The organism is Catellatospora sp. TT07R-123 (assembly GCF_018327705.1).
GTDB lineage: Bacteria > Actinomycetota > Actinomycetes > Mycobacteriales > Micromonosporaceae > Catellatospora.
The window spans coordinates 344514-400553 of the sequence record NZ_BNEM01000001.1 but is presented as its reverse complement, the minus strand read 5'-3'; the positions used below and the strand labels follow the sequence as shown (position 1 = coordinate 400553).

Here is a 56040-nt window from a genome sequence, read left to right as displayed (position 1 = left end):
GCACCGTGACCGGAGCCCGCAGGCGGGTGACCCAACAGGACATCGCCCGCATGACCGGCGTCAGCCAGGCGACCGTCTCCCTGGTCCTCAACGGACGCTCCGATGCCGACGTCAAGCTGTCGGCCGAGACCCGTGAGAAGGTCCTGCGAGCCATCGCCGAGACCGGCTACGTCGCCGATCCGGTCGCGCGGCGGCTGGCGGCCGGGCACAACCGCATCCTGGGGGTGTTCACCTACGAGCCGGTGTTCCCCAGCGCCAACAGCGACTTCTACCACCCGTTCCTGGTCGGCATCGAGCAGCAGGCCGAGGTGCTCGGCTGCGACCTGCTCCTGCTCACCAGCACGCCGGTGGTCGACGGCCGCAGGCGCATCTTCCACGGCGACAACCGGCTGCGGCTGGCCGACGGCAGCATCCTGCTCGGTCGCACCATCGACCCGTCCGACCTGGCGCGGCTCATCGCCGAGGACATCCCGTTCGTGTCGATCGGCCGCCGCGACGACGCGGGCGGGCCGGTGCCCTACGTCGGCGCGGACTACGCGGCGGCCACCGGCGACATCGTGCGCCGAGCGGTCGCGCTGGGCCACGACCGGCTGGCGTACCTCGGCCAGGGCGACGGTCCGGAGTCGTGGGCCGACCGCGGCCGGGGCTTCCGCGAGGCGGTCGCCGCCGCGGGGGTTCACGGGGGCCACTACACGCTGGAGACGCAGGCCGCAGCCGGTGACGCCGTCCTGCGTGATCTGGCCGCGGTGCTGGACGCGGTCGAGGCGGCCCAGGTGACCGCGGTGGTCGCCGAGGAGCACGCCGACGGCGTCGCGCTGCTCGAACTGGCCCGCGAGCGCGGGATCGCACTGTCCGTGGCGACGCTGGGCGAGCCCACCAGGGCCGCGCTGCCGACCGCGGTGGAGTTCACCAGCCTGCGCATTCCGCGCCAGGCGATGGGCGCGCAGGCCGTCGAGGTCCTGACCGAGCTCATCGAAGGCACGCCCGGCCCACGGCAGCGGCTGCTGCCCTGCGAGATCGTGCCCGGCCAGACGCTCATCGAAAGAGGGAAATGAACATGCAAGCCGAGATTCTGGTGGTCGGCGGGGGGCTCGGCGGGGTCGCCGCGGCGCTGGGCGCACTGCGGGCGGGCCGCCGCGTGGTGCTCACCGAGGAGTACGACTGGCTCGGCGGGCAGCTGACCAGCCAGGCCGTCCCGCCGGACGAGCACAGCTGGGTGGAGCAGTTCGGCATCACCCGCAGCTACCGGGCGCTGCGCGACGGCATCCGGGACTACTACCGGGCGCACTACCCGCTCACCCCGGCCGCCCGCGCCTGGCGCGAGCTCAACCCGGGCGGCGGGCACGTCAGCCGGCTGTGCCACGAACCCAGGGTCGCCGTCGCGGTCATCGAAGCGATGCTGGCCCCGTACCGCTCGTCCGGGCGGCTGACGGTGCTCCAGCCGTACCGGCCGGTGGCCGCCGACACCGACGGCGACCGGGTCACCGCGGTCACGGTCGAGCACGTCCGCTCGGGGGAGCGGCACGTCGTCGAGGCGGCGTACGTGCTGGACGCGACCGAGACCGGTGAGCTGCTGCCGCTGACCGGCACCGAGTACACCACCGGCTTCGAGTCCCGCCACGACACCGGTGAGCCCAGCGCCCCGGACACCGCGCAGCCGATGAACATGCAGGCGGTGTCGGTCTGCTTCGCGATCGACCACGTCGACGGCGACCACACCATCGACAAGCCCGCCCAGTACGACTTCTGGCGCGCCTACCACCCGCCGTTCTGGGGCGACCGGCTGCTGTCGTTCCGCTCGCCCAACCCGCGCACCCTGGCCGTCAGCGAGCGCACCTTCACCCCCAACCCCGACGACGACCCGCTGTCGGTGCTCGCCGACCAGCGCGTCAGCGCCGGCGACGGCAACCTCTGGACCTTCCGGCGCATCGCCGCCCGCAAGCTGTTCACCCCGGGCAGCTACGACAGCGACATCTGCCTGGTCAACTGGCCGATGATCGACTACTTCGAGAGCCCGGTCATCGACGTCCCCGACGCCGACACCCACCTCGCCAACGCCCGGCAGCTGTCGCTGTCGGTCCTCTACTGGCTCCAGACCGAGGCGGGCTTCCCCGGGCTGCGGTTGCGCGGCGACGTCACCGGCGGCGGCGACGGCCTGGCCATGGCCCCCTACATCCGGGAGTCGCGGCGCATCCAGGCCGAGTACACCGTCGTCGAGCAGGACCTGTCGCTGGCCGTACGCGGCGACAAGGGCGCCGCCGCCTACCACGACGCCGTCGGTGTCGGCATGTACCGCATCGACCTGCACCCCTCGACCGGCGGCGACAACTACATCGACGTCGGCTCGTGCCCCTTCGAGATCCCCCTCGGCGCGCTCATCCCGCGCCGCATGGAGAACCTGCTGCCAGCGGGCAAGAACATCGGCACCACCCACATCACCAACGGCTCGTTCCGGCTCCACCCGGTCGAGTGGAACGTGGGCGAGGTCGCCGGGGCGCTCGCGGCGTACTGCCTGAACGAAGGCCGGACGCCGCGCGGCGTGCGCAACACCCCGGAGCACCTGTCCGGGTTCCAGGCACAGCTCATCCGGGACGGCGTGGAACTGCGCTGGCCCGACGTATCCGGCTACTGACCGGTCACCTTGAGTGGAGTTGCGATGAAGATACGTGCACTGATCGCCGCCGCCGCGGCGGCTACGCTCGCCCTGGGCCTGTCGGCCTGCGGCAAGCAGGAGGAGCCGAGCACCGGCCCGGTGTCGCTGCGCATGACGGTGTGGTCGTCCAACGAGGCGCACCTGAAACTGTTCAACGAGATCGCCGACGCGTACAAGGCCAAGAACCCGCGGGTCACCGAGATCAAGTTCGACCCGATCCCGTTCGAGAACTACACCACCACCCTCACCACGCAGATCGCGGGCGGCAACGGCCCGGACCTGGCCTGGATCCTGGAGAACTCCGCACCCGACTTCGTCACCTCGGGCGCGCTGCTGCCGCTGGACGACACCCTGGCCAAGACCGACGGCTATGACACCGCCGACCTGAGCCAGGCCGCCACCAAGCTGTGGCAGACCGGCGGGAAGCTCTACGCCTACCCGTTCTCCACCTCGCCGTTCGGCGTGTTCGTCAACACCGACATGCTCAAGGCGGCCGGGCAGCAGACCCCCGCCGAGCTCATCGCCGCCAACCAGTGGACCTGGGACAAGGCCGTCGCGGTCGCCTCGGCCAGCGCCGCCAAGAGCGGCAAGGCCGGGCTCGTGGTCCGCGACTTCGACTACAAGGGCTGGGACAACCTGTCGACCGTATGGGCCGGCTGGGGCGCGCAGGCCTGGAGTGCCGACGGCAGGACCTGCGGCTTCGACCAGCAGCCCATGGTCGACGCGATGACCTTTCTGCATCAGGCGATCTTCACCGGCAAGGCCCTGCCCGGCCCCGGCACCACCGCCGACTTCTTTGCCGGCGCGTCCGCGATGACGATCACCCAGATCTCGCGCGCCTCGCTGCTCAAGGACGCCAAGTTCGGCTGGGACCTCGTCCCGCTGCCAAGCGGCCCGAGCGGGAAGTACTCCGTGATCGGCCAGGCCGGCCTCGGCGTGCTGAAGAAGGGCCGCAACGCCGACGTCGCCGCCGACTTCCTGGCCTTCTTCACCAGCCCCGACAACTCCGCCAAGCTCGCCGCGTACTTCCCGCCGCCGCGCACCTCCCAGCTCACCGCCGACACCCTCGCCAAGACCAACCCGCTGCTCAAGCCCGAGCAGCTGCAGCAGGTCGTGATCGACGGCATCTCCACCGGGGTCGTCAAGCCCAGCCACAGCGGCCAGGCCGAGATCTCCCAGGCGGTGCGCGCCGCGCTCGACCCGCTGTGGAAGCCCGACGTCGACGTCAAGGCGGTCCTCGCGGGCGTGTGCACGGCCATCAACCCGCTGCTGGCCAAGTGAGCACTCGCTTCTGGACGGGTAGCCGGCGCGATGCCGCCGCCGGCTACCTGTTCATCGCCCCCCAGCTGCTCGGCAGCATCCTGTTCGTGTTCGTGCCGCTGGGCCTGGTCTTCTGGTACAGCCTGCACGAGTGGAACGTCCTGGCCGACACCTTCACCTTCGTCGGCGCGGACAACTACCAGGCCCTGCTCGACGACCCGAGACTCACCGACGCACTGGCCGCGACCGGGTTGTTCTCCGCCGGTCTCGTGGTGCTCAACCTGACCCTGGCCCTGCTGCTGGCGGTGCTGCTCAACCAGCGGCTGCGCGGCACCGTCTTCTTCCGCACCGTGTTCTTCTCCCCGGTCGTGGTGAGCCTCGTCGCCTGGACCATCGTGTGGGGCTTCCTGCTGCAGAACGACGGCGGCATCAACGGCCTGCTGAAGACCGTCGGCGTGCACGGCCCGAACTGGCTGCGCGGCGAGACCACCGCCATGCTCGCCGTGGTCGTCGTGCAGGTGGTCAAGAACGTCGGCCTCAACATGGTGCTGTTCCTCGCCGCGCTGCAGGGCGTGCCCGCGAACCTGTACGAGGCCGCCACCGTCGACGGCGCCAGCCGCACCCGTCAGTTCCGCAGCATCACCGTCCCGATGATCAGCCCCACCATCCTGCTCACCTCGATCATCACGGTCGTCGGCTCGCTTCAGGTGTTCGCGCAGATCGCGGTGCTCACCCAGGGCGGACCGGGCACCTCCACCACCGTCCTCGTCTACTACCTCTACCAGCAGGCGTTCCAGTTCCACCACTTCGGATACGGGGCGACCCTGTCGGTGCTGCTGTTCGCGATCGTGCTGCTGCTGACCCTGGTCCAGTGGCGGATGCGCCGGAAGTGGGTGTTCCATGAGTCGTAGGACCAAGACCGCGATCTACGGCGTGCTGTGCCTGCTGGCACTGCCGTTCCTGTTCCCGACCTGGTGGATGATCACGTCGTCGGTCAAGCCGGTCAACGAGATCTTCGCGTTCCCGCCGACGCTGTGGCCCTCGGAGGTCCGGTTCGACGCCTACCGCCGGGCGTTCGAGCTCCAGCCCTTCGCCCAGCAGTACTTCAACAGCATGTACATCGCCCTGCTCGTCACCGTCGGCACCCTGGCCGTGTCGGCGATGGCCGGGTACGCCTTCGCGCGCATCCGGTTCCCCGGGGCGAACGTGCTGTTCGTGGTGATCCTGACCGGGCTGCTCATCCCGAGCGAGGTCACCATCGTGCCGCTGTTCAAGATGTTCGACGCGTGGGGCATGGTCGACACCCACTGGCCGCTGATCCTCGTGCCGATCCTGGGCGCACCCGGCGTGCTGGCCACGTTCATCATGCGGCAGTTCTTCCTCGCGCTGCCCGGCGAGCTGGAGGAGGCGGCCCGCGTGGACGGCCTCGGCCGGTTCGCGATCTTCCGGCTGATCGCGCTGCCGCTGGCCCGCCCCGCCCTCGGCGCGGTCGCGATCTTCACCTTCCTGCACAGCTGGAACCTCTACCTCGAACCGATCGTGTTCCTGTCCAGCTCCGAGATGTTCACGCTGCCGCAGGCCCTCACCCAGTTCACCGACGCGTACGGCGGACCCATGTGGGACATCCAGCTGTCGGCGGCGACCATGACCGCGCTGCCGGTGCTGGCCGTGTTCGTCATCGCGCAGCGGCAGTTCATCGAGGGCCTGGCCCACACCGGGCTCAAGGGGTAGCGGTGCCGATCACCGAACCGGACCCGCAGCGGTACCGCAGCCCGCTGCGGGCCCCGGACGACTTCGACGCCTTCTGGGCGGGCACCCTGGCCCAGACCCGCGCGCACCCGCTCGACGCGCGGTTCACCCCGGCCTGGTCGAGAACCATCGAGGTGTACGACGTCACCTTCGCCGGGTTCGGCGGGCACCCGGTCAAGGCCTGGCTGGCCCTGCCCGCCGGGACCGACCGCCCGCTGCCCTGCGTGGTGGAGTTCCCCGGCTACGGCGGCGGCCGCGGGCTGGCCCACGAGTGCCTGCTCTACGCCGCCGCAGGCTACGCCCACCTGTTCATGGACGTACGCGGCCAGGGCAGCGGTTGGCGCCACGGCGACACCCCCGACCCGGTCGGCACCGGACCCCAGCACCCCGGGTTCATGACCCGCGGGGTGCTCGACCCGGACACCTACTACTACCGCCGCGTGATCGCCGACGCGGTGCGCGCGGTCGAGGCCGCCCGCGCGTTCCCGCTCGTCGACGCCGCCCGCGTCGCCGTCACGGGGGAGAGCCAGGGCGGCGGCCTGGCCCTGGCCGTCGCGGCTCTCGTGCCGGAGCTCGCGGCGGTCGCGCCGGACGTGCCGTTCCTGTGCGACCACCGGCGCGGCGCCGAGCTGGCCACCGCCGGGCCGTACCGGGAGGTCACCGCCTATCTCGCCGTGCACCGTGACCACGAGCACCAGGTCTTCCGGACGCTGTCGTACTGCGACGGGGTGCTGTTCGCCGCGCGGGCGACCGCGCCCGCGCTGTTCAGCGTGGCGCACATGGACGCCAGCTGCCCGCCGTCCACCGTGTACGCCGCCTACCACCGCTACGCCGGACCCAAGCGCATCGAGGCGTACCCGTTCAACGGCCACGAGGGCGGCGAGGCCGTCCAGGACGCCGCCCGGCTGGCCTTCCTGGACGAGGTCTTCGGCCGCTGAAGCGCGCCGGGCGCCGAGGTGCCTCAGTTGCGCACGGGCACCACGCGGTCCGGCTTGTCCGGGTCGCGGAACCTGCGCAGCAGCGAACGCATCGGCGCCAGGGTGTTGTTGTACATCGTCCACTGCAGCCGACCGGTGTCGGCGAACATGCACCTCTCGCGGTAGACCTGGCCGCGGTGCAGCCACTGGAGCCGCACCACGGGTCGGCGCAGCAGCGCCTCCAGCCACTGTGCGGCATCCCTGGCCAGGTCGGCGGGCTGGCCGGCGACGGTGAAGGCGGCGGAATCGCCCGGCAGCGGGTAGTACAGCTGGTTGTGCAGCTCTCCGCAGGTCAGGGTCGTGCCGTCGACGAGGGACGCGCCCCAGGCGCAGCCCTCGATCTGGACGACGACGGCGAGGGCGTCGGCGATGTCGTTCTCGTCGTCGTGCCGTGTCACGAAGCTGCCGGTCACCGGAACGGTCCAGGAGGCGGCGAGCCGCCGCAGCTCACCGACGAACTCAGCCTCCGGGGCCGTCAGCACCCCCGGCTCCTCCAGCGGTAGTCCGACGGCCGCCAGGTGATCGTTGTCGTCGAGGTACTCCTCCACGAACCACATGTGGTCAGCCTCCGATCCGATCAGCCGCAGCCGTCGGATGGTACACAGCGGTCGGGCCCCGGCTCGTCAGACACCTGATCGGCGAGCAGGCCCGCTGAACGGGGGTGCCGCGGTGCGCCGCCGGGCAGTACATTGCGGCGATCGATCAACCTTGCACCTGGTGAGGACACCCCTGATGAGCGCCAACCTGCCCCTGCGCGAGCGCCGGATCGACATCTTCTCCGCGGTCGTGTTCAGCGTGTTCACCGTGACGTCGCTGATCTCCGACCTGATGCCGACACTCGGCTTCGACTTCAGCAAGCCGTCGTCGAACTTCATCCTCAACTCGAACTACTGGTACGCCCACGACACCGACCCGCTGTTCATGCAGCCGCCGGTGTGGATGCGCATCGTGACCGGCCTGTCCGCGCTGGTCTACATGCCGTTCTACCTCGTGCTGGTGTACGCGCTGATCCGCGGCCGCAACTGGATCCAGCTCCCCGCGGTCGTCTACGCGACGATGATCTCCACGATCACCGGGGTCATCGTCTTCGGCGTCGAGTTCTTCGGCGAGGCGCAGTGGCAGACCCCCAACCCGGCCAAGTTCCTCGCCTTCAACCTGCCGTACGTGCTGCTCCCGCTGCTGCTCCTGGCGCGGATGCGCAAGCCGGAGCCGTTCACGCGCCGGTGGTGACAGACCGGCGGCCTGCCGTCACGTGCCGCCCGGGTGCGTGACGGCGGGCTGCCGGACGATCCGGACGGGGCCGTCGGAGTCAGGGTCGCCGTCTGGTTGCCGGGCCCGGTACATGGCCGCGTCGGCGCTGTCGATCAGCTCCTCGACGGTGGCGGAGCCGCCGTGCTCCAGGAACGCGGCACCGACGGTGACGGCCAGCCCGTACGGCTGGTCGGCGGTGTCGTTGTGCCGGGCGACCTGCTCGCGCAGGCGGCGCGCCCACAGCTCGACGTCGCCGATCGTCGCGGCCTCGGTGAGCAGCACGCAGAACTCGTCTCCGCCGATGCGCCCCAGCACGTCGCGGCGGCGGATGGAGCCCTGCAGCAGGCCGGCGGTGCTGCGGATGGCGTCGTCGCCGGCGCCGTGGCCGTAGGTGTCGTTGATCTTCTTAAGCCCGTCGAGGTCGACGAACAGGAGCACCGCGGGGGTGCGGGACCGCTGGGCCGCCTCCAGCTTCGCCCGCGCGGCGCGCAGGAACCCGCGGCGGTTGTTGACCCCGGTCAGCTCGTCGATCACCGACAGCTGCCGCAGCTCCTCGGCCATCCGGCGCTCGGCGGTGATGTCGGCGAAGGCGACTAGGACGTACACGATCCGGCCGTCGTCGCGGATGGGCGTCGCGACGACCCGCAACCGGCGGCGGTGGGCGTCGACGTCCACCTCCAGGTCGTCGACGGACGCCGTCCGGCCTCTGCGCGCCTGGGCCAGCGGCAGGCGGTCCGGCGGAAAGGGCTGGTCGGTGCCGCTGGTGTAGAGGTGCGGCAGCTGCTCCGGCGAGCCGACCAGGCCGGGGTCGTAGCCGAGGATGCGCCCGGCGACCCGGTTGGCGTAGACGGGACCGCCGGTCGCGGCGTCGCGGACGTCGACGCCGATCGGGATCGCCTCCAGGAACTGCTGGAGGCGGCCGCGCTCCTGCTGACCCGCCGCGACGACCTTCGTCAGCAGGTCGCTGACCCGCAGCATGAGCAGGACGAACATCACGGCGGAGGCGCAGGCCAGGACGATCGGCTCGATCAGCTCCCCGTGGCGGACCGAGTTGACGACCAGCGCCGGCACGGCGAGCCCGCACAGCGCCAGCGTCACCAGCCGGACCCGGCCGGCCACGTGCTCGTGCTCCCGCAGGGCGGTGACGTCGCGCATCGCCGGATGCAGGGCCGCGACGCCGATGAACAGGAACGACAGCAGGTATCCGTAGAACGGCAGGTCCCCGTCCTGGCCGGTGCCCCGCACCTGTTGCAGGCCGTACCCCCAGTCCGCCGCCAGCAGCGCACCCGCCCACGCCGCCAGGGGGACGAGCGCGCCGTGGCTCCGCCCGGCGCCGAAGAACAGCCGGGTCGCCAGGATGAGGAAGACCATGTCGAGGAAGGGGTAGACCCCGGCGAGCACCTGGCCGTACGGCGACAGCCGGGTCGTGCCCAGCAGCGGCGACACCACGAGCACGAAGTTGAGGCTGGTGAAGGCGGTGGTGACGATGAGCGCGTCGAGCAGCGCCGACCAGTCCCGGCCGGTGCGCCTGGCCCGGATCAGCAACAGCAGCGCGAGCGCGTTGAGCAGGTAGGAGAGCAGGAACGCCTCGGCCCCGGGTGAGGGGAAGGCGGTCGGGCGGCCGGCCAGGGCGGCCTGGACGTACCAGTGGACGTTGCCCAGCAGGTAGGTGGCCTGTCCGGCGGCGAGCAGATACCACGGTGCCCGGATCGACGGCCGGTGCAGCCGTATCCCGAGCAGGATCGCCACCACCGCCGCCAGGTTCGACCCGATGAAGATCATCGCCTGGGGCAGGTCGTGGCCGGTCGTGGCCAGGTAGGCGAGCAGCAGCGCGGCGGACACGGCCGCGTACACCGGCCACGCCGTGCTGCGGACGCGATCGTCCGCTCTCACATCGGGAACGTCTTCGGTGCCCAATCTCATGTCTGTGGGCATATGACCGCCTCCGACCACTGCGATTACGTCCCAGGATGCCCGGCCAGGACCGAGGGGGCAAATAGTGCAATCGACCAATAAACCTCATACTGGATGAAAAGCCTTTAAGAGGTATGCAAGTAGGGGCGGGCGGCCCTGCGGCCGCCCGCCCCTGATCCGCTGCTGCCGTTACGGGCAGGTCGGCTCGCCGGCCTGGGCCGGGACGCTGACCGCGTTCCATGCCGCCTTGACCGCGTTGAACTCGGTGCAGCTGCCCGGGTACTGGCTCTTGGCCGCGGTCAGCGTCCAGAGCCGGTACTTGAGGTAGCTGCTCGACGTGGTCTTCATCAGCATCGCGCCGTAGAAGATCTTCAGGGCCTTCTGCACGCCGATGCCGGTTACGGTGGTGCTGTTGCAGGTCGGGCTCACCGGCTGGCCGGCGGCGTTGCTGCCGATGGCGAGCAGGTAGAACCAGTGGTTGCCGGGGCCGGCCGCGGCGTGGACCTCAGCGCCGGGGATGCTGCTGGAGTAGCAGTTCGCGTGCCCCTTCAGCGACGGGTTGTACATGTTGCGGATCGGGCCGCTGCCGGTCAGGTTGATCTCCTCGCCGACGGTGAAGTCGGCCGGGTCGTTCGGGTTGGCCGCGTAGGTCTCCGTGGCGGCGCCGAAGACGTCGGCCACGAACTCCTGGGTGCCGCTGCGGGAGATGCCGCCGGGGGTGGTGTCGTCGACGCCGTGGCCCATCTCGTGGGCGATGACGTCGGTGGCGCCGATCCAGGCACCCGCGCTGTTCTTGCCGATCTGGACCTGGGTGCCGTCGTAGTACGCGTTGAGGTCGTTCAGGCCGACCCGGATCGGCCAGGCGCCGCCGGAGCCGTTCATGCCGTTGCGGCCGAGCCACGCGCTGAGCATCGAGGCTTCCTTCTCGGCACCGTAGAGCGCGTCGACGCAGCCGGTCTCCCGGTTGGTGCCCACGCCGTTGCCCCAGACGTCGTCGGACCCGGTGAAGGTCGCGTTGCCCGTCGCGTTCTGGCACGGCATGTTGGTGGTGTTCGGGCTGGACAGCGAGTACGTGCTGCCGCTGAGCTTGGTCGCGACGGTGACCGCGCCCTCCCAGTTGCCGTTGCCCGTGCCGCTGGTGACGTGCTCCAGCTTGTCGAGCACGGCGCCGGTCCTGGCGTCGACGGTGACGGTCAGGCGGCTGTGGCCCTGCGCGCCGGTGCCGACGACCGTGGTCTGCCACGCCAGCCGGGCGGCGCCGGTCAGCGCGGACACCACGAGCCGGGTGCTCTCGACCGAGTCGACCTTGGTCAGCTGCTTGCGGGCCACCAGCTCGGCCGAGGAGGCGGTGATCGCCGGGGTGGTGGCGACCGAACCGATCCGGTTCTGCTGGGCGACCGACGTGAAGACCACCTTGCCGGCCGCGTCGGTCACGACGACGAAGTCGCCGCCGACGACGGGCAGGCCCTGGTAGGTCCGCTCGTAGGGGACGTAGGTGAGCCCGTTGGCCGCGAGCGCGTCGCGGTGGGTGTAGGTCTCGCCCGCGCTGCCCATGATCGTGTCGGGCCGGCTGGTCACCAGGGCGCCGGCGCTGGCGGCGGCGGCCGCGAGCGGGCTCAGGGACACCGTGGACGAGTGCACGTCTGCGCTGTTGGCCGGGCTGGTGGCCGCGGTCACCAGCACGAAGGTCGCGGCCAGGCTGGTCGCGGCCAGGTGCCTCTTGCGGATCTTCACGTCTTCCTCCTTGGCGTGGCTCGGGGTATAGCCACTGACCAATGTTTATATCGAACAAGGTCACTTTAAGAAAGCCTCGTTCGAAGAAGTGGCGGAATAGTGCCACGGAGATCCACTTCGGCGGTGCGAGGCCGGCGCCGAGGACCCCTATGCCGCGAACAGCCAGGCCAACGAGGTGAGGCTGTTGGCGGTGTAGGCGTCGCGTCCGGTGTGGAGGCCGTAGGCCAGGTCCTCGAAGACGCTGCACCGGGCGTAGAACACGGCCCGCACGGCGAGTGCCGCGACCTCCCCGGCGCCGTCGCGGCGGCGCCCGAGCGCCGCGCGCAGCGCGGCCGGGCCCAGGTCGCGGTAGACCAGGCCGAGGTCGTACGCCGGATCGCAGACGGCGGCGTCACTCCAGTCGATGACGCCGGTCACCGCGCGCCCGGCCGGATCGACGAGGACGTGCTCGATGCCCAGGTCGTTGTGCGAGAACACGCGGCGGTGCCCGTCGCGCGGCGGCGCGGCGTCCAGGAACGCCTCGACGGCCCGGCGGTGCACCGCCGGAACCTGCCCGGCGACCGCCCGGTACGTCTCGGCGGCTTCGCGCAGCCACCCGGCCGGTGGCTGGTCGTCGACGCCGACCAGCTCCGCCCACGGCTCCACCGGGTCGGCGTGCAGCACGGCGAGCAGGTCTCCGAGCGCCTCGGCGATCGGGGCGCCGTGGGTCTCGCGCCAGCGCCGCGGCATGTCCGCCAGCGGCACGCCGGGGAGCTTCGGGTAGGCCAGGCAGCCCTGCTCGGGCACGGCGAACGCGGGAACGGGAACCGGCAGCGGGCTGAGCGCGGCGACCGCGGCGAGCACCCGCGCCTCGCGCTCGGTCAGCGCCGCCCGCCGGACCGGGTCGGCCTCCCGGCTGAAACGCACGATCAGCTCGCCGCCGACCTCGTACGCCACATTGTCCAGGCCCTGGCCCAGCAGCCGCACCGCGCCGACCCGGCGGCCGGGAAGGCGCGCGGCCACGAGGTCGCGGACGTCGTCGAGCCGGCGCGGCATCGGACCGGGCCCGCTCACCGCCGACCCCCGCCCGGCTGCGGTGCGGTGTACATATCGGACAGCTCCGCCACGGTGGCGGCGATCCGGTCGCGCAGCGAGGCGGGCGCCAGGATCTGCGCCTGGGCGCCCAGGCGCAGGAACTGTGTCTCGGCGTGGCTGTCGGACTCGATCGGCACGCGGGCCAGGATCCAGCCGTCCGCCTGCACCTCGCCCGCGGCAGCCGCGTCGGCGACCGCGCGTCCCAGCAGGTGCGGCAACCGCTCCAGCGCCTGCGGGGCCAGGCGCACCAGGGCCTCGCCGCCGTAGAGGCGCGCCCGGAAGTCCGCGATGTGCGCGTGCCAGTGCGCCACCAGGTCGAACCCGTCCGGCCAGGCGAACGTCTCCGGCAGGACCGACAGCTCGCGGATCTGGCCGACCCGGAACGTGCGCACCCCGCGGTCACCGTGGGCGACCAGATACCACTTGCCCGCCTTGAGGACCAGCCCGTACGGCTCCAGCCGGTGCTCGGCCAGCGCGGTCCACCCGTCGTAGGCGATCCGCAGGGCCTGCTGGCGCCACACCGCGTCGGCGACGGCGGCGAGCTGGTCGCAGCTGTCGCCGTCCTCATACCAGCCGGGAGCGTCGAGGTGGAACCGCTGCCGCATCCGGTCGGCGCGCTCGCGCAGCGCCGGCGGCAGCGCGGCGGACAGCTTCAGCTGCGCCGCCGCGACCGCCTCGGCCAGCCCCAGATCGGCGGCCACCCCGGGCAGCCCGGTCAGCACCAGGCCGCGCGCCTCTGCCGCGGTCAGCCCGGTCAGCTGCGTACGGTAGCCGTCGACCAGGGCGTACCCGGTCGCGTCGGCGTAGACCGGGATCCCCGCGGCGCCCAGCGCCTGCATGTCCCGGTAGATCGTGCGCAGTGACACGCCCGCCTCGGCGGCGAGCTGGGCGGCCGTCTGCCGGCCGCGGCTCTGCAACAGCAGGACGAGGCTCAGCAGGCGGTCGGCGCGCACGGCGCAATTGTGCCGCCCGGCACTGACATCAGGTGTCAGGGGTGCGGCCATAGCGTCCCCACATGACGAACACCGATTTCGACTTCCTGGCCGGACACTGGACCAGCCGGCAGCGGCGCCTGGTCAAAGCCCTCGCGGGCAGCGACGAGTGGTACGAGTTCGACGCGACCCTGGACTGCCAGGTGACCCTCGACGGCGACGGCGTCTTCGACCTGCTGCGCGCGCCCGAGCGCGGCATCGAGGGGATGACCCTGCGCCTGTTCAGCCCGCAGGAGCAGGTCTGGCGCATCTGGTGGGCGTCCCGGGCCGGCGGCGGACAGCTCGACGTGCCGGTCGTCGGCCGGTTCACCGACGGCACGGGCACGTTCGAGTGCGACGACGTGTGGGAGGGCACGCCCATCCGGGTCCGGTACGTCTGGTCGCGGACCCGTACCGAGCACCCCCGGTGGGAGCAGGCGTTCTCTACCGACGGCGGCCAGACCTGGGAGGTCAACTGGACCGCCGAGTTCAGCCGGGCCGTCTGACCGGCGACGCCGGGCCGCGGTGGTCCTACACGGGGGTGCGGTCCAGGAGCAGGCCCCGGCGGAAGTACTCGTACAACCCGTCGAACATCGGTGCGGTCAGCGCGAGGATCCGCGCATCGTCGGCGACCATCGACAGCCCGCGCAGGACCGCGTCGAGTCCAGGGGCCTCCGGTGCGTGGAACCGCTCGTCGTCCAGATCGGCCTCGTGGACGACCTCGGCGATCTTCCACAGCACCGGGTCGCCGACCTCGTAGCGGCGAAGGATCGTCTCGAAGGTGCAGTCTCCGGCGTGGTGGCCCAACTCGACCCCGCGCATGTCGAACGGGGTGGCGTCATCGGGAATGTCAGCGGGGTCGCTGACGAAGACGAACCGCGCCTCGGGGTCGACCGTGCGGCGGATCAGCCACGCGCACGCGGCTCGATCTATGTGGACACCGGCTCGGGTCGCCCAGACGCTCACGCGATGCGCTCCGCGTCGACCACGGCGCCGTTCGGCTCCACCAGCGCCTGCACGGCGGAGTGGGCCAGCTGGCGCTGCGGCGGCGGGAAGTAGTCACGCCGTCCGACACGGCGCAGTTCCTCGCGCAGCCTGCGCAGCGCACGTCTGCGCTCGGCCGCGTCCTCGCCCGCCGCCGCGCGGGCTGCGGCGGCGATCTGCTCGTATTCGGCAGCCCGCGCGTCGCGCATGGTCTGGGCGACGGCTCGTTCCTGGGCAGGGCTGCCCGCCGTGGCCACCCAGACGGTGGCGGCACCGCCGGCCTCGGTGACCTCCTCGGCGATCCAGTCGAGATGCTCGCGGGTGCGCGCGTCGGCCGGCAGCGCGACGAGGCCGTCGCCGAGCCTGGCCACGCCCAGGGCTTCGAGCCTGCGCCACACCGCGATCCGGGGCCGGGACGGTTCACGGGGGATGCGGTACGCCAGCAGCACCCACGTTCCGGTCGGGTGGGTGCTCATGCCCTTCATACAACCATGGTCGCCGATGGCATCGGCTGGTGGGACCCGCCGGGCGGCGAGCCCCACCGGCGAGTGTCAGCGGCGGCAGTCGTAGAGGACATAGAGGGGCTGGGTGTACCCGGGCACCGGCCGGCACGACGCGGCCGCCCACTGCGCGTACAGCGGGTAGTCCACCGTCGGCCGCCCCTGGGTCTGCGGGCCGTCGACCAGCGCGAACCGCAGCGCACCGGTGGTGACCAGCTCGTCGAGCCGCTGCGGTGTGACCGTCGGTGCCTGTGCGGTGAACCCGCCGACCGGCAGCACCGCCACATCGCGTAGCAGGAACTGCCCGGCCTGCGGCGCCCACGGCACCGCCACCTGGAACTGCTCCCCGCCGCGATGGGCGTCCAGGAACGCGGTGATCGCTTCCACCTGCGCGGCGGGCAGCAGCCGCAGCATACGTCCCGACAGCACCGAGGCGACCTCTCGTGAGGCCGGTCCGCCGGCCGGCCGGTGGGCGTCGGAGACGCTGGTCTTCCCGGTGACCGACAGGGCCCAGGTCGCCGGTGCCACCGCCAGCGCCACCACGGCCAGGCCGAAGGCCACCGCCCTGGTCGGTCCGCCTGCCCGGACGAGGTTCACTGCGGCGAGCACCGCCGCGGCGCCGAGACCGCTGCCGAGCGCGGCGGCGGGCAGCCACGGTGCGAAGGCGAACCGGCCGGACAGCTCCCACGCCCACCAGGCGCTGGCCGCGACGACCGACGGCAGCAGCCACCGCTGCCAGCCGGGCCGGTGATAGGCGGCCCGGAGCTGGTGAGCGCCTGCTGCGGCCAGCGCCGCGACAGCCGGAACCAGGGCGAGGTTGTAGAAGCTGTGCGCTTTCACGCTGCCGGCGAACGCGACCGCGTGGACGGCTGTCCAGACCGGCCACATCAGGTACATCGCCGCCGTCGCCGGTGCGCTGTCGCGGCGGCGGACGAGCTGGACCGCTGCCGCTGCGACACCCGCCAGGGCGAACAGGTACAGCCAGCCGATCTGCGGCGCGACGCCGTCGCGCAGCAGGTACAGCCAGGCGGGTCCCTCGGCCTTGCCCGGCGGGCCGCCGATGCCGAACATCTGGGCCCCGGTGTTGTCCACCCCGTAGCGGTTGAACCCGTTGTAGCCGAACACCATCGACCAGATCGAGTTGTCGACCGACCCGTCGACGTAGGGCCGTGACGCGGCGGGAACCAGCGTGAACCCGACCATCCACGACAGCGAGACGGCGACGGTGACCAGCCCGGCGAGCGCCAGCTGCCATGCTCGGCGAGCCAGGCTGGTCGGGGCGTACACCAGGTAGGCCAGCGCGAACGGCACCCACACCAGCCACGCCTGCGCCATCTTGACCTGGAACGCCGCACCGACGATCACCGCCGTCCACAGCAGGGGGCTGGTACGCGCGGTGCGGGTGGCCTGCTGCCAGGTGAGCGCCGCCCCCAGGAGCAGCGCGATCAGGACGGGATCCGGGATCTGGGTGCGGGCCAGCGCCGCCACCAGCGGTGTCGTCGCGAAGAACACCGCGGCCAGGACGCCCGTTCCCGGGCCGAGCCACCGCGAGACCAGCACGTAGAGCATGGCGATGGCGGCGACGCTCGCGATCAGCGAGGGCAGCAGGACAGCCCAGGGGGTGAAGCCGAACACCCGGGCCGACAGCGCCTGGAGCCAGAACGTGCCGGGCAGCTTGTCGAACGTGGTGGTCGCGGCCGGATCCCAGGCACCGGACCACCACGCCGTCCAGCTGCGCGACATGCTGCGCACACCGGGGCCGTAGTACAGGTGCAGCTGCATCCGTCCGACACCCCAGGCGTAGACCACCGCCGCAGCCGTGCACACGGCTGCCAGAGCCGTGCGCGCCCAGGCCGTGCCCGCGGTAGTGGACGGTGGAGACGGGGGTTGCCGGTGCGGTGCCGCATCGGTGTCGGCGCCGGCAGGGGCGGCAGGGGTGTGAACCATGCCGCAGACAATAGAAGATTATCGATGTTATGGAAAGGCCGGTGCTGAGGTGATCCGGCCAGGTGGGGCGGTGTGCCTGGTAACCATGGTTACGGTACAGGCGCGGGTCGATGCGGTCCATGATGAGGCGGTCCCGGTTGCCCTTTCGCGACGGCCGACCGGCTGGGAGTCCGCCGGTACGCTGGCGTCGTCGTGTACGACAGCTACGACAGGCAGGCCGACGTGTCGGCGGAAGGGGGACCGATGCGCCGTCTCGCACTGCTCGCCGCGTTCGTGCTGGCAGGGCTGGGCGTGTCGGCCGTCGTCGGCGTCGACGCCGCGGCACTGCCGCACTCGGCCGCCTACCACTGGGCCGCGTACCTGCTGCTGGCCGTCGGCCTGTACGGCGCGACCTACGGCATCGACCTGGCCCAGGCCCGCCACGACCGGAAGATCATCATCTCGGCGGTGACGGTCGGTGTCGTCGTCAAAGCACTGATCATCGGCGGCACGATGGCGCTGGCCTGGCGCGACCCGCTGTTCCTGCTGATGGGCGTCGCGGTGGCGCAGATCGACCCGCTGTCGGTCGCCGCACTGATGGGCGACGGCCGGATGAGCACCAGGGCCCGGACGGTGCTCGCGGCCTGGTCTTCGTTCGACGATCCGATCACGGTCATCCTCACCGTCTACGCGGCGGCGGTCGCCGCCGCGTTCGGCCTGGGCACAGCCTCGGCGGCGGCCGGCAGCCCGTGGCCGCTGCACTATCTGACCGACCTGGCGGGCAATCTCGGACTCGCGGCGCTGGCCTGGCTCGCGTGGCGCCACCTGCGCACCCGGCCGTGGGCGCAGTATGCGCTGCTCATCGTGTGCGCCGTGGTGGCCATGTGCACCGGCTGGATGCTGGCGATGGCGCTGATCGGGCTGTTCGCCCGCCCGTCCGCCCTCGCCCGGCTGCTGCCGCGCATCACCGAGACCGCGATGTACGCCGCGGCCGTGGCGCTGGGAGTGCTGCTGACCGGCGGGGTCGACCTCGCGGCCGGTGCCGCGCTGGGTGCGGTCGCGTTCGCGGCGCAAGCCGCCGTCGCGTGGCCGCTGACCCGCGGCATGCCCGGCCAGGACCGCTGGCACCTGGCCGCCGCGCAGCAGCACGGCATCACCGCGATCATCCTCGCGCTGACGCTGGAGATCCAGTTCACCGGCGTGGTGGCGGTGATCGCCCCGGCGATCCTGACCGCGAACCTGCTGCACATGGCCGTCAACCGGCTGATCGACCGGCGCCTGGCCCACCCGGCTCCCCCGAGCGGCGACCACGTCGCCGACGCGTCCGTGCCCGCTCAGCCCTCCGCATCCGACCAGGCCGAAGACGCGGAACTGCCGTGACCGCCGTGGCACGTCGCGACCGGCCTCAGAATCCCAGCAGGAACAGGGCACCGGAGATGAGCAGCCCGGCCTCGACGAGCCGGACGAACAACCGGTCGCTGACCCGCGCCAGCAGCCGCTTGCCCGTCCACGCCCCGGCCAGCGTCGCCGGGGTCAGCGCCAGACCGTAGACCAGCACCTGGCCGGTGATCAGGTCACCGGCACCGTACGCGGCCAGTTTGGCCAGATGCATGGTCAGCGCGCTGGCGGCCTCGGTGCCGATGTAGGCGGCGCGGGCCAGCCCGTAGGCGAGGAAGAACGGGGCGGTCAGCGGTCCGACGGAGCCGAGCAGCGCCGATCCGAGCCCGGAGGCCGCGCCGACGGCGGCGAACGCCGGGTCGGCGGGTCTGCCGGGGTGCGGACGGCGCCACCGCCAGACCACCACACCGAGGAGGAACACCCCGAGCAGCCGCTTCAGCGCTCCGAGCGGTGCGTGCGCCAGGGCCAGGCCACCGGCGACGGCCAGTGGGACCGCGCCGAGCGCGAACCAGCCGACCAGCCGCCAGCGCAGCTCGCGCCGGTTGAGCCAGACCCGGGAGGCGTTGCTGGACAGCTGCGTCAGGGTCAGCATCGGCACTGCGGCGCGCAGCCCGAACAGGGCGGTGAACACCGGCAGCAGCAGCACCCCGCCGCCGAAGCCCGCGACCGACGACAGCAGCGCCAGCCCGTACGCCGCAAGGCAGGCGGCACACAGCGTCAGCAGCTGACCGGCAGACATCCGGTCACCCTGCCATAGCCGCGAGCCATCCGACAGTTCAGTAACGAATGTACTATGGCTGGGTGGAGACTACCGGCGCCCTCACCCACGGCCAGGTCCTGGCCCGCTTCGGCCATGCCCTGTCCGACCCGACCCGCGCCCGGCTGCTGCTGGCGCTGCGTGAGGCCCCGGCCTACCCCGCCGACCTCGCCGACCGGCTCGGCGTCACCCGCCAGAACCTGTCCAACCACCTGGCGTGCCTGCGCGGCTGTGGGCTGGTCGTCGCCGTGCCCGAAGGCCGCCGCTCCCGCTACGAACTGGCCGACGCCCGGCTCGCCCACGCTCTCAGCGACCTGCTCGGAGTCGTCCTGGCCGTCGACCCGGCCGTCTGCCCCGCCGCCGCCACCGAGGACTGCTGCTGATGACCGCGCTCCAGGTGGCGCCGGCCCCGGCCCGGCGCGCCGTCCTGGCCCGCCGGATCCGCCTGCTGGTCGCCGCGACCATCGCCTACAACGCCGTCGAGGCGGTCGTCGCGATCGCCGCCGGGCGCGTCGCCGACTCCAGCGCCCTGGTCGGCTTCGGTCTCGACTCGGTCATCGAGGTGTCGTCGGCGGCCGCGGTCGCCTGGCAGTTCGCCGCCGCCGACCACGAGCGCCGGGAGAAGGCCGCGCTACGGCTCATCGCGCTGTCGTTCTTCGCCCTCGCCGCCTATGTCACCGTCGATGCCGCCCATGCCCTGGTCACCGGAGAGCGTCCGGAGCACTCCACCGCGGGTATGGTCCTGGCCGCACTGTCACTGGCGATCATGCCGGCCCTGTCCTACGCCCAGCGCCGCACCGGCCGCGAGCTGGGTTCGCGCAGTGCCGTGGCCGACTCCCGGCAGACGATGCTGTGCACCTACCTGTCGGCGGTGCTGCTGGTCGGCCTGGCCGCCAACAGCCTGGCCGGATGGTGGTGGGCCGACCCCGTCGTCGCGCTGGCCGTCGCCGCCGTGGCGGTCAAGGAGGGCCGCGATGCCTGGCGCGGCCACCTGTGCTGCGCCCCGGCCGCAGCCCCCACCGCGGACGGCGGCTGCACCGACGGCTGCTGCGGGCCCCCGGCGTCCTCGCCGCCGCACGGCTGAACAACCGCCCCCGGCCGGCGGTGGCCGGTGCCGTGCCGTGAACCTGCTCGGAGGTCGTTTGCGGCGCTCGCGCCCACTGCGGACGGTAGTGTTCAGCACAGCCGAGAGTGAGACCTTCAGCCTGATGCGGCCTGAGCGAACAACGGAGGCGATGATGTCAGGCACTTCGACGTTCCACATCGATGGGATGACCTGCGGCCGCTGCGTGGAGGCGGTGCGCGTGAAGGTCGCGGCGGTGGCGGGGGTCGCCGCAGCCGGATACACCCTGGCCTGACGGGCCCTGGATCTCTCATGTCGACCCGCCACCCCGCCTACGACCGCACGGCCGCCGCCGCCGTCCTGTCCCGGCTCGCCGCACCCGGCCTGTTCCCCGGGAACGCCGCCCGGCACCCCTACCGTCAAATCGCCTTTCACCGCGTCGCGCTGCGACCCGAACCGGGCCGGTCCCTGACCCTGCCGCAGCGCGCCCACCTCGAACGCGCCATGGCGCCGTGCCGCCCCGAGCAGGTCGTCTCCGCCACCGACCGCATCATCTGGACCGACAGCAGCGGCGTGGTCAACACCGGCTACTGCCGCTCGGGCGCGCTGGGCCCGAGCACGCCCATCGCGGCCAGGGAGGCGTTCCTGGCGCTGTCCCAGGCGCTGGCGGACAACCAGCGGCTGGCCGCCGACTCCTACGGCCTGTCCGATGCCGACCTCGCGCTCCTGGCGGCCACGACGACCGACCAGGAACCGGTCGAGATCTTCCGGACCGGGGCCGACGCGGCCGCGCGAGCGCTGGCCCAGCACGCCCTCATCGCCGATCAGGCCGGCCACGCCGACCCCGTCGGCTTCGCCGCCGCGATGCTGGAGGGCGGCCTGTTCACCGTCATCGCCAGCACCTGGTACTGGGGACTTCAGGCGGCCACGTACCGGCGGGGCATGATCCCGGCCGCGTTCGAGCGTGGCGGACGGCTGCGCTACAGCCGCCAGACGACGGCCCTGCTGGCCGCCATGAAGCGCCGGACAGTCGCCGAGGCCGACCGGATCATGCGCGAGGCCACCGGTGCCGAGGGCCTCACCGTGGCGCAGGCGCTGCACAAGTACCACGCCGACCTGGACCTGGTCTCCCGCCAGTACGCGCTCATGGACCCGGGCACGCGTCCCCGCTGCCTGGCCGCGCCGCCCACCGCGGGCGGCCGCGACTCCATCGTCGAGCAGACCGCCGCCGCGCTCGTCGCGGTGTTCACCGAGGTGCTGCCGAGGCTGCACGTCGAGGACCTGGGCCCGCCCGCGGACGCGGCGGGCGGGCACGCCGAGGTGAGCCCCGTGTTCGCGGTGCCGGACATGGTCTGCCGGCACTGCCGGGTCACGGTCACCACCGCGCTGGAGACACACGGTGCGGACGTCGGGTTCGTCGACCTGGCCACCAAGCGGGTGGTCGCCGTGTTCACCTCGCCCGGCCAGCGCGAGGCGGTGTTCGCGACCATCCGCCAGGCCGGATACACCGTGGTGACGGACTGACCGACAGCCGCCGAGCACCGGGGGCGCGGCCGAGCCGTATCCGCCCGTAATATACCCCCTAGGGGTTTCGGTATACTGTGTGCCATGACGTCAGAGCCGCACCCGGCCGCCGAGCCCGCCCCCGCGGCGGTGACCCGCGGCTACACCGCCACCAAGGACCAGCTGATGACCCGGCTGCGCCGGATCGAGGGCCAGGTCCGGGGGATCGAGAAGATGGTCGAGCAGGACCGGTACTGCATCGACGTGCTCACCCAGATCTCGGCGATCCAGGCCGCGCTCGACAAGGTGGGCCTGGGCCTGCTCGACGGGCACGCCCGCCACTGCATCCACGAGGGTGCCGAGCAGGGCCGGGCCGACGAGATGGCATCGGAGATGATGGCCGCCGTCGGGCGCCTGCTCAAGCGGGGCTGACCGCCGGGCGCCCGCCTCCCGTGCCGCGGCGTGTGAGCGACGACATCCACACCAGGTAAACCCCCAGGGGGTATGCTACGTCGTGTCGATACCCGGTAGGGGTATCCCGGCGAGGGGAGTCCTCATGGAGTCCGTGTACACCGTCAAGGGCATGACCTGCGGCCACTGCGTCAGCTCGGTCAGCGCCGAGGTCTGCCGGCTCGACGGTGTGACCGAGGTGCGCATCGACCTGGCCGCCGGCTCGGTGACGGTGACCAGCGCCGGCCCGCTGGAGCTGGCCGCGGTCGCCGCGGCCGTGGACGAGGCCGGCTATGAGCTGGCCGGAGCCCGGTCATGAGGACACCGCTCAAGCTCGGCCTGTTCGGGCTGGGCCTGGCCGGGGTGTTCGCGGCGTCGTTCGGGGTCGGCCACCTGGCCGGCCCCGCGGCCCCGGCAGACCCGCGTGAGCCGATCGCGGCCCACGCGGGCCACGACAGCCCGTCCGGTGACGTGACCGGGTCCGCGCGGCTGCCGGGCGGGCTCCAGGTCGCCGCGGACGGCTACCGCCTGCGGCCGCTCACCACCACCCTGTCCACGCGGGCACCGCGGCAGCTGCGGTTCACCGTGACCGGTCCCGACGGGCGCCCGGTCACCGACTACACGCCGACCCACGACAAGGCCCTGCACCTGATCCTGGTCCGCCGGGACCTGACCGGCTTCCAGCACCTGCACCCCGCCCTCGGCACCGACGGCGTGTGGAGCATCGACGCGCAGGCGCCGGCCGCCGGCCAGTACCGGATGTTCGCCGACTTCCAGCCCGCCGGCCGGACCGAGCCGCTGACGCTCGGCGTCGACCTGGCCGCCGCGGGGGACTACCGGCCGCAGCCGCTACCCGCCGCGGCGCGTACCGCGGTCGTGGACGGGTACACCGTCACCCTCGCGGGCGACCTGGCCGCGGGCGCCTCGGCGACGCTGACCCTGACCGTGGCCAGGGACGGTGTGCCGGTGCGCGACCTGCAGCCGTATCTGGCCGCCTACGGCCACCTGGTCGCGCTGCGCGACGGGGACCTGGCATACCTGCATGTGCATCCCGACGGGGCCCCGGGCGACGGGCGCACCGCGGCCGGTCCGGGCATCGTGTTCCACGCCGAGGTCCCGTCGGCCGGGGCGTACCGGCTGTTCCTGGACTTCCGGCACGGCGGCGTCGTGCACACGGCCGCGTTCACCGCCGTGGCGGACGCATCCGCGCCGACGGCAGACCCGGGCCAGGCAGGAGGCCACCGATGAGCACCGGCACCGGTCACCTGACCTACGCCACCCGGCGTATCGACCTGGCCATCGGCGGGATGACCTGCGCCTCCTGCGCCGCCAGGATCGAGAAGAAGCTCAACCGCATCGACGGCGTCACCGCCACCGTCAACTACGCCACCGAGAAGGCGTCGGTGACCTTCCCCGACACCGTCACCACGGACCAGCTGATCGCGACCGTCGAGGCCACCGGCTACACCGCCGCCCTGCCCCCCGCTCCGGAGCAGGAGACCCCCGAGGCCCCCGCCGCGCCCGGCGACGAACTGACCGGGCTGCGCCGCCGCCTGCGCACCTCGGCGGTGCTGGCGGTGCCGGTCGTGGTGCTGGCCATGGTCCCGGCCTGGCAGTTCACCAACTGGCAGTGGCTGTCGCTCGTGCTGGCGGCCCCGGTCGTGGTGTACGGCGGCGCGCCGTTCCACCGGGCGGCATGGACCAACCTGCGCCATGGGGCGGCCACCATGGACACCCTGATCTCGGTGGGCACCCTCGCGGCGTTCGGCTGGTCGCTGTGGGCGCTGTTCCTCGGCACCGCCGGAACGCCGGGCATGACCCACCCGTTCACCCTCGCGGTCGGCCGCGGCGGGGGACAGGACGCCGTCTACCTGGAGGTCGCGGCCGCCGTCACGGTGTTCATCCTGGCCGGGCGCTTCTTCGAGGCGCGGTCCAAGCGCCGCGCCGGTGCCGCCCTGCGCGCCCTGCTGGAACTGGGCGCCAAGGATGTCACCGTGCTGCGCGACGGCCGCGAACAGCGCATCCCGGTGCGGCAGCTGGCGGTCGGAGACCTGTTCACGGTCCGGCCGGGGGAGAAGATCGCCACCGACGGCGTCGTCACCGACGGTGCGTCGGCGGTGGACATGGCGCTGCTGACCGGCGAGTCGGTGCCCGTCGAGGTCGGCGCCGGTGACCCGGTCGTCGGCGCGACGGTGAACGTCGGCGGCCGCCTGGTGGTGCGGGCGCAGCGGGTGGGCGGCGAAACCCAGCTGGCGCAGATGGCGCGGCTGGTCGAGCAGGCCCAGACCGGCAAGGCGGCCGTGCAGCGGCTGGCCGACCGGATCTCGGCGGTGTTCGTCCCGATCGTCATCGGCCTGGCCGTGGCCACGCTCGGGTTCTGGCTCGGCACCGGTGCGGGGCCCGCGGCCGCGTTCACCGCCGCGGTCGCCGTACTGATCATCGCGTGCCCGTGCGCCCTCGGCCTGGCCACCCCGACCGCGCTGCTGGTCGGCACCGGCCGCGGCGCCCAGCTCGGCATCCTCATCAAAGGCCCCGAGGTGCTGGAATCCACGCGCCGCGTCGACACGATCGTGCTGGACAAGACCGGCACCGTCACCACCGGCCGGATGAGCCTGGTCGACGTCGCCACCTCGGGCGGCACCGACCGCGCCCGGGCCCTGCGGCTGGCCGGGGCGGCCGAGGCCGCCTCGGAACACCCGATCGCACAGGCCATCGCGGCCGCGGCCGCCGCTGCGGGCGACCTGCCCGCCGTGGCCGGCTTCGCCAGCACTCAGGGACTGGGCGTCACCGGCACCGTCGACGGCGTCGGCGTCGTCGTCGGCCGGCCGGCGCTGCTGGCCGAACACGGCCTGGCCATCCCGGCCGAGCTGGACGCGGCACGGCAGCAGGCTGAGCGGGCCGGGCGCACCGCGGTGCTGGCCGGGTGGGAAGGGCAGGCCCGCGCCGTCTTCGCCGTCGCCGACGCGGTCAAGCCGACCAGCGCCGCCGCGATCGCCGGGCTGCGGGCCCTCGGGCTGACCCCGGTGCTGCTCACCGGGGACAACCGCACCGTCGCCGCGGCCATCGCCGCGGAGGTCGGCATCGACCAGGTCATCGCCGAGGTCCTGCCCGCCGGCAAGGTCGACGAGATCAGGCGGTTGCAGGCTGCGGGCAGGGTCGTGGCGATGGCCGGTGACGGCGTCAACGACGCCGCCGCCCTGGCCGCCGCAGACCTGGGCCTGGCCATGGGCACCGGCGCCGACGCCGCGATCGAGGCGGCCGACCTCACCCTCGTCCGCGGTGACCTGACGGCCGCCGTCGACGCGATCCGCCTGTCCCGCCGCACCCTGGCCACGATCAGGACGAACCTGTTCTGGGCGTTCGCCTACAACGTCGCCGCCCTGCCCCTGGCGGCGCTCGGGCTGCTCAATCCGATGATCGCGGGCGCGGCCATGGCCCTGTCCTCGGTGTTCGTCGTCTCCAACAGCCTGCGGCTGCGCGGATTCCGGACCGCGGCCGCCGCCCGCTGACCGCCGCCGGGCGCTCGCGGGTGGGCACAGGAGACATGCCACCCGAGAGCGCCCGGTGAAGGCCTGCGATCAGCAGTTGGTGTGGCCGTGCAGCACCCAGCCCGTCCGGTCGGGGTGCTCGGCGCCGTGGCCGCGGATCCAGTTGCGGCCGTAGACGTCGTTGTAACCCCAGCCGTCGGCGCGGAAACCGCGGCCGGGGCTGAGCGTGAACAGGTAGCCGGTCCCGCCGTAGCCGTCGATCGACGCGTAGAACGGGGCGTTCTCCGTCGTCATGCACAGCACGTCGGCCTGTGCCGGAGTGGCCAGGGCGGTCCCGGCCGTGGCGGTGGCGAGCACGACCGCGGCGGCTGCCAGGGCGCGTTTCACATCTGCCTCCCAGGGGTGTGGTCGCCACGATCATAGGGACTTGTGGATCTGCCGTCCCGGTGCGGTCGGCGGCGTGCGCGGCCGGTCAGTGGTAGAAACCGATCACGCCGCGGCCCGCGGCGGACGCCTTGTCGAGCCAGCCCGCGATCGTCTTCGCCTCGGTGCTGGCGGCCGCGCGCAGCGGCTCCACATTGGCGGCGACCTTGGCCGCCGACCAGTGCCCGATCGCCGGGAAGTCGTCCGGTGCGGGGAACTCCACCGGAGCGCCGCCGAAGATGAGGTCGATCATCCGGATGGTGGCGCCCAGCCCGGCCAGCTCCACGTCGACGGTGTCCGACAGGTGCCGCGACGGGCACGGGTAGAACGGGCTGTTGTCGAGGAAGCGGCCCGAGAACTCGACGATGACCTTGAAACCGTATCCGTACATGGCGCCGTCGAGGGTGCGTTCCCCGCCCATGACCAGGTGGTTGATCGCGGTGAAGACCGACGGCTCACCGCGCTCGTTGGACCAGCCCAGCTCGTCGTTGGTCCGCTGGATGTCGCTGCGGAACCGGCCGCAGATCGCCCGCCGCATCCGATCGTCACCGCTGCCGCACAGGGCCACCAGATTGTCGATGTCGACCGCGTACGCCATGACGCCGTAACCCATGCTGCATCCTTCACGTCCGGACAAGATGCGGCAGACCGTATACGGGTGGTGTGACACCGGCGATCCCGCCCTCGACCCGGGTGTCCGGCTGTCGGATGCAGCCTGACCTCGCCGGTCGGTCCAGCCTGGACGAGACCCGCTACCGGCTCGGCTCGCGGCGCAGCAGCACCAGCAGGCCGGTGGCGGCGATCCAGCACACCGCGGGCAGCAGCGCCGCCCGTTCCAGCACGCTGGTGAACATCCCCCGGCCGACCGCCAGCAGCCCGACCACCAGCGCCAGCATCAGCGGCAGGCACACGGCGCAGAACACCCGCGCGGTACGGCGCAGCGCCGGTTGCAGCGCGATCAGCGCCACCGTGCCCATCGCGACCACGACCAGCCCCACGGCGGCCACACTCGCACCGGCGTGCACCAGGTCCTTCGGCGTCGACGACTCGTACGGCGGCAGCGGGCACCCCGGGGTGCAGGACACCGCCGCCGACACCGCCCCGAACCCGCCCGCCGCCACCAGGGCCGCGCACACGAACGGCACCAGCCGCCGCAGCGCCGCCCCGAGCAGCACCAGCGAAGCCGCCAGGGTCAGGATGCCGGTCCGGTAGATCCAGTGCCGCGGGCTCGCCTCGACGCCGCCCTCGCTGATGTAGCCCCGCAGCCACGGCTCAGGCAGGACGCCGAGCGCGTACATCACCGCGGCCGTGCCGGCGGCCGCCGCGGCGGCGGCGAACCCCGCCACCCGGCGGGACCCGTTCGAAGTCATCCGCATGGAACCCCCCGCGACTCAGCAGTCACAGCCGCAGCAGTCGCCGTCGCAGTGCTTGCAGCACCTGAGGCAGTCGCAGCAGTCACCGCAGTCGCCGTTGCCGCAGTCGCAGCCGGTGCACCAGCCCTCGCGCGCCCGACCGCTCCACGGACCCGGGTACGGATCGCGGCAGCAGACCTGGCAGGTGCAGCACATCCAGGCCGCGACCGCGCACCCGAGCAGCGGCCCGCGCGTACGCGGCGGTACCTCCACCTGCGGCCGCCAGCACGAACCGCCGCCCGGTGGCTTCGGCGCGCCGTGCTTTCGTCCGGGCTGGACGACCGGCGGGTAGTAGTCGGGGTCGGCCTGGGCGAAGGTGCGCTCGATGGCGTGGTCCACCTCGTGCACCAGCAGCCGGTGCACCAGCCTGGCGTCGGTGAACACGACCTCGTCCAGCGCCAGCCGGATCCCCGCCGCCGCGTCCCGGGCCAGCACCCCGGCCCGCGCGTACGAGGCGCCCGTGGCCGCCAGCGGGTTCCACGCCCCGGCCGCCCGGTCGGCGGCCAGGTCCTCGACCGCGTCGAGCAGGTGCGCGATCCGGCCGAAGAAGCGGCCCGCCTCCGCCAGCGGCTCGGCGTTGCCCGGCCGCCCCGCCAGCACCGCCGTGTGCGCGAACGCCGCAGCGGTCGCGATCTCGGTCGGCTCGGTCACGGTCAGCAGCGATCCGCCGAGCCCGACGGCCGACTCGACCTCCCGCTGACCGGCGATCACGGCCAGCAGCACCGAGGTGTCCAGGCCCAGGTCCAGGCCGCTGCGGTGGGCGCGCGCGGCCCACCGCCGGGCCACCACCCGGGCCCCGGCCGCCACGGGCCGGCGGGCGTAGAGGCCGTCGCCGTCGGCGGCGTGGTCGGACAGTTTCGCCGAGGCCAGCACCAGCGACACCGCGGCGGCCAGCCGGGCGCCCGCGCCGTCGGCCACGGTGGCGGTACGCATGCCGCGCAGCGGGCACGGCCCGGCTGTCCGCCGCTGCGCCGTGCCGAGCTGGGCCTGGGTGAGCACCGAGATGATCAGGCCGTCGTAGTTCGTGACGATCCGGGCCGCCTGCCCGTGCTCATCACGCAACGCCAGGCACAGACCGCACAGATGGCCCAGCCACTCGCCGTGCAACCGCTCGGACAGGCTGTGCGCGCAGGGTCGGATGATGCCGAACACGCGCCGGAGCCTAGAGCACGCGCGCTCGCGTACGTGCGGCGGCACGGTCGCGGACGCGGCGCGGTGCGGGCGCCGATCACCCGGACTCGTTCGTTGAGCTACGAGAACCCGCCGGGCAGGCAAGGGCGAGCCTGTGGTTCAGCCGCCCGGAACGGGGGTATGCCGGTAGATGGAGGGCAGGATCATGGCAGACGTACACGTGTCGCTGGACGGCGACGAGTTGGGCCCGGTCGAGCGCAAGCTCCAGGAGCCGCTGGAGGACCAGCTGTCCTCGGCGCTGGACCGGGCGGCGCAAGTGGTGGCCGAGCAGTATGCGGGGCAGTCCGAGCAGGAGGTGGTGCGACTGCTCCGCGAGGAGGCTGGCGCGGCGCTGCATCCCGATGTGGCCGCGGGTTTCCAGCCCGACGAGCAGGGCCTGCGTGCGGTCGCGCGGGCGGTGATCGCCCGCGCGACCGCATGACCGGTGTCGTCCGCGGACTGTTCCGGATCGGGCGCTATGCGGCCGGGCCGAACGTCTCGCGGATCGCCGGATCGAGCGACCGGCCGGTCGGCGCCTCGATGAAGAGGTCGGCGAGCAGCAGGTCGGCGAAGTGGGAGGGGTTGATCCCCGACTCCTTGCGGCCGAGAGCCTGCATCATGCCCCCGGCCCGCATCCCGGCGCGCACGACCCCGCCGGGCAGGCGGCCGACCCGGCGGGGCCGGCCCACCGCCCCGGCGATACGCGCGATCATGTCCTGCCAGGTGAGGTTCTCATCGGCGACCGGGAGGTCGGCTCCGCTGGCCTGCTCAAGGGCGTCGGCGGCGACCTCGGCCACCGAACGCGCCGTGGTCGCGGCGGTGCCGCCCGCGGGCATGGCCAGCGGGGAGCGCGACCTGGCCCAGCGGTCCAGCGGACCGGCCCAGTTGGGCAGCCGGTCACCGGCCCGGCCGAACACGAACGGCAGCTCGATCACCGCCACCGGCAGCTGCGGACCCGCCGCGGCCCGCCCCTCGGCGGCCTGCTCCACCCGGCACCGGATGTAGGTGTGCCGTTCGGGCAGGCGCCACTGCGGGTGCAGGCGGTCGAAGTAGGTGTAGTACGAACCCATGATCACACCGCGGGACAGGTTCTCCTGCCGGGCCGCCGCGAACAGGCGCACCACCGGGTCGACCATGTCCTGCCGGAACACCGGATGGATCGGCTTGCGCAGCGGCGCCTGCTCGTCGGTGCGGGCGGCGTACACCACACCGTCCAGCCCCGACAGCAGCGGCCGCAGCTCCTCCACCGAGGCCGACCCCAGCTCGAGCACGTGGTCGACGCCCGCTCGGGCGGAACGCGCCGTCGCCGTCACCTCGTGACCCCGCTCGCGCAACACGTCCACGACATGGGCACCGATCAGACCGCTGCCACCGACCACCAGAAATCGCACGACCGCATCGTCCACGCCGGACCCGGTGGTCTGTCAAGCGCGACCAGTCGCGAACACGGGCCGGACGGGCACGGGCGGAGCGAGAGCCCGCCGTACGGCCGGACGTCGGCGGACTACAGCGACCACCAGACGTACATGTGCTGGTCCGGCGCGCGGACCTCGCGGGCCAGGTCGCGCAGACCCAGCACGGTGCTGTCCAGCTCGCCGTCCTTCCACGGGCCGACCCACTCCTCCGCGGTGGCCCACCGGGCGGCCACCGCCGGGACCCGGTCGTCCGGCAGCGCGGCGAGCGCCTCGACGAACCCGTCCGCGATCTGTATCAACCCCGAGGTCTGCTCCTCCGACAGCGACAGCAGCGGCCCGGCCGCGTCGAACCGGCCGAGATCGAAGGGCAGCCCCTCGCCGTCGGGGACGGGCGCGTCCTCGACGATCGCCCACAGGATGCTGCCGAGCACCGCGGGCTCGACCCACTTCATCTCCAGCGTCGGCACACCGCCGCCCACGGGTCCCGCCTCGGCGAAGGTCATGGCCAGCTCACGGTCGGCCACGAAGTAGTCAGTCAACATGCCCATGGCGGGAGAGTAGGTCAGGGGTCTGACGAGTCAGGTCGACGCGGTGCCCGCCGGCGGTCAGCCCCCGGCGGTAGGCGCGCAGCGCGCGGTCGGTGAGCCCCAGCTCCTCCAGCAGCGCACCCGCCCTGGCCCACATCTCGGCTGCCCACGGCGGGTCAGGCTGCTCGGCCAGGGACCGTTCGGCGCGGGCGAGGTGGACGTCGGCCGACTCCCGGTCGCCGGTGGCGAGCTCCACCTCGGCGAGGGTCAGCAGCACGGAGAAGCCGACGACGTCGGTGGGGTCGGGCACCGCCCGGTAGGCGGCCCAGGCCGGCTCCAGCGCGCCGACGGGATCGCCGGACTTGAGCAGCGCCAGGGCCAGCATGGCGTCACCGTTCGCCACGTCCACCCCGCTGCCCAGTTCGAGCAGGCTGGTCCGGGCCCGGCGCAGCAGCTCGACGGCCCGCTCGGGCTGGGCGGGTTCGTCGTGCACCAGCAGGTATGCCAGCGCCTGCCGCAGCTGGGCCACGTTGCGGACGTTCTCGGTCTCGCCGAGCAGGGCCAGCGCCCGCTCGGCGAGTTCGCGGGCGTGCTCGCTGCGGCCCCGGGTGTGGGCGACCACGGCGGCGTTCCAGTATGTCGATCCGCGTGCCAGCGGGCTGCCGAGCTGGTCTGCGGCGGCGGCGAGCCGTTCCAGCAGGGTCGCGGCGCGATGCAGATTGCGCTGCGTGCGGTGGGCGCCGGCCAGGGTCACGCCGAGCCGGATCGACGTGTCGGTCCAGTCGGCGCCCAGCGACGTCAGCAGTTCCATCGCCGCCTCGCCGAGCTGGACGGCGTATCCGACGTCGCCGAGCAGCTGGGCGCAGCGCATGACGTCGACGGTGCGTTCGGCCCAGGCGAGTCCGCCGGGCTCGGCGGCCGCACGCAGCCGCTCGAACTCCGCCAGCGCCACCGCGGGCTGGTCCAGGAACTCCAGCGCGCGGGCCCGGCCGAGGGCGGCCCGCTCGGCGACGGCCGTGCCCGCCAGCGCCGTGAACTCGGCCAGCGCCTCGGCGTGGTCGCCGTGGTGCAGGGCGAGCTCGCCGAACGCCACCCGCCGTTCGGCGTCGGCCTGCTCGGGCGGGACGGGCGGGCTGGTGCCGGTCGCGAGGAACTCCGGCGTGGTGCCCAGCATCCGGGCCAGGTGCGCGAGGACGGCGGGCGACGGCTGCCGCTGCCCGGACTCGATGAGCGAGAGGTAGCTGGCCGAGAGCAGGCCGGGCACGATCAGGTCGGCCTGCTTGCGCAGCTGGGCGATGCGCAGCGAACGGATGCGGCGGCCGGTCTCCGCGTACGCATCGTCGGTGGGCATGGCAGCGATCCTAGGCTGTGAACTGCTGACTTTACAATCTTCACAGGGGAGTTTACTGTCACGATCATGAGCGACAAGGACCCGAAGGTCAGCACCATCGAGCAGTTCTTCGGCGCGTACGCGGCGGGCGACGTCGAGGGCATGGCCGGTGCGCTGGCCGCCGACATCGCCTGGACGATCCCGGGCCACCACCCCCTGGCGGGCACCAAGCACGGCATCGCGGAGGTGCGTGCCTTCTTCGACGAGCTGGGCAAGGCCGGATTCCAGGCCGAGCCGATCTTCTTCGGATCCAACGACGAGTACGTGGTCGACATCCACCGCGGCTGGAGCACCAAGGGCACCGGCGGAGTCGATACCATCTGGGCCCTGGTCTGGCACTTCAACGCCGAGGGCAAGGTGGACCGGGTGATCAATCTCAGCGGCGACCAGCACCAGATGGACGCCTACGTCTGGGCCAACTTCTCCCTGGCCCCGCTGCCCCGGCGCCTCGCCGCGTAACCTCCCGCCGCGTGCCCGGCACGACGCCGTGCCGGGCACGCGTCACCTGGCGGCGTTGCCTAAACCGGCCTGGCGCCTTTAGGCCGGTCCCGGACTGCTGACTTCGCTCCCCGCGTTACTCAAGCTCGCTGTGCGGGCGACCCGCGAGTGACCTGAGGAGACGGCGATGATCGAAGTACGGCGAAGGGCGGTGCCGCGCTCGCGCATGCGAGCGGCGGCCGCCCTGGGGGCCGCCGCCCTTGTGGCCGCAGCGACGCTGGTGCCGGGGGAGATGGCCGCCGCCGCGGTGGTCGCCGCGCCACCCGCGCCCGTGACCTGCGCGGCGCAGACAGGCAGCGAGGCGGCGGCGCAGCTGATCGCGAGCCGCTGCGGCCGGCAGGTCGAGATGCTGTCCAGGCGCTCCGCCGACGCCGACCTGTTCGCCAACCCCGACGGCACCACCACCGTCAAGCAGTACGCGTCCCCGCAGCGGGTCAAGCGGGGCGACCAGTGGCTGACGATCGACACCACGCTGCGGCGCGACGCCGACGGCGCCGTCGTGCCGACCGCGTCCGACTCCGGGGTGCGGTTCTCCGGTGGCGGCACCGGCCCGCTGGTCACCGTCGACCGGGCGGGCGGCCGACTGGCCCTGACCTGGCCCGCGCCGCTGCCCGCCCCGGTGCTGAGCGGCTCGACCGCCACGTACCCGGAGGTGCTGCCCGGGGTCGACCTGCGGATGACCGCCGAGCGCGAGGGATACTCGAAGGTCTTCGTGGTCAAGACCCGCGCCGCGGGCGCGCAGCGGGCGCTGCGCCGGCTGGCGTTCCGTGCCACCACGACCGGCCTGACCCTGCGCTGGCGCGCGGGCGGGCGCGTCGAGACGCTGGACAAGTCCGGGGAACTGGCCCTGCTGTCCGACGGCGCGGCGATGTGGGACTCGCGCGGGCTGGCGGCGGACGGCGCGCGGTCCGGCGACGCCGACCCGACGCACGTGGCGACCGTCGGGCAGCGGCTGGACCGGGGGCAGTGGATCCTCGAACCGGACCGGGCCATGCTCGCGGCGGCCGACACGGTCTACCCCGTGTACATCGACCCGGACCAGAGCTCGCCCTCCAACGGGGACTGGGTGACCGTCAACAGCGGCAGCCCGAACACGTCCTACTGGAGCAGTGACCGCGACAGCATGCGGGTCGGCAAGAGCCCGGGTAACGGCGCCATCTACCGGGCGTTCGTCAGCATCCCGATGGCCCAGTGGGCGGGCAAGCAGATCAAGTGGGCGCAGTTCGCCTCCAACATGGACCACTCGTCGCCCTGCGGCACCACCGCCGAGATGCGGCTGGCCGTCACCACGCAGACCTGGATCGCGCCCGGCGCCACGGTGACGTACAACAACACCAGCGACTACCAGGCCTACCGGGCGTGGGTGATCGCCACCGCGAGCCCGCCGTCGGCCAACGAGGCGGGCGGCTGCGGCGCGAACCTGCCCGACAGGCTGGTCGAGATGCCGATCGCCTGGGACAACGTGCAGTGGTTCACCGACCGGGCCTACAGCAGGATCACCTACATGCTGTACGCGACCAACGAGGGCAGCATCGACGGCTGGAAGAAGTTCTACGCCGGGTCCAGCTACCTCGCCTTCACGTACAACACGCCGCCGGCCGTTCCCGCGGCGGTCGTGCCGACCCAGGGCGTGCCCTGCGGCGGCACGGTCGGCACGACCTCCCCGACGGTGCAGGCCCAGTACGTCGACGACGACAACGACGACAACCTGAACGCCACGTTCGAATGGAAGGACGTCGCCACCGGCGTCGTCACCCCGGTCGCGGGCCCGCTGCGGACCCCGGGCAACACCGGCGGCGTGACCCTGGCCCTCGGCGCGGCGGCGGAAGGCAGGGCGTACTCGTTCCGCGTCCAGACCGTCGACAAGTGGGGCTCGTACTCGCCCTGGTCGGCGTGGTGCGACTTCACCGTCAACGCCTCACCGCCCCCGGCACCGAAGGTGACCTCGACCGACTACCCGACCGGACCCACCCCGCACGGCGGGCCGGGCGTGGCCGGGGCGTTCCTGCTCGAACCGAACGGGCAGGCCGGCGCCGACGTCACCTCCTACACCTACGGCTGGACCAGCCCGCCGACCACGACGGTCACCGTCGCGGCGGGCGGCACGCTCCCGATCTCGATGACCCCGCCGAAGTACGGCCTGAACACCCTCTACGTGTACGCCAAGGACCCGGCGGGCACGCCCGGCCCGACGACGTCGTACACGTTCCTGGTCGCGGGCCCGTCCGCGCCGGTCGCGCAGTTCCCGCTCACCGACCTGCGCGGCGCCGGGTACTCCGACACCGTCGGCGGCGGCACGCTGACGCTGTCGGGCAGCCCGACCTGGGTCGCCGACGGCCGGATCATCGGCGCCACCTCCGCGCACTTCGACAGCTACGCCGCGGGCACCAAGACCGTGGCCGCGCTGGACACCTCGAAGTCGTTCAGCGTCACGGCCTGGGTGCGGCTGAGCGGCATCGCCGCCGGCAACATGACCGCGGTCGGCCAGGACGGCACCAGCGCGGGCGGCTTCTTCCTCGGCGTGCGCTACAGCGGTGCCACGCCGAAGTGGTCGTTCACGCTGCCGGACACCTCGGCCTCGGGCAGCACCGTCGCGGTGTACGCCCCGGCGGCGCTGACCACCGCCGACGTCGGCCGGTGGGTCCACCTGACCGGCGTCTACGACGCGGCGGAGAAGAAGCAGCGCCTGTACGTCGACGGCGTGCTGGCCCAGGAGACGGCCCGCCCGGCCGCCCCGTGGCAGGCCACCGGCCCGCTGTCGATCGGCCGCGGCTGGTGGAGCGGCGCCGCCGCCGAAGCCTGGCAGGGCGAGATCGCCGACGTACGGGTCTGGAACCGGGCCGTGGTGGCCCAGGACCTGCTCGGCACGAACGCCGACGCGCCGAACGGCATCCCGGCCCAGGCCGGGGTGCTCGCCCCGGCCGAGGTCGGCAACTGGGACTTCAGCGGTGGCCTGGACTGCTACTGCGACAGCGTGGTGGACGGGGCCTACTTCGGCCGCCCGCTGACGCTGGACGCCGGGTGGGCGAACACCCCGCCGACGTCGTCCTTCGTGCAGCCCGGCCACGACGGCAACGACGCGTTGCAGCTCGACGGCGCCGCCGGCCTGGCCGCGACCTCCGGGCCGGTGCTGCGTACCGACCAGTCGCTGTCGGTGTCGGCGTGGGTCAAGGCGACCGCGCTGACCGGCGCGGAGCAGGTCGTGCTCAGCCAGGGCGGCCAGCCCGGCCCGGCGGCGCGGCTGATGGTGACCACCGACGGCAAGTGGGCGTTCACCATCACCGACCATGACGGCGCGGGCAACCTGACCTGGCACAGCGCGGTGTCGAACAGCTCCGTGCAGACCGGCGCCTGGGTGCACCTGGTCGGGGTGTTCCGGGCCGGGACTGGGGAGGCCCTGCTCTACGTCAACGGCGTCGAGCAGACGGTCAAGGGCACCGGAGCCAAGGGCTGGCACACCATCGGCCCGCTGTACGTCGGCTCCAACGCCGGGCTGAACTCGTTCCTCGGCGGCACCGTCGACCAGGTCAAGGTGTTCCAGGGCGCCCTGACCGCCCGCGAGGCGGCCAACCTCGCCGCCGCCTGACCGGCGACGGCAACGGCCTGACACCGGGTCCGGGACGGCGCGCAGCGCGCCGTCCCGGACCCGGTCCGTCATTTGCCCAGCAGCGCCTTGGCCATCCGGGAGATCAGCCGCTCGATCTCCGACCCGAACGGGTTGTCGTGGACCATGTACGTCCACGTGGCGCTCGGGCGCTCCAGCCCGGCGTCCTCCGGCGTCCAGTCCGGGCTGTCGATCCGCGCCGCCATGAACGTCTGCGCCGTGGCGGCGTCGACGTCGGCCAGCAGCTGCTCGAACTCGGGCACCGCGACCCGGTGGAACTCGTCCAGCGGGTCCAGCCGCCCCAGCGCCCGCAGATGCACCCCGTCGCGCACGTTGGCCAGCATGCCCAGGTGGTCGGCCCAGCCGCGGTCCAGGTGGTACAGCGCGATCTGCCGCGCGACCTCCTCGAGCGCCTGCTCGCCGACCACGTCGACGACCTCGGTGTAGCGCTGCGCGACCGTGACCATCTCCAGCTCGTCGTCGGCGTCGGCCCACAGCTCGGCGTCGGCGACCGCGTCGCGATCGGCCGGGAACAGCTTCTTGCCCCCGCGCAGCAGCTCCGCCGCGGCTCCGGTGGTCAGCAGCGCCTTACGCCGCTGCGCCAGCACCTGGCGCTGCCGCTCGATCAGCACCCCGTAGCGCCACGTGTTGCGGTGGATCTCGAACCCGATGCCCTCGGCGACCCGCTGCGCGTGCCCCACGGCCCAGTGCACCTCCGGGCCGGTCACCCGCCCGTCCCCGGCGGTCGTCCCGCCGATCCCGTCACCGTGCCGCACGATCAGCTCATCCTCGCGGCTGACGAAGAACACCGAGCCGCCCGGGTCGCCCTGCCGGCCCGCCCGGCCCCGCAGCTGGTCGTCGACCCGGCGGCTGTCGTGCCGGCCCGCCCCGACGACGTACAGGCCGCCCAGCTCCGCCACCGCCGCCCGGTCCTGCCCGTCGCTGCCGCCCAGCCGGATGTCGGTGCCCCGACCGGCCATCTGCGTCGACACCGTGACCGCACCCAGCCGCCCGGCCTCGGCGATGACCGCGGCCTCGTGCGCGTCGTTCTTGGCGTTGAGCACCACGCACTCGATGCCGTGGTCCTGCAGCGCCGCCGCGATCCGCTCCGACTCGGCCACGTCCAGGGTGCCGACCAGCACCGGCCGGCCGGCCTCGTGCGCTGAGGCCACCTCGGCCATCAGCGCCTCCTCCTTCTCCTCGATCGTCGCGTACACCCGGTCCTGCTCGTCGACCCGCACGTTCGGCGTGTTCGGCGGGATGACCGCGACCTCCAGGCGGTAGAACTCGCGCAGCTCGTCGCCGATGGTCGAGGCCGTGCCCGTCATCCCCGCCACCGTCGGGTAGAGCGCGACCAGGCCCTGCACGGTGATCGTGGCCAGGATCTCGCCCTCGTCGGTCGCCGCCAGGCCCTCCTTGGCCTCGACCGCCGCCTGCAACCCGTCGGGCCACCGCCGGCGGCGGGCGACCCGGCCCCGGAACTCGTCGACCAGCGCGATCCGCCCGTCCTTGACGATGTAGTCCACGTCCACGGCCACCAGCGTCCGCGCGTGCAGCGCCAGGTTGACGGCGGTCAGCTTGGGCAGGCTCTCCGGCGCGTACAGCTGGATGCCGCCCCAGGCCCGCTCCACCACCGCCGCCCCGGTGTCGGTCAGCTGCACGTTGCGGCCGTCGTCGATCACCTCGAAGTCGCGGCCCGGCCGCATCGCCGCCACCAGCGCCGCGGCCGAGGTCGCGTCCGAGCCGCCGTCGGCGAGGCTGCCCGCCACCACCAGCGGCACCCGGGCCTCGTCGATCAGGATCGAGTCCGCCTCGTCGACGATCACCGTGTACATGCCGGGCATGACCGCGTCCTCGGCGCGGAGCACCAGCTGGTCGCGCAGGAAGTCGAACCCCGCCTCGCTCACCGACACGTACGTGACGTCGCAGCCGTACGCGGCCGCCCGCTCGTCGTGGCCGGTGCCCTCGCCGACGGCGCCCACGGTCAGCCCGAGCAGCCGGTACGCCGGGCCCATCCAGTCCGCGTCGCGGTCGGCGAGGTAGTCGTTGACGGTCAGCACCTGCACCCGGGAGCCGCGCACGGCGAAGCCGTAGGCGGCGATCACCGCGGCCAGCGTCTTGCCCTCACCCGTGGCCATCTCGACGACGTTGCCCTGCAGCATCGCCATCGCCCCGAGCAGCTGCACGTCGAACGCGCGCTCGCCGAGAGCGCGCCGCCCGGCCTCGCGGCCCAGCGCGCAGATCTCGGCCATGTCCTCCTCGTCGATGGGCAGCGGCTGCGCCGTGAAGACCCGCGGCTGCCCCTCCTCGGTCCCGGTGACGATGTCGCGCAGCATCACCGCGCGCTCGGTGAACTCCGCGTCGGTCAGCGCAGTGAGCTCGTCCTCCAGCTCCTGAATCCTCGGCAGGATCGCCTCAAAACGACCCAGACTGACCGTCGTACCGGGGCGCTGCATGAACGTGCGCAGCTTCTGCTTCAACCGAACACCCAAACCCATGCCGCCAAAGGTACGTCGTCCGCCGCGACGCTGCGTCCCGGCTCCGGGTGCCGAGGGTGATCTCCGCCCCGGGACGGCCCGCGAACCGCTAGGCGATCGGCTGCGCCGCCGCGGTCTGCTCCAGGTGGGCGAGCGCGTCGGCGGCCGTGTCGGCGACGTGGAGCAGGTCGGCCAGCGTCACCGGCAGGAATCCCTCGGCCTCCATCCGCCGCAGCTGCAGGATCAGGCCGTCGTAGAAACCGGCCGTGTTCAGCAGCACCACCGGCTTGTCGTAGCGCCCGTGCTTGCGCAGCTCCAGGACCTCGGTCGCCTCGTCGAGGGTCCCCATGCCGCCGACCATCACCACCACGGCGTCGGCGGCGCCCAGCAGCAGCGCCTTGCGCTCGCCGAGGTCCTTGGCGAACGTCATCTCGTCGGCATCCGGCCTGGCCGACTTGCGCAGGAACTCGACGGAGACCCCGACCAGCCGCCCGCCCGCGCCCCGTACGGCGTCGGCGAGGATCTTCATCATCCCGACGTCGGAGCCACCCCAGACCAGCGTGTGGCCACCCGCGCCGATGAGCTCGCCGAACTCGCGGGCCACCCGGGTGTACTGCTCGTCGAGGTCGCCGGCGGACAGGAAGACGCAGATGTTCAGCGGTGCGGGTGCGGTCATGGCCCCGACATTAGGCGACCGGCGGCCACGCGCCGCGAACCGATCACCGGCGTATGAACCGGGCCACGCCCGAACCTGGCGGACGGCGTGCCGCCGGGCCTCACACCAGGACCGGCAGTGCCTCCGTGCCGTGCTGGACGAAGCCGCGCGCGCCGTAGTGGAAGCTGAGCTGCGCACCGGGGTCCAGGCGCAGCCCCGGGCAGGTGTCGAGCAGCGCGGTGAGGGCCGCGGTGACCTCGATCCGGGCCAGCGGCGCGCCGACGCAGTAGTGCGGGCCGAGCCCGAAGCCCAGGTGGGTGCCGCGCCGGTCCAGCCGGAAGGTCTCGGCGTCCGGGTAGGCCTGCTCGTCGAAGTGCGCGGCGGCGATGCAGAGGTAGACCATGCTTCCGGCCGGGACGGCGGTCCCGGAGACGTCGGTGTCGCGCGTGGCCAGGCGGTACAGCCCGGCCGTCGGGTTGGCCCACCGGAAGGCCTCGTCGATCGCGGCGTCGACCAGGCCGCGGTCGGCGCGCACCCGTCCCAGTGCGGCGGGGTTGAGCAGCAGCGACGACAGCGTCGCCGACATCAGCTGGATGGTGGTCTCGAAGCCGCCCAGCAGCAGGCCCAGCACCGAGGCGGTCACGGCTTCGGGGGAGTACGCCCCCTCGGCCTCGAACGCCCGGACGATCTCGCCGAGCAGGTTGTCCCGGTCGCCGTGCCGCTCCCGCCGCACCAGCTGCGAGGTGTAGTCGCTGAGCTGCACGTGGGCCTGCAGGCCGGGCTCGGCCAGCGTCGGGTCCATCGGCGAGCCGAGCCACATCATGATCGTGCGTACCCAGGCCAGGCCCTGGTCGCCCAGCTCGTCCGGGACGCCGAGCAGCGCGAGGAAGACCTCCATCGGGTACCGGGCGATGGCCTGCTCGACCAGCTCGACCTCGGCCCGGCCCGCCAGGGCGCCGAAGGTGCGGGCGGCGATCGGCGCCACGGCGGCGGCGTAGCCGGTGCTCGCGGCGGCGCTGAAGAAGCGGTTGTGGACCCGGCGCAGGCGCTGGTGGTCCACGCCGTCGAGCGCGATCAGCGCCTGACTCATCGGGCCCATGCCGTAGAACCGGGTGCTGAACGTGGCGGTGTCGCGCAGCGCCGCCGCCACGTCGTGGTGCCGCAGCACCAGCGGGGCGTTCATCAGCTCGTCGAACACCACCGGCTGCTGCCGGCCGAGCTCGGCGAGGGTGCTGCCCAGGGTGGCGGGCGAGCCGGATCGTCGGGCGAACGCGCTGTCGGCGGCCGGAATCATCCATCGATTACATCCGATGCCGAGGTGGGCGCATACGGCGCCGACAGATGTCTGACAGCGGGTTCGCCCGGGTGGGCCGCGTCGGGGAGTCCGCGGCCCACCCGGCCGGGCGTCGGCCGGACCGCTGTCAGCAGCTCAGCCGGGCTCCGGCCCAGTCGCCGTGGTCGTAGGCGTTGCCGTCACCGGCGTCGGTGAGGACCAGGTGGAGAGTCGACCGCCCGGCCACGCCGACATCCACGGCGGCCGCCGCCCCCGCGCGCAGCACCGGGCTGGTCCACAGCGTGACCCCGTCGGCGACGACGGAGAACACCGCACTGGCCGCGGCAGAGGTCGCCTCGCCGTCGATGCCGACCACCGCCGTGAAGCGCTGGCATCCGCCGACCGGCAGGGCCACGTCGCTTCCGGCGTGCGCGCCGATGCCCTTGACGTGGCTGACCGCGCCCACGACCTGCACGACGCCGTCACCGGTGGCGGTCTCACCGTTGGACTGGTCGCGTTCGGCGGCGCCCCAGCCGTTGCTCGACGAGGACCAGGCCAGATCGCTGGCGTACGTGCCGGTGCCGGCGGAGGTGCAGGTCACCGTGGCGGCACCCCAGTCGCCGTGGTCGTAGTCGATCCCGCCGTGGCCGTCGCCCGCGAACAGTTCCAGGGTGGCGTATCCGGCGGTCGGCACGGTGAGCGTGGTCGGGCCCTGGCTGGCGGTCTTGACGTCGGTGTAGGCCAGCAGCTTTCCGTCGCCGTACACCTGGAAGCGGACGCCGGCCTTCGCGTCGGCGACCTCGTCGTCGATGCCGACCTGCGCGGTGAACAGCGGGCAGGCCCGGCCGAGCCACAGGTGCACCGAGCTGTTGGCGTGCACGCCGACGCCCTTGGCGTAGGTGGTGCCGTTGACCGTCAGCGTGGTGCCGTCCCCGGCCGCCTGCTCCTTGTTCGACCGGTTGCGCTCGGCGGGACCCCAGCCGTTGGTCGAGGCGAGCCAGCTCATGTCGCCGACCTGGTACGTCCCGGCGGCGGGGGCGGCCAGCGTGGTGCCGGACCGGGTGACCCGGTACATCACCACGCCGTGGGAGGCGACGCTGCCCGAGACGGTGCCGGTGCTGGTGGAGGTGGCGCCGGTCCACAGGTTCTTCAGGCTGTAGCCCGACGATCCGCCCAGCCCGACCTCGGCGGCGCTGGTGGTGACGGTGGCGGTGGCGGCGCCGCGGTTGAACAGGACCACGGCGGCCGAGCCGTCCGACATGGGCTTGGCCCACACCTCGGTGTCGCCGTCGTCGCGTACGCGCCTGCCCTGCGATCCGCCCCAGTCCTGGTCGACCGCGACGACGTCGGCGTTCTTCACGATGGCGAGGTTGGTGTCGTTGACCGAGCGCAGGTCGTTGCCCAGCAGCAGGGGCGCGTTGAGCAGCGCCCACAGGCTGAAGTGCGCCGTGTACTCGGTGGTGGTCATCCCGCCGTTGCCGACTTCCAGCATGTCCGGGTCGTTGAACCCGCCCTTGCGCGCGAAGGGCTCCAGCCCGTGCTGCTGGTCGAGGATGCCGGTCATGCTGCCCCAGGAGTCGCTGATGTCGCCGGTGGTGCGCCACATGGTCCCGCCGACGTTCGGCCCGAAGACCCAGGGGCTGTCCAGGCCCCAGTTGCACAGGCTGTAGAGGATCGGGCGCCCGGTCGCCTTGAGCGCGTCGCCCATGGCCCGGTACCGCTCGATCGCGGGCCGGCCCTGGTTGTTGCAGTTGTCGTACTTGAGCAGGTCGACGCCCCAGGACGCCCACGACTGGGCGTCGACGGCCTCGTGGTCGAGACTGGCCGGCAGGCCCTGGCAGGTCGCGGTGCCGGCCGAGGAGTAGATGCCGAGCTTCAGGCCCTTGTTGTGCACGTACGCGGCCAGGGCGGCGATGCCGGAGGGGAAGCGGTTCGGGTCGGCCTGGAGCCTGCCCTGGGCGTCGCGGGTGGGCGCCATCCAGCAGTCGTCGATGTTGACGTACCGGTAGCCGGCGGTGTCGAGGCCCTTGGCGGCGATCGCGTCCGCGGTCGCCCGGATCAGGTTCTCGTCGATGTTGCAGCCGAACCGGTTCCAGCTGTTCCAGCCCATCGGCGGGGCCGTCGCCTGGACCACGGGGGTGGACGCCTGGGCGGGCGGGGCCGCCAGCGGGATCGCCGCGGCCAGCGCGACGGCGAGGAGGAGGGCGAGTCTGCGCACGAGGTTCTCCTTACGGGACGGAACATGTGCGATCACGACAATGTCCGTTTGTTTGTGATCGAACATGGTGATTTAGGTTTTACCCGCAGAGCATATAAATCGCAATGTGTAAATGTCTTGCGCGGGTGACACGCGGCGCCGTGACGGGCGGGTTCCGGGGCATGGCGGCCCGGGAGCGGCAGGATCTCTGCTGTGAACGCGACGGAGGGGGCGGCAGCCGAGGCGGCCCCGCGCCGTGGACAGCCGCGGGACGCCGCGGCTGCGGCGACGCTGGCGAAGTACGACCGCCGGGCCCGGATCCCGATCATCCTGTCTGCGGTCCTGCCGCTGATCATCGTCCCCGCGCAGGGCAACTGGGTCGCGGTGCTGGTCGGCGTCGTCTCGTGGCTCGTGTTCGCCGTCGACCTGGTCGTGCACCAGCGGCTGATCGTGAACTACCTGCGAACCCACCTGGGCAGGTTCGACCTCGCGATCGTGGTCCTCACCGCACCGTGGTTCCTGATCGGCGGCGCCCACGGCGGCAGCTTCGTGGTGGTCCTCCGGCTGGCCAGGCTCAGCCGCCTGCTGATCGCCACCAAGGGGGTCCGGCGCCTGTTCGCCCGCCTCGGGCGGGTCTCCATCGTCGCCCTGGCGGTCCTCTTCGTCGGCGCCGCGATGGCGTACTACGCCGAGCACCCGGTGAACCCGGAGTTCGCCACCTTCGGCGACGCGGTCTGGTGGGCGACGGTCACCCTCACCACCGTCGGGTACGGCGACATCGTCCCCGTCACCCGCGCCGGACGCGTCGACGCGGCGGCCATCATGTTCATGGGCGTCGCGCTGCTCGGCCTGCTCGCCGGTTCGCTGGCCAGCTTCTTCGGCCTGCAGAACCAGAACGGCGACACGCGGCAGCAGGACGGCGACACGCGGCAGCAGGCCTCGGACCAGGCGGTGCTCGCCGAACTCGCCCGCCTGCGGGAGCAGGTGGCCGAGCTGTCCGGCCTGCGCGACCAGCTGACCGCGCTCACCCGTCACCTCGCCGCGCCGGACCAGCCCGCGCCGGACCAGCCCGCGCCGGGGCCCGGCGACGAATGACCGGCCGCCGCCAGGCACGGGTCACCCGCACGGCCGTCGGAGCCTGACCGGGCGCAGCATCGCGTGCCCTGCCGCGGCAACACCCTCAGCGGGTCCGCGTTGCCGTTGCCAAACGCTTCATGCGACAGGCAACAGCTTCCTCGGCCCCGGGCGCGGGCGGATCGTTGGGCCGGCCGGTCTTCCGGCGGACCCGATCCCTCGCCCAAAGAGGAAACCCTCATGCAGACCTCGGCACCCCCGGTCCCGCACGTGCGGCGCAGCCTGGCATGAAACACGGTGACACCGACCCCTGCCCGGAGTGCGGCTTCGACTGGGCCATCGCGTTCGACGACGCCGTCGCCGTCGTGGCCGCGACCGCCGACCACTGCCGGACCGCCTTCGCCGCGGCGTCGCCGGCCGACCCCGTTGCCGGGGTGTGGTCCCCGGCCCAGTACCTGTGGCACATGGTGGACGTCCTGCGCTACGGCACCGAACGCATGTGGACCCTGACGCTCGACCCGGACGCCGGGGTCATCGCCTGGTCGGCCGATCTCGTCATCGACGAGGTGCGCGCGCGGTCGCCGTTCTCCGTCCCGGTGGGCCTGCGAGCGCTGGCCTCGGCCGCGGCGCAGTGGTGCGACGCGGCCCTCGCCGCACCCGCCGACACGCGGACGGCGCACCCGTCCTGGGGCATGGTCGACCGGCTGCGGCTGGCCCGCATCAGCGCCCACGAGATCAGGCACCACGAGCTGGACATCAGACGCGGCCTGCGCCGCCCGCCGGCCGAGGTCGCCCTGCACCACGTGGCCGTGCAGACCGGTGACCTGGCCAACTCGGTCGCCTGGTACACCGCCTACTTCGGCGCGACGCTGGCCTGGTCGCTGGACCGGTTCTCGCCCCTGACCCACGAGCGCCTGCCCGGTATCACCGCCCTGTCCGAGCTGGTCGTCGGCGACCTGCGGTTCCACCTGTTCGAACGCGCCTCGACGAGGAACGAGCCGCCGGCCGGCACCGCCGCGCAGTTCCAGCACGTGTGCCTGCGTACGGCCAGCTCGGCCGCGCTGGTCGAGCGGCGCGACCACTGGCTCGCGCTGTACGACTCCCGGCAGTTCACCTTCGCCCGCGACGAACCGGCCACGGCCGTCGTCGTCGACGACGACGGTGTGGAGAGCTTCTACGCCCTGGACCCCAACGGCCTGGAGTTCGAATTCGCCTACATCCCGGGCACCGGTCGATGAACGGCGCCATCCCGAGCCCCGGGTTCCGGCACATCGCCGTGCTGCCGGGCCTGGACCTGCGGGCGGACACCTACGGCGCGCTGCGGGCGCTGTCCGCGGCGCCGCTGGCCGAACCGGGCACGTGGCCCGGAGCCCGCCTGCCCGAATCGGTCGACGCCGTCATCGGCGGCTGGCACCACGACCTGGGCGCGACCGAGCTGGCGGCGCTTCCGGCGCTGCGCTACATCGGGCTGCGCTCGACGTCGTCGCGCCGGGTCGACCACGCCGCGGCGCGGGCGCGGGGTATCACGGTCACCACCATCGACCGGTACGCCGACAACGCCACCGCCGAGTTCGTCCTCGCCGCGATGCTCACCCACCTCCAGCGCGACACCGGCGCAGGCCTGGCCGGGGAGCTGCGCGGCCGCACGCTCGGCCTGATCGGGCTCGGGCACGTCGGCCGCCGGGTCGCGACGGCGGCGTCCGGGCTGGGCATGACCGTCCGCTACCACCACAGCCGCGGCCCGGTGGCCGATCCGGGCCCCTGCGCCTACGCCTGCGCCGACGAACTGCTCGGCGGCAGCGACGTGGTGTCGATCCACACCCCCGCCGGCCGCGCGGTCGTGGACGGGGCCGGGCTGCGCACCGCCGCCGCCGCGGACACGCTGCTGGTGGTCACGACCATCGGCGTGCCGTTCCCGTTCGCAGAGTTCGCCGCGGTATGGCCCACCGGCCGCGCCCATGCCGTGTTCGACCTGGTGGCCGCCGCCGGCCGCCGGCCCGAGCTGGAGGCCCTGCCCCGCTGCCGTGTCATCGCCCGCTACGCCGGCCGGACCCGGGAGGCCGTCGCCGCCGGCGACCGCCAGCTGCTCGACGCAGTACGCGGACACCTCCGCACCGCCGCCGTGCAGCCCCGCTCCGGCGACCTGCGGACAGAGGTTCTGGAGCACCCATGACCGTCAACAGCGCACCACCGCACCGCACCGCGACCGAGCCCCTGTACCTGCCCGCCGACCCGGCCGCCGTCGCCGACGACACCCTCACGCCGCCGCTGTTCGAGCCCGCGCACGCCGCCGAGCGGCTCTACTGGGCCCGCTGGATGACCGGGCACCAGGCGACGATCGGGATCTGGACGTGCATGCGCGGCCTGCTCACCCGGGCCGCCGAGCACCGGACCCCGTCGCTGCTCCAGGCGGCTGCCGATCTCACCGACGCCTACACCGCGCTGCTGCTCTACTGCGGGTCCTGCCCCCGGCGCATCTACGAGGACGCCATCCGCCCGGTGATGCACCGTTTCCACCCCGCCTTCTCCGGAAAGTGGTCGCGCGACCACCGCGCCCTCGTACGCTGCGCCGAAGCGCTGACGCACCGGTGGCAGGACGCCGACCCGGCCCCGCTGACCGCGTACCGGCTGGCGGGCCGCCGCAACGGCCGCGCGCACATCGCGGTGGCCCGCACGCTGGTGCCCGACGGCGTCTCCCTGTTCCGCCGGCACGCGACGGCGGCACCGGACCAGCCCGCCGACCCGCCGCACGCCGAGGACCTCTTCGACGCCTTCTTCGCCGTACGCCGTACCGCCTCGGCACCGGCCCGGCCGGTCGCGGCCCAGACCTGCGACCGGCTGACCGCCATCCTGCTCGACGTCCGGGCCAACGACCTCTACCCGCGCTGGGTGCCCGATGCCCGGCGGCACCCCGGGCAGGCCGGCGCGATCCTGGCCGAGGTCGAGGCCTCCATGACCGAGACGCTCATCGCCGCGCAGCTCATCCTCACCACGACCGGGGAGCAGTGACATGGGAACCGAGACGACGGCAGTCCCGCCGCCGACCTTCACCGCCGGCCTGCGGCCCCGCCCGGCCGAGCCGTTCACCCGGCCCGTCTGCGCCACCGCGGCGCAGGAACGGGACGCACGCAGGCAGGCGCTGGCCGTGGGTTTTCGGATCTTCGCCCGGCTCGGCCTGAACGAGATGACGGCCGGGCACATCACCGTCCGCGACCCGGAGCTGCGCGACCACTTCTGGCTCAACCCGTACGGCATCGCCTTCAGCCGCATCCGCGTCAGCGACCTGCTGCTCATGGACCCGCACGGCGAGATCGTCCACGGCCGCGGCGCGCTCAACCCGGCGGCCTTCGCGATCCACTCGCAGATCTACGCCGCCCGGCCCGACGCGGTGTCCGTCGCGCACAGCCACTCTGTCCACGGCAAGGCCCTCGCGGCGCTGCACGGGGAACTCCAGCCGATCACCCAGGACGCCGCGATCTTCTACGAGCGCAACGTGCTGGTGCCCGACTTCACCGGCGTCGTGCTGGACGTGTCCGAGGGCGCCAGGATCGCGGCGGCCATGGGCCTGGCCCACACCGCGATCCTGGCCAACCACGGGTTCCTGACCGTCGGCACCAGCGTCGAGGACGCGGTCACGCTGTTCGTCCACGCCGAACGCGCGGCCCAGGTGCAGCTGATCGCGGCCGCCGCGGGCGAGCTGCGGCCCATCCCGCACGCGGTGGCGGTGCGGACGCGGTCGCAGGAGGAGCGGCCGGACGTCGGCTGGGCGCGGTTCCAGCCGCTGCGCCAGGAGATCGTCGCCGACCAGCCCGACGTCCTGCACTGAGCACGGCGCGCTACGCCGGTGCGGTCGCGCTGTCGGCGGCCGCCCCGGCGCCGCGACGTGCCGCCCAGAAGACGAGCGCGGCGCACACGGCGGTGAGGGCCAGGGACGCGGCGGTGACGGCGTTCTCGAAGGTGCGCACGCCGGTCGCGCTGCTGCCGAGGTCGGCGAGTGAGCCGGTGAGCGCGGCGGCGACGACGGTGCCGGTGACCGCCATGCCGATGCTGCTGGCGACCTCCTGGCCGGTGTCGTTGAGGGCGGCGGCGATGGAGGTCTGGTCCTCGGGGAAGCCCCGCATCACGGTGACGCTCGCGATGACCATGACCACGCGCATGCCGGCGGAGGTGAGCACGAGCGCCACGGCGATCCACCCGTAGTCGTACCGGCCGAGCAGGGCGTACAGGAGCAGGCCCGCGACGACCGCCGCCGAGCCGAGCGGTCCGGCGCGGCGGGTGCCGATCCGGTCGACGAGCTTCTCCACGAACGGGCCGACCGCGATCATGGTGATGACCTGCGGGAGGTTGCCGAGCGCGGCCGCGGCCGGCGACCATCCCCAGGCGAGTTGCAGCTGGAGCGAGACGCTGAAGGCGAGCACCGCCATGCCGAGGCCGATCGCCGCCTGGTAGGCCAGGCCGGCCGAGACCTGCGGGCGCCGCAGCACGGCGAAGTCGAACATCGGGTGTGCCGTGGTCCGCTCGCGGATGACGAAGCCGGTGGCGCAGGCGAGCGCGCCGGCACCGGCCAGCCACGGCGCCGGGCGGCCCCAGCCGGCCTCGACGGCGAGGGTGGCCGTCCACAGCGCGAGGATGATCGTGGCTGTTCCCAGCAGGGCGCCGAGCAGGTCCAGCGGTGCCTTGTTGCGCTGCGCGGGGTCGTCGGCCGGGATGCCGTAGCGGATGCACACCACCGCGAGCACGGCGACGGGCACGTTCATCACCAGCAGCGTCTGCCAGGGCAGGACCTGGAGGACCAGGCCGCCCACGGTCGGTCCCACGGCCAGGCCGACCAGGCCGACCGTGGAGATGAACGCGGTCGAGCGCATCAGCAGGTTGTCCTGGTCGAACAGGCGGAAGCACAGCGCCATGGTCCCGGGCGCGGTCATGGCGGCGGTGACGCCGACCGCGGCGCGGACGGCGACGAGCTCGCCGGGCGTGCGCACCGCCAGCACGGTGAGGCTGGCCAGCGCGAACAGGCCCAGGCCGAGCAGCATGACGCGTCGGGTCCCGTACCGGTCGGCGATGGCGCCGAAGGCGATCATCAGGCCGCCGAAGAGCAGCGAATACCCGGTGGTGATCCACTGGAGGTCCGAGGCGGAGGCGTTCAGTTCGCGCGCGATGGTCGGCAGGGCGACGTTCAGCACGGAGTTGTCGAGCATCTCCACCAGGAAGACGACCGACAGCCCGAGGATCGCGGGCCACACGGCCCGCAGCGAGGTGGCGCGCGCCTTCCCGCGCACGTCCAGCACATCGACACTCATCTGCACTTCCTTCAAAAGGTCGTTCAAGGCATGAAAGCCGCAAGGAACCGGATAACCCTGGAACACTGTTCCATGGCCCGACCTAGTTTGGAACGGCGTTCCAGGCATGTCAAGATGAGTGCATGGCAGGTGGGGCGCAGGACACAGGGCGGCGAGGCGACGCCCTGTCCCGGGAGCGCATCGTGGCGGCCGCCGTCGCGCTGCTCGACACCGCCGGGGAGGGCGGGCTGACCTTCCGGGCCCTCAGCACGCAGCTGAAGACCGGCCCCGGTGCGATCTACTGGCACGTGGCGAACAAGGACGAACTGCTCGCCGCGGCCACCGGCGCCGTCCTGGCCGACGCGACCACCACCGCCCAGGGCGCGCCGGAGGACGCGATCCGGGCGGTCGCGCTCGGCGTCTTCGACGCCATCGACGACCATCCCTGGATCGGTACGCAGCTCGCACGCGCCCCGGCGCAGCCGGTCATGCGCCAGATCTTCGAACGGATCGGCCGGCAGGTCCAGGCACTCGGCGTGCCCGCCGGTGACCAGTTCACCTCGGCGTCGGCGCTGCTCAACTACATTCTCGGCGTCGGCGGGCAGAACGCCGCCAACGCCCGCACCCAGCAGTCGGGCACCGACCGCACCGCACTGCTGGAAACCGAGTCGGCCGTGTGGGCGAACCTCGACCCGGACGAGTACCCGTTCCTGCGCGACATCGCCGGCCAGCTGGCCGACCACGACGACCGGGCCCAGTTCCTCGCCGGGGTCGACCTCATCCTCGCCGGTATCGCCCGACTGCGGCAGGGTCCTGCCGCCGCGGGCCGCCCGGTGCCGGGGCGGTCCCCGGCCCGGTAGCTCCCGCCGAGTCCGCGATCAGCGGAGCCGTCTCCTGAGACGGCTCCGTTCTTTCGTGCGGTTGCGGCGATACCCGCGCCACGCACCGCGATCCTCATCGGACATGGCGCCGTGCCCGGCCGGGTGGACTCGCCGAGCCGTCTGACACACGTGCCCTCCCTCGCCGCCGTCCGCCAGAGCTGACTGGGCGCGGCTGCTCTCGCCGCCGCTCATCGCACCGCGACGACGAGGAGGAGACGATGCGTCAACGACAGCATCGATGGCTGGCGGCGCTGCCGCTGCTGGCCATGGCGATCCTGGTGCCGACGGCACCGGCGTCGGCAGCCGGCGCCACCGGGCCGATCGTCGGGATCGGCGGCAAGTGCCTGGACAACCTGTCCGGCAGCACCGCCGACGGCAACCTGACCGACCTGCGTACCTGTAACGGCACCAGCGCCCAGCAGTGGACCCTGCCCGGTGACGGGACCATCCGGGTGCAGGGCGACCACTGCCTGGCCGGCAAGCACTCCGGCACCACGTCCGGCACGCTGGCCTGGATCTGGACCTGCAACGGCGGCGCCAACCAGTACTGGACCGCCAGGGCCGACGGCACGATCGTCAACGACTACTCGGGCCTGTGCCTGGCGGACAAGGGCGGGGTCACCACCGACGGCAACACGATCTGGCTCTACACCTGCGATGCGGGCCCGGCGCAGCTCTGGCAGCCGCCGGCGGGCACCGTCGATCCCTCCGGCCAGCCGATGCCGGTCGGCGACCTGGCCGGCTGGCACCAGGTCTTCCGGGACGACTTCGCCACCGACGTGGCCCTCGGCAGCTTTCCGGCGGCGGTGTCGACGAAGTGGACGGCCTACAGCGGGTTCAAGAACGACGGCAACACCGGCACGGGCACCTACGACCCGGCCAAGACCGTCAGCGTCGACAACGGCGTGCTCAACATCTACCTGCACACGGAGGGCGACAAGCACTACATCGCCGCGCCGCTGCCGAAGATCCCGGGACACAGCGGTGCCTACGACGGAATGGCCTACGGCCGCTACGCCGTGCGGTTCCGCGCCGACGCCGTGCCCGGCTACAAGACCGCCTGGTTGCTGTGGCCGGACAGCAACGCCTGGCCCGACGGCGAGATCGACTTCCCGGAGGGCAACCTGACCGGAACGATCGAGGCCAACATGCACCACCGGGGCAGTCATCCCGAGGTCGCCGACCAGTACCGCACCGGCACGACCTACGCCGCCTGGCACACCGCGGTGATCGAGTGGACGCCCGCGAACGTGGCGTTCTACCTCGACGGAGTCCTCAAGGGCAACGACACCGACACCGCGGTGCTGCCCGTCGCGCCCATGCACTGGGTGCTTCAGACGGAGACGCAGAACGGCGTCCACCCGCCCGTGTCCGCCGCAGGAAACGTCCAGATCGACTGGGTGTCGATCTGGTCCCGCAACTGAGCGAAAGGAATCCGACCACCATGCAGACCCCCCTCGCGCGACGGCTGGCCACCACCGTCATCGTGCTGCTGACCGTGCTGACCGCCGGGCTCGGCCTTGCCGGTGCCCCCGCCTCGGCCGCCGCCGGAAGCGACCGGCTCGGCCCCGGCGAGTTCCTCGACCCCGACCAGTACCTCGTCTCCGGCAACGGCGCGTACCGCCTCGTCATGCAGGGCGACGGCAACCTCGTCGCCTACGGGCCGGGCGGACCGCTGTGGGCGACCTACACCGCGGGCAGGGCCCGGTTCGTCAACCAGACCGACGGCAACCTGGTCGTCTACCCCAACGCGGGCGGCGTCTCCTGGGCCAGCGGCACCGGCGGCGGCGGTGGCACCCTCGTGGTGCAGGACGACGGCAACGTCGTGCTCTACGGGCCCGGCGGACCGACCTGGTCGACCTACACGGCGGGCGGTGTGTCCAAACTGGCCGCGACGGCGGCGATCGCCTTCGCCAAGCGCCAGCTCGGAAAGCCCTACGGGTACGGCGCCACCGGCCCCAACAGCTACGACTGCTCGGGCCTGACCCAGGCCGCGTACGCCTACGCGGGAGTCGGGATCCCGCGCACCTCCCAGGACCAGTGGGCCCGCTCGGCCCACGTCAGCCAGGCGGCGCTGCAGCCCGGCGACCTCGTGTTCTACAACAGCGCCGGGCATGTGGCCCTCTACGTCGGCAACGGCCAGGTCATCGAGGCCCTCAAGACCGGCACGCTCGTCCGCTACGACTCCATCACCTACCCCGGCACCCCCATCGGCTACGGCCGAGTGGCCTGACCGCGGTCGACCCCGAGGAGACGACCATGCGCAGACTCGTACGCTCGATCACCACGGCCCTGCTGCTCGCGGCGGCCGCCACGGCCGGCGGGCTCGCCGCCTCCGGTGCGGCGCACGCTGGGCCGGAGAGCTACCGGCTCGACCCGGGCGAGACGCTGGGCGCCGGCCAGCGCCTGGTCTCGGCCGACGGCCAGTACGTCCTGGTCATGCAGACCGACGGCAACCTCGTCATGTACGCGCCGGGCAGCCTGGCGCTGTGGGCGACCGGCACCAACCGGCCCGGCTCCATCGTCCAGATGCAGACCGACGGCAACCTCGTCGTCTACGCCCCCGGACACGTCGCCGTCTGGGCCAGCGGCACCTCCGGCGCGCTGCACGCCGAGATGCAGACGGACGGCAACATCGTGATCTACAACAACGCCGACCACGCCGCCCGCTGGGCGTCGGCGGCGATCCGCGACCGGAACAACACCGGCCAGGTCCGCTACAGCGGCTACGTACAGATGCGCGACGTGGGCTGGGCGCACTCGGAGTGGCCGTCGCTGAACGCGCTGTGGAACGGCGAGAGCGGCTGGCGCTGGAACGCGGCCAACCCGTCGGGCGCGTACGGGGTGCCTCAGGCGAAGCCCGGCGATCAGATGGCCGCGGCGGGGGCGGACTGGCATGAGAACCCGGCCACGCAGATCCGCTGGGGCCTGTCCTACATCCAGGGCCGCTACGGTTCGCCCGGCAACGCGTACTCGGTGTGGCTGTCGCGCAGCCCGCACTGGTACTGACCGGTGGTGCGAGTGGGCCGGTGCGCCACGGCCGGTCCACTCGCCCGCACGCCGTGCGGCGGGGTGATTGCGGACAGCGGCGGTCCATCGATCGATATAGGCTCCGTGCGGTTGCTCCCCGGCAGGAAGCGAGGCAGCGTGTCGTACCACTCACCGGAGCCCTGGGGCCGTGCGGGCGACCGCCCGGCGTCCGCGCTGGAGGAGTTCCCGCCTGATCTCACCTTTCCGCAGGGGCACCGTCTTGAGGGGGCACTGCCGGTGCCGGCGCAGGCGCCCCGGCGACCCCGGGCGCGGTGGATCGCCGGATTCTCCGGGTTCGTCGCCCTGGTCGTGGGCATGACGACCTACATCCTCGTGCGCGACTGGACACACGGGCTGTTCGAGCGGCTGGACACCGCCGCACACACGTCCGTGGTGACGCCCGACAAGCTCGGCACCCAGCCCAAGGCCACCGAGGCCGAGCTCAAGGTGATCGTCGCGGGTCTCACCGAGGCCTACGCCAAGGAGAAGGCCGTCGCCAAGGCGACGTCCAAGGTGATCGCCGCCTACGGTTCGACGGCCCGCAACGACGCCGTGGTCGTGATGGCGTTCGCCGGCAGGGTCGTGTCGCCGGATAAGGAACTGGACGGGTTCATGAGGGGGATCTCCGACGGCGAGGTGGTCCTCTACACCGACCTGGACCCGGGCCCGCTCGGTGGAGTCGCCCGGTGCGGCACGATGACGAAGACGTTCGCAGCGGCCAGCGCGGTGTGCGCGTGGGTCGACCACGGCAGCCTGGGCGGCCTGGTGTTCCTGGGCCAGCCGCTCACTGACAAGATCAAGAAGCGCTTCCTGGACGCGCGACCGCAGATCGAGAAGGTCGAGGCCGCCTGAGCGGTCGGCCCGCCCACCGCGAGCCCCTCACCCCTCCTGCCGGCGGCGCACCATCTCGGCGATCCAGACGGGCGCGAACGGTGACGTGCAGTCCGGGGGAGTGGGGTAGTCCTTCAGCACCTCCAGGCGCTCGCCGATGCCGATCGCGCGGGCCCGGAGCTGGGCGTGCTCGATGCCGATCTGCGCCAGGCAGTGGTTCATCGCCCACTGGAGCCGGTCCGGGGCGTCTCTCATCCGGGCCTCGATGAGGTCGAGCAGCCCCGCGAGGTCCAGGCCCTCGGGATTCTTCGCCACGCGGTCGGTGGTCAGCGCCCAGCCGGCACTCGCGACCACCGGATCCGGATCGGCGAACCAGGCCAGGCGCAGCTGCTCGGCGTGCGGGCTCTTCTTCACCACGTAGTTCACGAGCCAGTCGTGCACCTTCGGGGTGCGCGCCCGGCGCAGCATGGCGTCCAGCTCGTCGCGCCCGTAGGCCTTCGGGCGGCAGATGAGGACCGCCAGCAGTTTCGCCGCGCTGTCGTCGGTCTCCCACAGCTGCCGCGCGAGTTCCTGCTGCGTCTTCAACCGCTTGGCGACCTCGCGCAACCTGCTGAGGTTCACCCCGTGGTCGTCGCCGTGCCGCTCGTTCACCTGGCGCGCCCTCGGGTCCTCCAACGCCGCCAGCTCGGCCATTACCTCGGCCACCGTCGTCTCGCCCACCAGCGCCCCTCCCGTCCGTCACCATCAGGCGAACAGAAAAGCACATCGGTTCGCCCGGCCGAGCGCGCGGGCGGCGCGGCCGATCCACGGCTGGGTCGGCCCTCATCGCGCCGCTTCGCCATCGGCGGCGCCCGGCCCGGGACGGGCGCGCCACGGGATCCTGGGCCGACGCGACGTCAACCGGGCGATGCCAGGTGGCGTACGAGGTGGTCGGTCACCTCGCGCGCGTCGTCCCCGATGCCGTGGATGAAGGTGGACTTGCGCCGCCGCAGCAGCGGCAGGCCCAGCGCGTAGAGGCCGGGGCTCGGGAGCACCCCGCCGTCGTGTTCCAGCCCGCCCTTGCCGTCGATGACGGGAACGTCGAGCCACCGATAGTCCGGCCGGAACCCGGTCGCCCACACGATCGTGCGGACCGACCCGTCACGCAGGTCCAGGTGCAGCCGCGACGGCTGCGGCACCCGGGTCGGCTCCTGCGGTTCGGGCGCGTCGACGTCGAGCTCGCGACCGCCCGCCCACCGGTCGAACGTGTCCAGCAGGCGCCTCAGTTTGAGATCGGCGAGCGAGAGCACATTGCGCAGCCCGCCGGAGAACAGGGCCTGCCCGTCGCGCACCGCGGCCAGCCGGCCGACCAGCTCGACCCCCAGGTCGGCCAGCGCGTTGAGGTCCAGCGTGGTGCGCTCGGGCGTCCCGGCCAGCTGCGGCGACGGCAGCCGCCGGGCGCGTACGAGATCGTCGATCTCGTCGTAGCGCTGGTCCCACACGCCCGAGGCGTCCATCCACCACAGCACGTCACGCCCGCGGTAGGTCCGGGGCAGCCGCACGTGCTCGCCGACGGACAGGACCACCGGCCGACCGGAACGCCTGATCTCGGCGGCCAGCTGCACGCCGGTCGCGGAGGCGCCCACGACCAGCACGCCGCCGTCGGGCAGCCGGGCCGGGTGCCGGTAGTCGAACGGCGTCAGCTGCGTCACCGACGCCGGGACCGCCCCCGCGAACAGCGGCACCGTCGGCTGGTTGCAGGCGCCGCTGGCGATCACGACGGTCCGGCACGCGAGCTCGCCCCGGCCGGTCGTCACGGTGTATCCGTGGTCGGCGCGCCGCACCGAGGTGACCTCCGTGCCGGTCCGTACGGGTGCGCCGCCGGCGGTGGCGAAGCGCTCGATGAACTCGACCACTTCGCCCGCCGTCATGTACCCGTCAGGGTCCGGGCCGTCGTAGTGCTGTCCCGGCAGGCGGCTCTGCCAGTTGGGGGTCAGCAGCCGCAGCGAGTCCCAGCGTTCCCGCCGCCACGAGTTGGCCACCTCGCCGCGTTCGAGCACGACGTGGTCGATCGAACTGCGGCCGAGGAAGTGGCTGGCGGCCAGGCCGGCGTGCCCGGCACCGATGACCGCCGTGGTGACGCGCTCGATGGCCCGGCCCTCCTCAGGCGACTTCGACGCTGACGTTGGTGGGGTTGGTCAGGGCGTCGAAGACCGCCGAGCGCTTCTGCGACTGCGCGACCAGGGCCTCGATCTCCTGCGGCGTGGCGTCGG

Annotated in this window: 54 protein-coding genes (1 of these 54 cut by a window edge); 30 read left to right on the top strand and 24 right to left on the bottom strand. The window is 72.8% G+C overall.

The window, feature by feature from the left end:
• Positions 1–26: 26 nt before the first annotated feature.
• The 6 genes from Cs7R123_RS01700 to Cs7R123_RS01675 are packed head-to-tail and all read left to right on the top strand — an operon-like array spanning position 27 to position 6600.
• Complete coding sequence (locus tag Cs7R123_RS01700) at positions 27–1055, top strand: LacI family DNA-binding transcriptional regulator (protein ID WP_244871545.1); 1029 nt, start codon at positions 27–29, stop codon at positions 1053–1055.
• 2 nt (positions 1056–1057) lie between these two features.
• A complete protein-coding gene (locus Cs7R123_RS01695; protein WP_212822917.1) occupies positions 1058–2632 on the top strand; it encodes an FAD-dependent oxidoreductase in 1575 nt (524 codons plus the stop codon).
• A gap of 24 nt (positions 2633–2656) precedes the next feature.
• On the top strand, positions 2657–3934 hold the full coding sequence (locus Cs7R123_RS01690) for a sugar ABC transporter substrate-binding protein (protein ID WP_212822916.1): 1278 nt from the start codon (positions 2657–2659) through the stop codon (positions 3932–3934).
• Complete coding sequence (locus Cs7R123_RS01685; protein ID WP_212822914.1) at positions 3931–4824, top strand: carbohydrate ABC transporter permease; 894 nt, start codon at positions 3931–3933, stop codon at positions 4822–4824. Before Cs7R123_RS01690 ends, Cs7R123_RS01685 begins: the two co-directional genes overlap by 4 nt.
• On the top strand, positions 4814–5644 hold the full coding sequence (locus tag Cs7R123_RS01680) for a carbohydrate ABC transporter permease (RefSeq protein ID WP_212822912.1): 831 nt from the start codon (positions 4814–4816) through the stop codon (positions 5642–5644). Before Cs7R123_RS01685 ends, Cs7R123_RS01680 begins: the two co-directional genes overlap by 11 nt.
• A 2-nt stretch (positions 5645–5646) precedes the next feature.
• Complete coding sequence (locus Cs7R123_RS01675; RefSeq protein ID WP_212822910.1) at positions 5647–6600, top strand: acetylxylan esterase; 954 nt, start codon at positions 5647–5649, stop codon at positions 6598–6600.
• Between the two features lie 23 nt (positions 6601–6623).
• Here Cs7R123_RS01675 and Cs7R123_RS01670 read toward each other — a convergent pair whose 3' ends face one another.
• Positions 6624–7196, bottom strand: coding sequence for a hypothetical protein (locus Cs7R123_RS01670; protein WP_212822908.1), 573 nt, complete (start codon positions 7194–7196; stop codon positions 6624–6626).
• Between the two features lie 160 nt (positions 7197–7356).
• Between Cs7R123_RS01670 and Cs7R123_RS01665 the strand changes: the two genes are divergently transcribed.
• Positions 7357–7869: an emopamil-binding family protein gene (locus tag Cs7R123_RS01665; RefSeq protein ID WP_212822906.1), complete on the top strand. Its 513-nt coding sequence runs from the start codon at positions 7357–7359 to the stop codon at positions 7867–7869.
• 18 nt (positions 7870–7887) lie between these two features.
• Here Cs7R123_RS01665 and Cs7R123_RS01660 read toward each other — a convergent pair whose 3' ends face one another.
• The 4 genes from Cs7R123_RS01660 to Cs7R123_RS01645 form a co-directional block, all read right to left on the bottom strand.
• Positions 7888–9783, bottom strand: a complete 1896-nt coding sequence (locus Cs7R123_RS01660) for a sensor domain-containing diguanylate cyclase (RefSeq protein WP_212822904.1) — start codon at positions 9781–9783, stop codon at positions 7888–7890.
• 210 nt (positions 9784–9993) lie between these two features.
• Positions 9994–11538 (bottom strand): M4 family metallopeptidase, encoded by a 1545-nt coding sequence (locus tag Cs7R123_RS01655; protein ID WP_374706915.1) that lies wholly within the window; start codon positions 11536–11538, stop codon positions 9994–9996.
• A 147-nt stretch (positions 11539–11685) separates the two neighbouring features.
• A complete protein-coding gene (locus Cs7R123_RS01650) occupies positions 11686–12591 on the bottom strand; it encodes a phosphotransferase family protein (RefSeq protein ID WP_244871544.1) in 906 nt (301 codons plus the stop codon).
• Positions 12588–13565 (bottom strand): YafY family protein, encoded by a 978-nt coding sequence (locus Cs7R123_RS01645; RefSeq protein ID WP_212822902.1) that lies wholly within the window; start codon positions 13563–13565, stop codon positions 12588–12590. Before Cs7R123_RS01645 ends, Cs7R123_RS01650 begins: the two co-directional genes overlap by 4 nt.
• A gap of 62 nt (positions 13566–13627) precedes the next feature.
• Between Cs7R123_RS01645 and Cs7R123_RS01640 the strand changes: the two genes are divergently transcribed.
• Positions 13628–14089, top strand: coding sequence for a hypothetical protein (locus Cs7R123_RS01640; protein WP_212822900.1), 462 nt, complete (start codon positions 13628–13630; stop codon positions 14087–14089).
• 25 nt (positions 14090–14114) lie between these two features.
• Here the strand turns inward: Cs7R123_RS01640 and Cs7R123_RS01635 are convergent, their stop codons facing one another.
• The 3 genes from Cs7R123_RS01635 to Cs7R123_RS01625 all read right to left on the bottom strand — a co-directional run bounded on the left by Cs7R123_RS01635 (position 14115) and on the right by Cs7R123_RS01625 (position 16849).
• Positions 14115–14549: a chromate resistance protein ChrB domain-containing protein gene (locus tag Cs7R123_RS01635; RefSeq protein ID WP_212822898.1), complete on the bottom strand. Its 435-nt coding sequence runs from the start codon at positions 14547–14549 to the stop codon at positions 14115–14117.
• Positions 14546–15052 carry a Chromate resistance protein ChrB gene (locus tag Cs7R123_RS01630; RefSeq protein ID WP_244871543.1) on the bottom strand — a complete coding sequence of 169 codons (507 nt, stop codon included), beginning with the start codon at positions 15050–15052 and terminating at the stop codon, positions 14546–14548. The genes Cs7R123_RS01635 and Cs7R123_RS01630 overlap by 4 nt, the downstream gene beginning before the upstream one ends.
• A 66-nt stretch (positions 15053–15118) precedes the next feature.
• Complete coding sequence (locus Cs7R123_RS01625; RefSeq protein ID WP_212822896.1) at positions 15119–16849, bottom strand: glycosyltransferase family 39 protein; 1731 nt, start codon at positions 16847–16849, stop codon at positions 15119–15121.
• A gap of 408 nt (positions 16850–17257) precedes the next feature.
• Here Cs7R123_RS01625 and Cs7R123_RS01620 point away from each other — a divergent pair, with 408 nt between their 5' ends.
• Positions 17258–18373, top strand: a complete 1116-nt coding sequence (locus Cs7R123_RS01620; RefSeq protein ID WP_212822895.1) for a hypothetical protein — start codon at positions 17258–17260, stop codon at positions 18371–18373.
• Between the two features lie 25 nt (positions 18374–18398).
• On the opposite strand, the gene Cs7R123_RS01615 is transcribed toward Cs7R123_RS01620, so the two are convergent.
• Positions 18399–19130: a sulfite exporter TauE/SafE family protein gene (locus Cs7R123_RS01615; RefSeq protein ID WP_212822894.1), complete on the bottom strand. Its 732-nt coding sequence runs from the start codon at positions 19128–19130 to the stop codon at positions 18399–18401.
• Between the two features lie 62 nt (positions 19131–19192).
• Here Cs7R123_RS01615 and Cs7R123_RS01610 point away from each other — a divergent pair, with 62 nt between their 5' ends.
• The 8 genes from Cs7R123_RS01610 to Cs7R123_RS01575 all read left to right on the top strand — a co-directional run bounded on the left by Cs7R123_RS01610 (position 19193) and on the right by Cs7R123_RS01575 (position 25673).
• Entirely contained in the window at positions 19193–19531 is a 339-nt protein-coding gene (locus tag Cs7R123_RS01610) for a helix-turn-helix transcriptional regulator (RefSeq protein ID WP_244871542.1), read from the top strand.
• The gene (locus tag Cs7R123_RS01605) at positions 19531–20232 is read left to right on the top strand and encodes a cation transporter (RefSeq protein WP_212822892.1); all 702 of its coding nucleotides are present in this window, start codon (positions 19531–19533) and stop codon (positions 20230–20232) included. Before Cs7R123_RS01610 ends, Cs7R123_RS01605 begins: the two co-directional genes overlap by 1 nt.
• A 154-nt stretch (positions 20233–20386) precedes the next feature.
• On the top strand, positions 20387–20506 hold the full coding sequence (locus tag Cs7R123_RS01600) for a cation transporter (protein WP_212822891.1): 120 nt from the start codon (positions 20387–20389) through the stop codon (positions 20504–20506).
• A gap of 17 nt (positions 20507–20523) precedes the next feature.
• Positions 20524–21735, top strand: a complete 1212-nt coding sequence (locus Cs7R123_RS01595; RefSeq protein WP_212822890.1) for a heavy-metal-associated domain-containing protein — start codon at positions 20524–20526, stop codon at positions 21733–21735.
• An 84-nt stretch (positions 21736–21819) separates the two neighbouring features.
• Positions 21820–22146 carry a metal-sensitive transcriptional regulator gene (locus Cs7R123_RS01590; RefSeq protein WP_212822888.1) on the top strand — a complete coding sequence of 109 codons (327 nt, stop codon included), beginning with the start codon at positions 21820–21822 and terminating at the stop codon, positions 22144–22146.
• Positions 22147–22270: 124 nt separating this feature from the next.
• Positions 22271–22483 carry a heavy-metal-associated domain-containing protein gene (locus tag Cs7R123_RS01585; RefSeq protein ID WP_212822887.1) on the top strand — a complete coding sequence of 71 codons (213 nt, stop codon included), beginning with the start codon at positions 22271–22273 and terminating at the stop codon, positions 22481–22483.
• On the top strand, positions 22480–23412 hold the full coding sequence (locus Cs7R123_RS01580; protein WP_212822886.1) for a hypothetical protein: 933 nt from the start codon (positions 22480–22482) through the stop codon (positions 23410–23412). Before Cs7R123_RS01585 ends, Cs7R123_RS01580 begins: the two co-directional genes overlap by 4 nt.
• The gene (locus Cs7R123_RS01575) at positions 23409–25673 is read left to right on the top strand and encodes a cation-translocating P-type ATPase (protein ID WP_212822885.1); all 2265 of its coding nucleotides are present in this window, start codon (positions 23409–23411) and stop codon (positions 25671–25673) included. Before Cs7R123_RS01580 ends, Cs7R123_RS01575 begins: the two co-directional genes overlap by 4 nt.
• Positions 25674–25742: 69 nt before the next feature.
• On the opposite strand, the gene Cs7R123_RS01570 is transcribed toward Cs7R123_RS01575, so the two are convergent.
• The 4 genes from Cs7R123_RS01570 to Cs7R123_RS01555 form a co-directional block, all read right to left on the bottom strand.
• Positions 25743–26039: a hypothetical protein gene (locus Cs7R123_RS01570; protein WP_212822884.1), complete on the bottom strand. Its 297-nt coding sequence runs from the start codon at positions 26037–26039 to the stop codon at positions 25743–25745.
• An 85-nt stretch (positions 26040–26124) separates the two neighbouring features.
• On the bottom strand, positions 26125–26688 hold the full coding sequence (locus tag Cs7R123_RS01565) for a hypothetical protein (RefSeq protein WP_212822883.1): 564 nt from the start codon (positions 26686–26688) through the stop codon (positions 26125–26127).
• A gap of 139 nt (positions 26689–26827) precedes the next feature.
• The gene (locus Cs7R123_RS01560; RefSeq protein ID WP_212822882.1) at positions 26828–27445 is read right to left on the bottom strand and encodes a DUF998 domain-containing protein; all 618 of its coding nucleotides are present in this window, start codon (positions 27443–27445) and stop codon (positions 26828–26830) included.
• A 21-nt stretch (positions 27446–27466) separates the two neighbouring features.
• Complete coding sequence (locus Cs7R123_RS01555) at positions 27467–28639, bottom strand: DUF5685 family protein (RefSeq protein WP_212822880.1); 1173 nt, start codon at positions 28637–28639, stop codon at positions 27467–27469.
• Between the two features lie 184 nt (positions 28640–28823).
• Between Cs7R123_RS01555 and Cs7R123_RS01550 the strand changes: the two genes are divergently transcribed.
• Positions 28824–29099 (top strand): hypothetical protein, encoded by a 276-nt coding sequence (locus tag Cs7R123_RS01550; protein WP_212822878.1) that lies wholly within the window; start codon positions 28824–28826, stop codon positions 29097–29099.
• Positions 29100–29133: 34 nt separating this feature from the next.
• Here the strand turns inward: Cs7R123_RS01550 and Cs7R123_RS01545 are convergent, their stop codons facing one another.
• The 3 genes from Cs7R123_RS01545 to Cs7R123_RS01535 all read right to left on the bottom strand — a co-directional run bounded on the left by Cs7R123_RS01545 (position 29134) and on the right by Cs7R123_RS01535 (position 31950).
• Positions 29134–30048, bottom strand: coding sequence for an NAD(P)-dependent oxidoreductase (locus tag Cs7R123_RS01545; RefSeq protein ID WP_212822876.1), 915 nt, complete (start codon positions 30046–30048; stop codon positions 29134–29136).
• Positions 30049–30161: 113 nt separating this feature from the next.
• Positions 30162–30620: a hypothetical protein gene (locus Cs7R123_RS01540; protein WP_212822874.1), complete on the bottom strand. Its 459-nt coding sequence runs from the start codon at positions 30618–30620 to the stop codon at positions 30162–30164.
• Positions 30604–31950 (bottom strand): helix-turn-helix transcriptional regulator, encoded by a 1347-nt coding sequence (locus Cs7R123_RS01535; RefSeq protein ID WP_212822872.1) that lies wholly within the window; start codon positions 31948–31950, stop codon positions 30604–30606. Before Cs7R123_RS01535 ends, Cs7R123_RS01540 begins: the two co-directional genes overlap by 17 nt.
• A 66-nt stretch (positions 31951–32016) precedes the next feature.
• Here Cs7R123_RS01535 and Cs7R123_RS01530 point away from each other — a divergent pair, with 66 nt between their 5' ends.
• On the top strand, positions 32017–32448 hold the full coding sequence (locus Cs7R123_RS01530; RefSeq protein WP_212822870.1) for a nuclear transport factor 2 family protein: 432 nt from the start codon (positions 32017–32019) through the stop codon (positions 32446–32448).
• A 166-nt stretch (positions 32449–32614) separates the two neighbouring features.
• Positions 32615–36073, top strand: coding sequence for a LamG domain-containing protein (locus Cs7R123_RS01525; RefSeq protein WP_212822868.1), 3459 nt, complete (start codon positions 32615–32617; stop codon positions 36071–36073).
• 68 nt (positions 36074–36141) lie between these two features.
• Here the strand turns inward: Cs7R123_RS01525 and secA2 are convergent, their stop codons facing one another.
• The 4 genes from secA2 to Cs7R123_RS01505 form a co-directional block, all read right to left on the bottom strand.
• A complete protein-coding gene (gene secA2 / locus Cs7R123_RS01520; RefSeq protein ID WP_212822866.1) occupies positions 36142–38589 on the bottom strand; it encodes an accessory Sec system translocase SecA2 in 2448 nt (815 codons plus the stop codon).
• An 88-nt stretch (positions 38590–38677) separates the two neighbouring features.
• Positions 38678–39244 (bottom strand): TIGR00730 family Rossman fold protein, encoded by a 567-nt coding sequence (locus Cs7R123_RS01515; RefSeq protein ID WP_212822864.1) that lies wholly within the window; start codon positions 39242–39244, stop codon positions 38678–38680.
• A 100-nt stretch (positions 39245–39344) separates the two neighbouring features.
• Positions 39345–40517, bottom strand: coding sequence for a cytochrome P450 (locus Cs7R123_RS01510; RefSeq protein ID WP_212822862.1), 1173 nt, complete (start codon positions 40515–40517; stop codon positions 39345–39347).
• Positions 40518–40644: 127 nt separating this feature from the next.
• Positions 40645–42714, bottom strand: coding sequence for an NPCBM/NEW2 domain-containing protein (locus tag Cs7R123_RS01505; RefSeq protein ID WP_212822860.1), 2070 nt, complete (start codon positions 42712–42714; stop codon positions 40645–40647).
• 192 nt (positions 42715–42906) lie between these two features.
• Here Cs7R123_RS01505 and Cs7R123_RS01500 point away from each other — a divergent pair, with 192 nt between their 5' ends.
• From Cs7R123_RS01500 to Cs7R123_RS01480, 5 genes are all read left to right on the top strand, one after another.
• Positions 42907–43788, top strand: a complete 882-nt coding sequence (locus Cs7R123_RS01500; protein ID WP_212822858.1) for a potassium channel family protein — start codon at positions 42907–42909, stop codon at positions 43786–43788.
• A 266-nt stretch (positions 43789–44054) separates the two neighbouring features.
• The gene (locus tag Cs7R123_RS01495; protein ID WP_212822856.1) at positions 44055–45005 is read left to right on the top strand and encodes a DinB family protein; all 951 of its coding nucleotides are present in this window, start codon (positions 44055–44057) and stop codon (positions 45003–45005) included.
• Complete coding sequence (locus Cs7R123_RS01490) at positions 45002–45940, top strand: NAD(P)-dependent oxidoreductase (protein ID WP_212822855.1); 939 nt, start codon at positions 45002–45004, stop codon at positions 45938–45940. The genes Cs7R123_RS01495 and Cs7R123_RS01490 overlap by 4 nt, the downstream gene beginning before the upstream one ends.
• The gene (locus Cs7R123_RS01485) at positions 45937–46776 is read left to right on the top strand and encodes a hypothetical protein (RefSeq protein ID WP_212822853.1); all 840 of its coding nucleotides are present in this window, start codon (positions 45937–45939) and stop codon (positions 46774–46776) included. The genes Cs7R123_RS01490 and Cs7R123_RS01485 overlap by 4 nt, the downstream gene beginning before the upstream one ends.
• Before the next feature lies 1 nt (position 46777).
• Positions 46778–47593 carry a class II aldolase/adducin family protein gene (locus tag Cs7R123_RS01480; protein WP_212822852.1) on the top strand — a complete coding sequence of 272 codons (816 nt, stop codon included), beginning with the start codon at positions 46778–46780 and terminating at the stop codon, positions 47591–47593.
• 10 nt (positions 47594–47603) lie between these two features.
• Here the strand turns inward: Cs7R123_RS01480 and Cs7R123_RS01475 are convergent, their stop codons facing one another.
• On the bottom strand, positions 47604–49067 hold the full coding sequence (locus tag Cs7R123_RS01475; protein ID WP_212822851.1) for an MFS transporter: 1464 nt from the start codon (positions 49065–49067) through the stop codon (positions 47604–47606).
• A gap of 122 nt (positions 49068–49189) precedes the next feature.
• Between Cs7R123_RS01475 and Cs7R123_RS01470 the strand changes: the two genes are divergently transcribed.
• The 5 genes from Cs7R123_RS01470 (at position 49190) to Cs7R123_RS01450 (ending at position 53809) form a co-directional block, all read left to right on the top strand.
• A complete protein-coding gene (locus Cs7R123_RS01470; protein ID WP_212822850.1) occupies positions 49190–49906 on the top strand; it encodes a TetR/AcrR family transcriptional regulator in 717 nt (238 codons plus the stop codon).
• A gap of 239 nt (positions 49907–50145) precedes the next feature.
• Complete coding sequence (locus tag Cs7R123_RS01465; RefSeq protein ID WP_212822849.1) at positions 50146–51351, top strand: ricin-type beta-trefoil lectin domain protein; 1206 nt, start codon at positions 50146–50148, stop codon at positions 51349–51351.
• A gap of 20 nt (positions 51352–51371) precedes the next feature.
• Positions 51372–52160, top strand: coding sequence for a C40 family peptidase (locus Cs7R123_RS01460; RefSeq protein ID WP_212822848.1), 789 nt, complete (start codon positions 51372–51374; stop codon positions 52158–52160).
• A gap of 26 nt (positions 52161–52186) precedes the next feature.
• Positions 52187–52936: a hypothetical protein gene (locus tag Cs7R123_RS01455; protein ID WP_212822846.1), complete on the top strand. Its 750-nt coding sequence runs from the start codon at positions 52187–52189 to the stop codon at positions 52934–52936.
• Positions 52937–53074: 138 nt separating this feature from the next.
• The gene (locus tag Cs7R123_RS01450) at positions 53075–53809 is read left to right on the top strand and encodes a hypothetical protein (RefSeq protein WP_212822844.1); all 735 of its coding nucleotides are present in this window, start codon (positions 53075–53077) and stop codon (positions 53807–53809) included.
• Positions 53810–53836: 27 nt separating this feature from the next.
• Here the strand turns inward: Cs7R123_RS01450 and Cs7R123_RS01445 are convergent, their stop codons facing one another.
• The 3 genes from Cs7R123_RS01445 to Cs7R123_RS01435 all read right to left on the bottom strand — a co-directional run.
• Positions 53837–54511 carry a DNA alkylation repair protein gene (locus Cs7R123_RS01445; protein ID WP_212828721.1) on the bottom strand — a complete coding sequence of 225 codons (675 nt, stop codon included), beginning with the start codon at positions 54509–54511 and terminating at the stop codon, positions 53837–53839.
• A gap of 173 nt (positions 54512–54684) precedes the next feature.
• Positions 54685–55893, bottom strand: coding sequence for an NAD(P)-binding domain-containing protein (locus Cs7R123_RS01440; protein ID WP_212828719.1), 1209 nt, complete (start codon positions 55891–55893; stop codon positions 54685–54687).
• A 37-nt stretch (positions 55894–55930) separates the two neighbouring features.
• Positions 55931–56040: the 3' portion of an OsmC family protein gene (locus tag Cs7R123_RS01435; RefSeq protein ID WP_212822842.1), read on the bottom strand. It continues 436 nt past the right edge of the window; 110 of the gene's 546 nt are visible here — the last part of the coding sequence; its start codon lies beyond the right edge, outside the window; it ends in the stop codon at positions 55931–55933.

Excerpts from the sequence above, each read along its gene's own strand:
- Cs7R123_RS01495 (WP_212822856.1), top strand. The coding sequence starts at position 44,055 with ATGAAACACGGTGACACCGACCCCTGCCCGGAGTGCGGCTTCGACTGG.
- Cs7R123_RS01595 (WP_212822890.1), top strand. The coding sequence starts at position 20,524 with ATGTCGACCCGCCACCCCGCCTACGACCGCACGGCCGCCGCCGCCGTC.
- Cs7R123_RS01515 (WP_212822864.1), bottom strand. The coding sequence starts at position 39,244 with ATGACCGCACCCGCACCGCTGAACATCTGCGTCTTCCTGTCCGCCGGC.
- Cs7R123_RS01605 (WP_212822892.1), top strand. The coding sequence starts at position 19,531 with ATGACCGCGCTCCAGGTGGCGCCGGCCCCGGCCCGGCGCGCCGTCCTG.
- Cs7R123_RS01690 (WP_212822916.1), top strand. The coding sequence starts at position 2,657 with ATGAAGATACGTGCACTGATCGCCGCCGCCGCGGCGGCTACGCTCGCC.
- Cs7R123_RS01530 (WP_212822870.1), top strand. The coding sequence starts at position 32,017 with ATGAGCGACAAGGACCCGAAGGTCAGCACCATCGAGCAGTTCTTCGGC.
- Cs7R123_RS01625 (WP_212822896.1), bottom strand. The coding sequence starts at position 16,849 with ATGCAGCTGCACCTGTACTACGGCCCCGGTGTGCGCAGCATGTCGCGC.
- Cs7R123_RS01490 (WP_212822855.1), top strand. The coding sequence starts at position 45,002 with ATGAACGGCGCCATCCCGAGCCCCGGGTTCCGGCACATCGCCGTGCTG.
- Cs7R123_RS01600 (WP_212822891.1), top strand. The coding sequence starts at position 20,387 with ATGTCAGGCACTTCGACGTTCCACATCGATGGGATGACCTGCGGCCGC.
- Cs7R123_RS01620 (WP_212822895.1), top strand. The coding sequence starts at position 17,258 with ATGCGCCGTCTCGCACTGCTCGCCGCGTTCGTGCTGGCAGGGCTGGGC.
- Cs7R123_RS01585 (WP_212822887.1), top strand. The coding sequence starts at position 22,271 with ATGGAGTCCGTGTACACCGTCAAGGGCATGACCTGCGGCCACTGCGTC.
- Cs7R123_RS01475 (WP_212822851.1), bottom strand. The coding sequence starts at position 49,067 with ATGAGTGTCGATGTGCTGGACGTGCGCGGGAAGGCGCGCGCCACCTCG.
- Cs7R123_RS01535 (WP_212822872.1), bottom strand. The coding sequence starts at position 31,950 with ATGCCCACCGACGATGCGTACGCGGAGACCGGCCGCCGCATCCGTTCG.
- Cs7R123_RS01460 (WP_212822848.1), top strand. The coding sequence starts at position 51,372 with ATGCAGACCCCCCTCGCGCGACGGCTGGCCACCACCGTCATCGTGCTG.
- Cs7R123_RS01565 (WP_212822883.1), bottom strand. The coding sequence starts at position 26,688 with ATGGGTTACGGCGTCATGGCGTACGCGGTCGACATCGACAATCTGGTG.
- Cs7R123_RS01455 (WP_212822846.1), top strand. The coding sequence starts at position 52,187 with ATGCGCAGACTCGTACGCTCGATCACCACGGCCCTGCTGCTCGCGGCG.
- Cs7R123_RS01670 (WP_212822908.1), bottom strand. The coding sequence starts at position 7,196 with ATGTGGTTCGTGGAGGAGTACCTCGACGACAACGATCACCTGGCGGCC.
- Cs7R123_RS01640 (WP_212822900.1), top strand. The coding sequence starts at position 13,628 with ATGACGAACACCGATTTCGACTTCCTGGCCGGACACTGGACCAGCCGG.
- Cs7R123_RS01510 (WP_212822862.1), bottom strand. The coding sequence starts at position 40,517 with ATGATTCCGGCCGCCGACAGCGCGTTCGCCCGACGATCCGGCTCGCCC.
- Cs7R123_RS01480 (WP_212822852.1), top strand. The coding sequence starts at position 46,778 with ATGGGAACCGAGACGACGGCAGTCCCGCCGCCGACCTTCACCGCCGGC.
- secA2 (WP_212822866.1), bottom strand. The coding sequence starts at position 38,589 with ATGGGTTTGGGTGTTCGGTTGAAGCAGAAGCTGCGCACGTTCATGCAG.
- Cs7R123_RS01590 (WP_212822888.1), top strand. The coding sequence starts at position 21,820 with ATGACGTCAGAGCCGCACCCGGCCGCCGAGCCCGCCCCCGCGGCGGTG.
- Cs7R123_RS01630 (WP_244871543.1), bottom strand. The coding sequence starts at position 15,052 with ATGAAGGGCATGAGCACCCACCCGACCGGAACGTGGGTGCTGCTGGCG.
- Cs7R123_RS01525 (WP_212822868.1), top strand. The coding sequence starts at position 32,615 with ATGATCGAAGTACGGCGAAGGGCGGTGCCGCGCTCGCGCATGCGAGCG.
- Cs7R123_RS01680 (WP_212822912.1), top strand. The coding sequence starts at position 4,814 with ATGAGTCGTAGGACCAAGACCGCGATCTACGGCGTGCTGTGCCTGCTG.
- Cs7R123_RS01695 (WP_212822917.1), top strand. The coding sequence starts at position 1,058 with ATGCAAGCCGAGATTCTGGTGGTCGGCGGGGGGCTCGGCGGGGTCGCC.
- Cs7R123_RS01540 (WP_212822874.1), bottom strand. The coding sequence starts at position 30,620 with ATGGGCATGTTGACTGACTACTTCGTGGCCGACCGTGAGCTGGCCATG.
- Cs7R123_RS01580 (WP_212822886.1), top strand. The coding sequence starts at position 22,480 with ATGAGGACACCGCTCAAGCTCGGCCTGTTCGGGCTGGGCCTGGCCGGG.
- Cs7R123_RS01560 (WP_212822882.1), bottom strand. The coding sequence starts at position 27,445 with ATGACTTCGAACGGGTCCCGCCGGGTGGCGGGGTTCGCCGCCGCCGCG.
- Cs7R123_RS01465 (WP_212822849.1), top strand. The coding sequence starts at position 50,146 with ATGCGTCAACGACAGCATCGATGGCTGGCGGCGCTGCCGCTGCTGGCC.
- Cs7R123_RS01615 (WP_212822894.1), bottom strand. The coding sequence starts at position 19,130 with ATGTCTGCCGGTCAGCTGCTGACGCTGTGTGCCGCCTGCCTTGCGGCG.
- Cs7R123_RS01470 (WP_212822850.1), top strand. The coding sequence starts at position 49,190 with ATGGCAGGTGGGGCGCAGGACACAGGGCGGCGAGGCGACGCCCTGTCC.
- Cs7R123_RS01550 (WP_212822878.1), top strand. The coding sequence starts at position 28,824 with ATGGCAGACGTACACGTGTCGCTGGACGGCGACGAGTTGGGCCCGGTC.
- Cs7R123_RS01575 (WP_212822885.1), top strand. The coding sequence starts at position 23,409 with ATGAGCACCGGCACCGGTCACCTGACCTACGCCACCCGGCGTATCGAC.
- Cs7R123_RS01485 (WP_212822853.1), top strand. The coding sequence starts at position 45,937 with ATGACCGTCAACAGCGCACCACCGCACCGCACCGCGACCGAGCCCCTG.